We start from the raw sequence: 57,671 nt of genomic DNA on the forward strand, positions 1-57,671 counted from the left end.
CTCATACTGCAGTTCGGGAATTTTTCCGGCCGTTCGCTGAAGTACCTGCAGGAGCTCGTCGGTGTCCAGCTTCGGTTTCAAAATGTAATCTGCAGCTCCATGCTGAAGCGTTGAACGCACATATTCGAATTCACTGAAGCTGCTGAGCACAATGACTTCAACCTGCGGCTGGCTCGCTTTAAGCGTTCGTACAAACGCTTCACCGTCCATGATTGGCATCACAATGTCGGTTATGACGATGTCAGGCTTCAGCAAACGTACCTGTTCCAGGCCTTCTTCGCCATTGGACGCTTCTCCGACAATCTGGAATCCTTCCGATTCCCAATTCATATGATGCTTGATCCCCTGGCGTACCAGAAACTCATCGTCAACAATCAGCACCTTGCACAACCGGTTCATGATCGCGACCCCCTTGTCTAATCTTTCCTCTATGTCTCTACAGGTTATACCTTTTTTATATCGGATATAACGGGTCCCCCGTGTTAGCGGTTACAACAATTTTAAAGTTTTGGTTCTCTCTTTATATCCCATAATCGTTGTTAAATCAATGGAAATTGAAAGCCAGACGTATACCTGAACGAAAATCCCACTTATTCATTTTACACTATTTTTCGACAAAAAAAGAAGCCTTGGTTCACCTACAGACCATCGGTGTTCCAGGACTTCTTATCATATCTTACGATCTACTTAAAGTTTAATGATTACTTGAACAAACCAAAACTCTTCATCGTACATTGAATTCCTGCTGTGATTTAATCGACCTGATGTACACGGCCATACGCATGGGTCTTCTGCCCTTTAACACCGGGCCTAATCACAAAGACGGAACCGGCATCTGGCGTCTCTACCAAACGTTCCTCACTAATGCCTATTCGCGCGGTTGTGATATAGAGATCCTCCAAGTCAGGCCCGCCAAAACAACAGGAGGTTACCTGGTCTGCAGGCACTTCAATCTGCTCCAGTAATTCTCCGTTATTCGGGTTCCACCGTGTCACTCTTGCGCCGCCCCAATGAGCAACCCACAGCATGCCCTCGCTATCCACTGTCATTCCGTCTGGAAAACCAAAGTCCTCCGGTACCGAAATAACACTCGTCCGATTCGTAATTTCACCTGCTGCGAGATCAAAATCAAATCGGTCAATGGAACGTGTAGGGGTATCGATATAGTACATCACTTGATCATCCGGGCTCCAGCCAAGTCCATTGGAGGTAGACACCTCTCGGACCATGGTTCGAACCGGTTTGCCTTCCTCAAGACAATACAATGAGCCTGCTTTACTTTCATCATGCAAACTCATAGTACCCGCCCAGAACCGACCAAGGGAATCACACTTCCCATCATTGAATCGATTGGTGGCTTTGTCGCTTTCGGGATCCTCGATTGCCTTCAATTCTCCCGTGCTCAGATGGTAGGTATGGAAACCGCTTCGGAGTGCCACAACAACCTCATCGCCGCGATAGGGAACAACCGCTCCCACATGTTCACCTACGTCGTAAGCCTGATCCTGGCCTGTTTGAGGATCATAGACATGTACCTTGTAACTTTCGATATCCACCCATAATAAACGATTGTGTTCTGCATCCCAGCTTGGACCTTCCCCCAGCCGTGCCGGGGTATGTACTGCAATGTTGAGCTTGCTCAAGCAATCACATCCTTTTATGATTTGGCGCCGCCTGACCATTCAAAACCGATGGCATCCAAAAATGCTTTGGACAAAATCATGTGGCCTGTTGCATCTGGATGAACACGGTCATAAGTCAGGACTGACGTATAGAAATGATCCCAGAATGGGACAAAGGCTGCCTGTGTATCCACTAAAATGGCATCAAACTCATTCGCTACCCTACGCACAGCTTCGCCGTAGATATCCATCGTCGCGCGCATCGGATCTTCTGGATTGGCCTCCAGGTAATATGGGGTCATCAAAACAAGTCCCTTTAGATTGGGGCGAACAGAAGCCACAAGTTCTCTCAAAGTGGACTCATACTCTTCCAAAAACACATGAGAATCTGCCGAAAGCGGACGGTCGAACTGACGCCATACATCGTTGATGCCAATCATGATCGTCAACCAATCGGGCTTCAGATCAATAACATCGCGTTCCCAGCGCTGCTTCAGATCGCGAATGGTATTCCCACTATTACCCACATTCTGAATACGCAGCATCAATTCCGGATAAATGGAACGCAAAAGTGCGTATACCTGTGCAACGTAACCATGTCCGAGTCCTGAACTGCCTTCACCTACAGGATGTTCACGGCCACAGTCCGTGATGGAATCGCCGATAAAGAGAAGCTTGTCATTCTTTTGCAATTTCATAGTCGTATCTCCTTCGCCTTGTAGCGCATTAAAATGAGGGGTAAACGGTTACCATCCTTGATTTTTGAGCCAAGTCAGCAACAGATCCGACCACGCCCGAACAGCATGATCATCTTCAGCAAGGCCCAGACCATGCGATCCTTTTTCGAATACATGCAGATCATAAGGAATACCTTGGGCACCCAATGCAAGTGCATAACGCAAACTGTTCTCGACCGGCACGGCCTCGTCGTCACTTGTATGCCAGATAAATGCTTCAGGTGCGTCGGCTTTAACCTGCTGCTCTGCGCTAAATGCTCTAATCTGTTCAGGCGAGGCATTCGGGCCCAGCAGATTTTCGCGCGAACCAGCATGTCCATACGACTCCATCGTGATAACAGGATAACAGAGGATAACCCGATCCGGACGTGAGCTTTCACGCTCAATCGGATCTTCATGATTCGGCTGTCCTTTATCATACAAGGTACCCAGTGTAGCTGTAAGATGGCCGCCTGCAGAGAAACCAAGTACAGCAATTTTGGAAGGATTGATCCCAAATTCCTGGGCATGGGCGCGTACATATCGGATAGCACGCTGACCATCGGATAGTGGTGCAGGATGCTTGTGCGGTGCTACCCGGTATTTCAGTACAAATGCACTAATACCTGCACGGTTAAGCAACTCGGCAATTGGAGCTCCTTCGTGATCTGCGAGAAACCCGTAACCGCCGCCGGGACACACAATGACAGCGCTCTCGGAACCAGGCTGAATAAAAGGTATGAGATGAGGCATCTCTTCTTCATGCCCTTTAGCCGCATGAGGTGCTTCGTGATCCCATAATGGAATGGTTGTTGTTGTCAACTTCTATCATCCTCTCTTAGTAGAACGGATACGATCATCCGCTTTCGTTTTCCAATTGAAGGAATCGATATCATCATACGGCAACTGCCCCCATGCATCAATACCTTCCTGGCATCACTTTTGTTCATATGGCCATCTAGGGCGGAAAAACACGACCAGACACGGTAATCAAAAGTCTCAAAAGCCTACTCCCCCTGCTTCGCTATAAATATAACGTTCGAAACTGCTCAGGTGTTACACCTTCAATTCGCCGGAATGTCGCTACAAAATGGCTTGCATCGCGAAAGCCAACGCGCGCAGCCGTTTCCTTCACGGTCAATTTGCTGTTCCCTGTCATCCATTCCTTGGATTTGCGAATCCGCAGAAGAATAAAATAGCTGTAGGCCGTCATGCCGAATGATTGTTTAAACAACGTATTCAAATGCCTTGGTGTAATTCCTGGCACGGCAGCCATCTGTTCCAGGCCAATATCGGGATCTGCATAATGCTGGTCCATGAATGCAATGAGCGGTGCTAGCCGTTCCACGGCATGCGAGATGGATGATCGGCTGCCAGTCTTGCCGTGTTTTTTGAGCAGGATCAAAAAGCGGTACATATCGGCGGAAGCTTCCAGACCGGACAAGTCCTGGTCGCTACTGATGGAACCCAGCACCTCACTGCCGTAGTTCTCCAGCGGGCTTCCAGCATCCCATTGATGAAGTGCCGCCTCTCTAAGTCCAAGTGCCTCGGCAATGGCCGGACACTGGGATCCGCCAAACGTAATATAGAGCGTTTCCCACTCCCCTAATGAAGGTACATATTCATGCGGCTCATTCGGAGGCAGGAGAATTCCGGAGCCTTCACCAAGAACGACAGTTGAACCAGCAAAATGGAACTCCCCTGCTCCTTTCACTGTCTGGAGCCAGTGATAACAAGGGTAGCCTGCCGGCCTAATTACATTCTCCTGATTACCGTTATAACCAATGCTTTCAATATACAGGGGGAGCGGTTCTTCGCGCGGCGTCATGAAATATCTTCGATGGGTTGGTGAGATTAACATGGTGTTCTCCTCTCGATCGGTAAGCTTCAGCCAATACTCAGCTGCTTCTCTTATTTCCATATTCTTATATGAATCATTACTTTTCTTATATTTTAAAAGCTATTTGAATCATATAATATACAATTATTCTTATACAAGAGGTGAACATATTGATTAGCAGCAAATTACCCAAAATGTTCTATGGCGGTGACTACAACCCTGAACAATGGGATCACAAGACCCATCTTGAAGACCTGCGCATGTTTAAACTGGCAGGGATTGATATCGCCACGATTAACGTTTTCTCCTGGGCTCTAATTCAGCCTGATGAGGTAACCTATAGATTTGAAGAATTGGATCAATTAATTAACAGTCTCTATGAAAACGGTGTCTACGTTTGTCTTGCCACCAGCACGGCTGCCCATCCTGCGTGGATGGCCAAAAAATATCCGGATGTACTGCGTGTGGATGCAGACGGACGCAAACGCAAATTCGGCGGACGCCATAATTCCTGTCCAAACAGCCCAACCTATCGCAAATATTCCGAGAAAATTGCCGATAAACTGGCAGAACGCTACAAAGACCATCCTGCTGTCCTGGTATGGCACATCTCCAATGAATACGGTGGAGACTGCTATTGCGACAACTGCGAGAAAGCCTTCCGTGTTTATTTGAAAGAGCGTTACAAGACGCTGGATCAGCTCAATCAAGCATGGAACACCAACTTCTGGGGCCATACCTTCTATGACTGGGACGAAATCGTTCTGCCAAGCAATCTGAGTGAGCACTGGGGTAACAACAACTCGACGTTCCAAGGCATCTCCCTTGATTACTCCCGCTTCAACTCCGACAGCATGCTTGACTGTTACCGTTTGGAATATGATGCGATCAAGAAGCATGTCCCTGATTCCGTCGTAACAACGAACCTGATGGGATTCTTCAAGCAGCTCGATTATTTCAAATGGGCCAAATATATGGATATCATCTCTTGGGACAGCTATCCGGGCCTTGCCACACCATTCAGTTTTACCGCCATGGCACATGATCTGATGCGAGGGCTGAAAGATGGTCAGCCATTCATGCTTATGGAACAGACACCAAGCCAGCAAAACTGGCAGCCGTACAACTCGCTGAAGCGTCCTGGGGTAATGCGACTGTGGAGCTATCAGACGATTGCACATGGCGCAGACACCATTATGTTCTTCCAGCTTCGCCGCTCCATCGGTGCATGCGAGAAGTATCATGGTGCAGTCATCGAGCACGTCGGACACGAGAATACTCGTGTATTCCGCGAAGTCGCCCAGCTTGGCAAGGAGCTGCAATTGCTCGGGGACAAAACACTGGATGCTACGGTAGAATCCAAAGTGGCAATTGTGTTTGACTGGGATAACTGGTGGGCCATCGAGAAATCCAGCGGTCCTACCGTTGCCCTGAATTATGTGGATCAAATTCACAAATATTACGCTGCCTTCTTCCGCCGCAATATCCAAGTGGATATTGTCAGCGTGGATACCGATCTTAGCAAGTATGATATTGTTCTTGCTCCGGTACTTTATATGGTCAAACCGGGATTTGCAGCCAAACTGGAGAAGTTTGTTGAAGCCGGCGGAACGTTCCTGACCACATTCTTCAGCGGCATTGTCAATGAGAGTGACCTCGTCACTACAGGTGGTTACCCAGGTGAACTTCGTAAGCTGCTTGGAATCTGGGTCGAAGAGATCGACGCTCTGCTCCCTGAGCAGAAGAACAGCATCGTGCTGAAAGACACATATGGTGATCTTCAAGGCAAATATGAGTGCGGCATGCTGTGTGACCTGCTGCATAGTGAAGGTGCTGAAGTGATCGCCGAGTATGGAGATGATTTCTATCAAGGCATGCCTGTCGTAACCCGCAACACGTTCGGTCAGGGTGAAGCATGGTATGTGGCTTCCGATCCGGAAGAACGCTTCCTGGATGGCCTGCTGGGACAGCTTGCGGCAGCCAAAAACATCCACCCTTTGCTCGAAACACCAGATGGTGTGGAAGTAAGCGCACGTACAAAAGACGGCAAGCAGTATCTCTTCGTCATGAACCACAATGCGACCACTCAGTCGTATGAACTTGGAAATGATAAGGCACAGGACCTCTTAACGGATCGTGAACTTTCAGGAAGTGTGGAGATTGAGGGTCGCGGTGTTCAGCTGCTTGAGATGAAGTGAGTTCGAGTTGCAGTGACCCTATCTTTGTTGAAAAAGACAACAAAACAAAACGATTAGATCACTTGATACAACCTGTTACGAATTCATCTTAACAAGATTGCTTTTTCTTAAAAATTACGTAAATCTCAATCGATTAAACTAGATATAAGCTTCTTTTCATCATACAAGATGCTACTTACCGTATCCGTATAACCGGATACGGTTTTTTGCCAACATTTGTGGAGTTTTGGTCAGAAGGAAATATTACTCCATAAGGCGAATTTGGACGAGACACATATTATAAGGGCCCCTGCCGGAAAAGCGCTCCTTCATTCACCATTACTCAGCACATTTAAAGACATACATATGATTGGTGACACCCAAGATGTCACTAATGGGCTGTTACAATGGATTTAGCACTCCGGCAACCTTTCCGGCGGCCTAACTCTCGAAACGGAGTGGCTGACATGAACAAAATAAATCGGCTTGCTGCCATCGTCATGGCGTTACAGCACGGACTGGAAACAGCACATTCACTGGCAGACAAGTTTGAAGTGTCCCGTCGTACCATTTTGCGAGATATCCAGTCCCTCTCCGAGATGAACGTGCCGATTATTGCTATTTCCGGCCCTGGCGGTGGCTTTCGGCTTATGGAGGGTTATGTACTCCCTCCACTGCAGCTGGATCCGGTGAAAGCCGCAACGCTCATATTCGCTCTTGAGGGAATTAGCCATTATGCAGATACACCTTTTCAAGAGAAACGCTGGACGGTTATGGATAAAATCAAAGGCATAATTCCGGATGATGTCATGGCTCGAATCGATCCCATGCTCAAACAGCTGAATCACTGTATCCCGGAGCGCAGCTACATTCTTCATCATCTGGAACCGCTCCTTGCATGCATTCCTGAACACGGTTGGTTGCGTATCCTGTATCGTTCGGCTGCACGCCAGCGCTGGATCCAGATCCGTCCGAATCGCATTTATGCTTCTGCAGGATTCTGGTACTGTGATGCATATTCGGAGGAACATGGGGAACAGCGTGTGTTTCGAGTGGACCGAATTCTGGAAGCTGAGTCTATTGACTTCTCCAAAACCGAACAGTTAACGATAGATGCCGAACGCCAATTGAGCCAGCCTCGCCAATTTGAAAAACCTGCCGTTCGTATCAGAGCACGTTTAAGCTACAGTGCCATGGTCGAGGCAGAACAAGACAGGCACATTGGTGAGAAATTGACAGAGATTGCCCCAGATCTCTGGGAGCTTTCTTTCCTCTGTCCAGCAGACCAATGGGATTGGGCTGTTCGTTTCTTCTATCGTCTGGGTCGTGAAGCCGAAGTCATTGAACCCGAGGAACTCCGCAGCGAGATCAGGCAGCATGCCCAGGACGTGTATCGACTGTATGTGAGTGCTAACCCTAATTCCAGTACAACTACATAAAAGGAGATGCCTTAACCGTGATTACCGAGCCGATTGTAACCTATGAGGAAGCTGTCCAGCGTATACAGACTGCGGGATTGCTTCCACTCGCACCGTTATTTCCTGACTTCCCTTCTCTATCTTCGTTAACGCCATCGGAAAATTGGCATACCGATTCTCCTCTCGATCCCTGGCTTTGGCGTTCACGCCTGGCTGAAGAAGGCGCTGCTGCATACGGCAAATTTGTCAAAAAGAAAGCGATCCTCATCTCCCGTGAATGTTTCCCTTGGGTTCATCGGTTGCTATCTGACAGCAGAACCATCCATGAGCAGTATGATGCCGGCCTGCTCTCCCGTGACGCATTCAAGCTCTATGAGCGAATCGAAGATCAGGAAGGCATTGATGGACGAGCACTTCGTGCACAGGCTGGTTTCGGCGCCAAGGAAGATAAGAAGTCATTCGATCAAGGGCTATTGGATCTTCAGGGCAGTATAGCCATTGTCATTAGCGGAACCAAGGAAAAGGAAGGTCTCGCAGAAGGCACAGTGGCTTGGAACAGTTCCTCCTATGAGACGGCAGGTCACTGGATGAGCCGTCAGGGTATCGAACCTTTTAACGGCAGCATCACAGAAGCCCGTGACCTTTTACTGGACAAGCTCGTTGAGCATACGACTGAAGCTGGACTGGTAAAAATCAAAAAGGCATTTGGCATCGTTTAGACCGACATCTTGCACTTAAGATACACTCTGCCAATAGAAACAGGCCATTTGAGATTTCGAATATGCATACCTGTACACAACGAAAATCCCGGAGGCCACATCACCAATGCCTACCGGGATTTTGAATAAGTTAATAAAGATATGCTATGCCAAGGAATCAAGGAATGTATAAACTATAGAATTACACCATCTTTGAATATGGCAATTTCCCTGAACCCATGCTGCTCACTAAGTGTCTGAGCACGTCCTGAGGCAATGTCAATCAACTGGCTGAAGAGCTGGACTTTCACCTCATCCATCGTCCGTCCTTCGAGCAGTTGACCTGCGTTGAAGTCGATCCAGTGTTTTTTTCGATTCGCCAGATCCGATTGCGTTGCAATCTTGACCGTAGGTACCGGACCTCCGAATGGGGTCCCCCTTCCTGTAGTAAACAGTACAATATGAGCACCTGCAGCTGATAAGGCCGTGACTGACACCAAGTCATTGCCGGGCGCCTCTACAATGTTCAAGCCGGTTTGGGTTACACGTTTGCCATAACGAAGCACATCAACGACGGAAGAACGGCCGCCTTTTTGAGTACAACCCAATGATTTCTCTTCGAGTGTCGTAATGCCACCGGCTTTGTTACCAGGGGAAGGATTCTCATATATGTTCTGACCATGATTTACAAAGTACTGCTTGAATCCGTTAATCAAATCCACCAAATCACCGAAAACCTGTTCATTGGCAGCCCGATTCATCAAAATGGTTTCTGCCCCGAACATCTCTGGCACTTCGGTCAGAATGGCCGTCCCTCCTGCCGCAACCAGCATATCGGCAACCGACCCCACTAGCGGATTGGCAGTGATGCCGGATAAACCATCTGAACCGCCACACTTCAATCCGATTTTGAGCTTGCTCAGTGGAAGCGGCTGGCGCTGTTCCAGCTCGGCAATCTCCACCAGCTCTTCCATCAGACGCAAACCCTCTTCAAGTTCATCATCTGCTTCCTGTGCCTTGAGAAAACGGACCTTCCCCTGATATTCAGGTGCGATGCATTCACGGAACTGGTCTACCTGATTATTTTCACAGCCCAGTCCGATAACCAATACTCCGCCTGCGTTCGGATGTTCGACGAGGGAAGCCAGCAGCTGCTGGGTATACTTCAGATCATCGCCAAGCTGCGAGCAGCCGAATGGATGAGGGAAATGGTACACGCCGTCCACTCTGCTTCCGAACTGTGACTGCCCCATACGTGCCAGTGCCTCGCATACCTTGTTGATGCATCCTACCGTATTAACGATCCATATTTCATTGCGTATGCCTGCCTCCCCATTAGGGCGTAAATAGCCTTCAAATGTCCGTAAATGTTCCGGGGGCATATCTGCTTGAACGGATGCACCAGGCTGATACTCATATTCCAGCAAGCCATGCAGCCCTGTTTTCAGATTATGGCTATGAATCCAGTTCCCTTGTTCAATCCGTTCCTTGGCAATACCGATGGAGAAGCCATATTTCAGGACATCGTCACCTGGTTCGATTCCATGTACAGCGATTTTATGCCCTTTGGGCACATCATCAAGCAGTGTAAATGAAACCCCGTCAGGGAGGTGGACCGTTTCTCCCTTTGTGTAATCACGAAGAGCTATGATCACATCATCCTGTGGCTGTATGGCAATCCAGTCATGCGTTGTACTTGTTGTATTCATTCCGTCTCACCTTCCAGTAAAACGATCTCATCAAGAAGCGCTTCGCGCAGCCCTCTTCGCTCATTCAGATTCTCTCCCCAAATGCTAGAGTCCGACAATACGGCAGCCAGCCTGTCGTTCAACTGCTGCCGGTCCCTTCGGAGTGAATCATAGCTCTCCCAGTGTGCAGTTAGGGCTGCAAGAACATCCGGGTCATCCTTCAGCACAACAGATTCGCCGTTGAAGCGATGTCCGTGGTATCCGTCTAACGTATTCACCGGGCGGTATAATAACAACAGTCCGGCGAACCCCCGAACCAGGCGTGTCGGCCAGCTGTTCTGAGTTTGTTCATAAGATAATAAGGTAGGCAGAACACGTACCTTGAATTTGCCAATGGTATTTAACGCAATATCCTGAAGCTTATGATTGATATAGGGATTGAGGAATCGCTCGAATACCTCTTCAGCGTACTGGTCAAGTTGATGATCCGGCATATCCAGCGCAGGCACAATTTCCTGATGCACGGCTTCCCTGATCCATGTTCCGAATTGCGGATCCTCCATCGTTTCCCTCACATACTGCTTGCCTTGAAGAATGCCAATGGAGGACATCAAGGTATGCGCGCCATTCAAAATGCGAACCTTTCGTAATTGAAAGGGCTTCAGATCTTTGACCCAGTGAACATTAAGTCCAGCCTGCTTCAGCGGCAGTTTCTTGTCCAGTCCCTCATCAGCCTGGATGGCCCAGAAATGATAAGGCTCTGCCGTGTTAATCAGTTGATCCTCATAACCCCAGCGCCCTGCCAGCGTGTCAGCTTCTTCCTGAGTTGGCGCACCCGTCACGATCCGGTCAACCAAATTGTTCAGGAACAGGTTATGGTCTTTAATCCAATCACGGAATGCATCGGAATAGCCAAAGTCCTCACTGTGACGCAATACGCAGCTGCGCAGTACATCACCATTTCCTTCGAGCAGCTCACATGGCAGATGAATCAATCCTCTGGAAGGATCACCCTCAAACCGTATATAACGCCGATGGAGAAACACGGTCAGCTTGCCTGGAAATGAAGAAACAGGCTCTCCTTCCACGTAATCCGACTGAATATATTTCAATCCTGACTCCGTCGTATTGGAGATAACAAACTCCAGTGAAGGAAGCTCGGCCAGTTCCAAAAATGCCTGCCATTCTTCATAAGGATTCATGCACTGGGAAAAGATCGAAATCATCTCGGTGCGCTCCACGGCTTTACCTTGAGAAAGACCTCGGGTAATCATGGTATACAATCCATCCTGATCCCGGATCTGCTCCAGCTTCGCCTTTCCCCCTTGCCTTGGCTGGGTAACCACCACACTGCCATGGAATTTGCCTTGTCTAGCACTCTCATGAAGCATCCAGTCCACAAATCCCCGCAAAAAGTTACCTTCGCCAATCTGCAGTACCTTTACGGGACGATCCATGATTTCCTTGCACTTGCGCTGCCCGTCGTTTCCCAACAGATTCAGCTTCAATCTTGGTCGTTTGGTGCTCGCCGACATGCACACTCACCTCATCATTTATTTGTGATCATCCGAGTCAGATTCCTCTGGTATATCCATGAATTGAAAACGCTTTAAATTCATTGTATCATCAAAAAAAGGAAATTAAATTGCTTATATTGCGTTAAATATACTCTTTCATGACCAGGCGTGGTCCACCGTGTATGAATTAGCATTAGAAAGGAGTCCTTATGGTACGCTCGCCCGTTCGCACAACCATCCAGTCAGATTCAGGCATTCCCTTTCGACTGGTCTATGCAGATACGAAAGCACCCCACAATGAACTGCCGGATCATCTGCATGATTGGCATGAAATCATTTACGTATATCGTGGTCAAGGGACCATTTTTATCGATACAGATCTTGAAGACATGCAGACAGGGGATTTATTTATCATTCCTGGCAGTACATTACACCGGGCTTTGCCGGATGAGATTAATCCTGTAACCTCTTCAGCTTTGTTTTTCAGTCCCGGATTACTGACTGCGGCTGCAGGAGGCAGTGCTTCAGCCCTGCTCTCCCTGTTCGAGCGATGCCGCAGACGCAGGGTTTATAAAAGACAGCTGACGCCTGAGGAACAAGCCAAAGTGACTGCGTTTATCGAAGAAATCCATGCCGAATTCCAAATGGAGAATCAGCTAAGCGCCCATGCAGCTCTGCTTCATCTTCAATTGCTGCTCATATTTCTTGAGCGGCTCGAAGACGCCGGTCCTGCCCGCACTGTTCATTCCAATTCCGGTCCAAGCTGGCTGTCAGCCACGCTGTCCAATATTGATGATAAATTGCGGAGCGGACTTTCCTTATCCGAGCTCGCTCTGCAGGCAGCAGTATCTCCAGCTCATTTCAGCAGGGCATTCAAAAAGTATACGGGCATGACCCTAACCGACTATGCTCTGGCCCGCCGGGTGATCATGGCGAAGGAGCATCTGCTTCGGAACGATGACACCATGGCATCTGTAGCGGATGCCTGCGGCTTTGAGAGCCTGCCCCATTTCTATCGGCAATTCAAAAAAATTACGGGCACCACGCCTGCCGCTTACCGCAGAACGAGGAATGGTTGATTTGCAAAAGTGTAACATATTCTTCCATACGGTCCGTGTGGTATGATAATACGGAATAACAATGTCAGAAACGATACGTTTCTTCGGTCAGAGGAGCTTTACATCCCATGCAAAACGAATTCAACCGCCGAAATATCGGTATCTTTGCTCACGTAGATGCAGGCAAAACAACCACAACAGAACATATGTTATATCATGGCGGTATTGTTCGCAGCCCCGGCCGGGTAGATGACGGTACGGCAGCTACGGACTCCCTGGACATTGAGAGAGAACGCGGAATTTCCGTACAGGCAGCCATGACCTCCCTTACATGGAACAATACCGTGATCGACCTCGTCGATACCCCAGGACATATCGATTTTAGCTCTGAAGTGGAACGTTCCCTACGTGTAATGGACGGTGCCATTCTCATTTTGTCAGCTGTGGAAGGGATTCAGTCCCAGAGTGAGACCATCTGGCACGCCCTGAGATCCCTTCGCATCCCCACCATTATTTATATCAATAAAATGGACCGGATTGGCGCATCTGCAGCAGCCATTATGGAACAGGTTCACTCCACGTTCTCTCCATTCGCATGCCCGGTACAATCTTGCGTAAAGGACGAGGATTCATTCATCGGTGTCCATTCCTTATGGCGTGATCAGGCGAATCAGCAAACGATTCCCGGACTCCTTGAGATGATTGCTGAGCTGGATGAAGGGATCATGGAATCCTACATTAATGAAGTCCCTCTGCCATCAGAGCAGATCGATTCAACATTCCGCAAGCTGGTTCATCAAGGAGAGATATTTCCGGTTTGTTTTGGTGCGTCGGGGAAAGGAATTGGAGTATCCGAACTTCTTGATGCGGTTACCCGGTTCCTCCCACCTCCTGCAATCACAGAGAATTCTGCAGTTTCGGGGGTTGTATTCAAAATTGAACGAAACAAAACGATGGGACGAACCGCTTACGTCCGCATGTACGGAGGCAGCATTCACAACCGGGACACGATCTATAACACGACCAGGGGACTGGAAGAAAAAGTGACTCAAATCCGCCAGATGGATGGTCGCAAATGGTCAGATACCGGAGCAGTACACAGCGGGCAGATTGCCGCTCTTTACGGTCTAAGCGAAACGAATGTAGGTGACATTATAGGAAGTCCAGACACCGTTCCTCCCATGCCCCATATGGCGGTGCCTTTGCTGACAGTACAGGTACACGGCCAGGATCCGGCACGTTACCCCGACCTTGTTGCTGCATTGCAGGAGTTAACCGATGAGGACCCGCTGCTTGATCTGCAATGGCTTCCGGAAGATCGGGAATTGCACCTCAAAGTCATGGGAACCATTCAGCTTGAGATTCTGTCGAGCTTGTTAGGCAGTCGTTTTGGATTGGGAGTTGTTTTTGACCCGCCTTCTGTCATTTACAAAGAAACGCTAAACGCTTCAGGTGAAGGCTTCATCGCTTATACGATGCCTAAACCCTGCTGGGCGATTCTTCGTTTCCATATGGAGCCTCTGCCTCGCGGAAGCGGGTTGATCTATGAATCCACCGTTCGAACAGACCAACTGCTGCTGCGGTATCAAAATGAAGTACAGCGCCGTGTACCAGAAGCCCTGTCTCAAGGCATGTTCGGCTGGGAAGTCACCGATCTGAAAGTCACGCTTGTTGAAGGAGAGCATCATGTCTGGCATACGCATCCGCTGGACTTTGTCGTTGCTACGCCGATGGGAATCATGGATGGCCTGGTTCGTACAGGAACGAAACTGCTGGAGCCGCTTCTGCAATTCCGCTTGACGGTACCGGAAGAATACGGAGGCAAGGCACTAAGCGATCTTGTGCATATGCGTGCAACGTTCGAAGCGCCTGTTATTGGCGGCGGGAGATGTATTGTGGAAGGGCAGATTCCGCTAGCCTCTTCCATGGATTATCCGGTGAAGCTCCGCTCTGAAACCGGGGGACGGGGTGTACTTGTCACCTCTTTTGCCGGATATCAGGATTGCCCTCCGGATGTGAAACCGATGCGCAAGCGCAGGGGCGTGAATCCGCTGGATCAATCCAAATATATTTTAAGCGTTCGTAATGCGATAACATCATAAACGGAGTTGAACGTGTTGTGCTGATTAAATTTTTGATATTCGGCCTACTATGGCGGATTGTTGGCAATCCGTTTTTGGCTGTTCTGATTCTTCTCATTATTCTGTATTTTCTGGATCGTCGCTATGTCGGGGTGTTCCCCAGTTTCATGAAACCGATCAAACGCATGCGTACGATCTCACGGCTGCGTCAGCAGATTGCGATGAGTCCCAATGAAGTCTCTTCCAAGCTTGATCTGGCCAGACTTCTGATCGAACGCAAACGGTATAACGAAGCGTATGAACTGCTTTTGGAGCTTGAACGTCCCTATGAGCAATCAGCCGAATACTGGGAGGCATTGGGAACGACAGAACTTCACCTTGGTCACATGGAAGCAGGTGAGCGGCATATCCTGCATGCTCTTGACATCAATCCAAGAGTTAAGTACGGTCAGCCGTATCTAACCTTAGCCAATGCCTTTAAGGAGTCAGATCGAGACAAGGCAGTGACATATGTACAACACTTTCAGGATATCCACTCATCCTCGAGTGAAGCTTATTATTTGCTGGGTACCGTCTACCGTTCGCTGGAACGCAACGCAGATGCCAAGCATGCCTATGAGCAATCCCTGAACGTCTACCGCTCCCTGCCAAAATACAAGAAGCGCCAGGAACGCCGGTGGGCTGTCCGCAGCTGGTTCCGCAAGCGCGGATTGTAGGCAGCCCGATATGTCGACAGGTGTTTGGCATACGCTCAGGTAGAGTCAAATGCCATAACAAAAACGCCGGTTCTGTTTCAAAACAGAATCGGCGTTCTTTTGTTTCTGATGTCAAACACTGGCAGCCGCTTGATCACGTTAATAATTTGCGTAGACGCTCTTCATTGTGATTCATCCAGAGGATCCGCTCTCGCAGCTTAATGATCTGGTTAATGGCAACTTCGGGTTCATCCGTTCCTTCAAACATTCGGCTAATAAAATGCATAACCACATCAAGACTGCGCAGCAGAATAAGCTGCGGAATAGCCAGCAGTTCATCCGGCTCCAGAATCACCTGTTTCCGAAATCCTCGGATCAGTCCTTCCAGCGCCTCCCACATCCATTCATCACTCTTGTCCAAAGTTAGCAGGTCCGACATGAGAACAGCCAGCTCCATAACCCGCAGATCCCATGTGGCAAATTCAAAATCCAGAATCGCACAGATTCGGCCATCGTCATCCGACAAGACGTTTGATGCATTCACATCTCCATGAACCAGTTGATGTGGCAGACGTTCCATTCCGTTTAAAGCCTCGAACAAAGCTGGAAGCACAGGCAGCAGATCCTGCATTTCTTCTGCGCACGTTTTGAGCTCGCTAGGTGGTGACGTACATAACTGTATCAATTTCTCTGGCGGACAGAGTGGATACGCCTGTTGAATTTGATAATAAGGCGGGTATACAGGCTCAAGAGATATTTCCAGTCCTGCAAGAGCCACAGACAGCAAACCTGCCGCACATCCCAGTTCAACAAGCTGCTCTGGCGTATTCCATACCGGGTTCTGGCCCGTACTATACGTAAAGAGAGCTGCGATTTTGTTCTGTCCATTCCTCGGATCGTATATGGAATGAAACGTACTCCCATCCCCCTTTATGGCTTTGACTGGAGCTGGTACCATTAGTCCGAAATCCGATTCTCTCAATGCCAATAACACATGGTGCTCAAAAGCAATTTTCACAAGATCCGTATGTGTTTCGTACACTCTGAGAACATAACGCTCGCCATCCCGTTTAAGCATATACGTTGTGTTGTTCATGCCGCCGTATCCGCGTTCCGCTTCCCAGCAGGATTGAGGTAGAAATACGGATATCACTTCCTGTATCAGCTGCCGTTCCTGATCCTCATGAGGACGTAAATGAATGTTGTGCACCGATTAATACTCCTTCAACTGTAATATCTATATCGATCGACAAGATAAAATCCCTTATTCTCCCCATCTTAACGTATGCCCCTATGCGGGTCCAGTCTGAATCAGGTATGCCCACAGCCATATCGTAATGTCCTAATGAGTTCTTCAGTTAAAAGGTCTATACCCCATACGATTCAGTTGGTCCGCAATGACACGATACCCTCTTGCATTGGGATGAACACGATCCCAGAATAACAATTCCCGTTCATGCCCTTCAAAACGGTCGTACACCTGAGCACAGGCATAGTTCCCCGACCCTGCACCATTCAGAAAGGAATTATACTGACGAACCCAATACGCTGCTTCTGCGGCTTGAGGATACGGGTTGTACAATCCGATCGTCCGGACCAAATAGGCACTGTTACCTTTTAACTGACGAATATGTCTCATGATTTGGGAAACGTTACTGCGGGTATCTCCCAGCACCTGTGTCATTTTACTGGCACTTGGAATGCCTCCACTCGCCTTGAGTGTGCGAATGAGATCATTCCCACCAATGGATATTGTAATGATGTCCGCTTCACGCAGAGACTGTCTTACCCTCGTGTTGGAGGATACCATTTGCATCAGTTCACCTGAGGTTAATCCGTTGACCCCCATATTATCCATCGAGACAAATGTGCGAACATTCATTTCTGCCATTCTGCGGTACAAAGGAACAAAGCCAGTGCCCAGCAGCGCGCCTGTGCCTACCGTTAACGAGTCTCCTATGGCCGCATATCGATATACCATCACCGTCGCCCCTCTCTGCTAACTTATGACTGACTGCTATATCTATATGAAAGAACCGAAGACAAGGCGCGGGATGGTGTCCGTAGGCGCACACCTTTATTTTTTACGACATGCACATATCCCCTCAAAATAGAAAACCCCTACGAAAATATTCATATTTCGTAGGGGCGATATGATTTCAGCTACATGCTCATTGTACGGTCCGAATCCGCCGAATCACTCTGATCCTTATTAGGGAAAGGCCACCAGTTGGCCCGGCCGAACATCTTCACCATGACAGGCACGAAGAACGGCAGGAACAGCAATGAATACAGGACCAAGCCACTAAGAACAACGGTAGCAATCTGCATCATGGAGAGAACTCCGGATGGATACATGGCAGCAAAAGTTCCGCTCAGAATAACGGCTGCCGACAAAATGACCGTACCCATGTTTTTCATGGCATACAGCATTGCATCCTGAACTTTCATGCCTTTATTTTCATTGAATCGATCCATCAGGAAGATACTGTAATCCACACCAAGCGCAATCAGCATTACGAATCCGAAGAATGGCGTAACCCAGCTGATGCCCGCAAAACCAAGGATATTCACGAATATCGCCTCGGTTAGAGCCATGGATGTGAAATAGGCCAGCAACAGGGAAACGATCAAATATATCGGCATGATCACGGATCTTAGAAGCAGGACTAAAACGATAAATGTGCCTGCAAGCATGAGCATAACCGTTCGTGTGTAGTCATTGTTGGAGATCTCCTGTAAATCAGCGAACGTGCTGGTTACCCCGCCGACAGCGATGTCTGCTTTTTCCAGCGCACTACCCTGTACAGCACGGTGAACCGCAGCTTCGATATCCGGTACGCGATCAATCGCTTCAATACCGTACGGATTTTCAGCAAAAATAACATCTATCGTCATGGTCTTCCGATCCTGGGACAGATACGTGTCGAATACCTGTGCGAAGTCTTTGTTGCTCAATGCTTCTTCAGGTACATACCAGCCGGCAAGATCGGAATCCGGTGAATTCTGCAGCTGTGTCAAATAATCCTGTGCGGAGTCGAGACCTCCAGACACCTGCGCGATTCCATCCACACTCTGATTCAAACCATCTGTTAATTGGGTCAGCTGACCACTCAGGTCCGAGAAGCCTTGACTAATTTTCTCCTGACCACCCTGAAGCTGGCTGAGTCCATCCTGGATGGAAGGAATCTCGCTGATCACTTTACCTTGACCATCCGCTGCCTGCTTAAGCCCAGCTTCAAGCTGTCCTATTCCGGTTACAATCTGACCCAGCCCACTAGCTAGAGCCTGTTGTCCGGATGCAGCGGAAGCGAAGCCTTCGTTAGCCTGGTTGATCCCTGCAGCAGCTTGACTCAGATTGCTTTGAATCTGTCCCAGTGCCTGGGCAAGCTGGGCTGTGCCTGTTCCCGTTTCACCAAGTGTACCTTTGACCCGCAGATAGTCTGCGTCCTGCAGCAGGTCAGGGTATCTTTCTTCAAGCGCTGCAAATGATTCATTCAGATTGGTCAGCGCCGTAGATATGCCTGTGAGCTGCTGCTGAATTTCCCCGGTACCCTCGCCAAGCGCAGCTACGCCTGCTCCAGCCTGACGGTAAGCGTCAAGCAGCTGATTACTCGCCTGAGCCAGCTGGTCAGCACTTGTTTTCGCCTGCCGCAGCCCTGCTTGCAAATCACCAGCACCGGCCGAGCCGTCACGAATTCCTCGCTCAATCTGCTGAAGGCCTTCGGACAACTGGCTAATTCCCGATTGCAGCTGGGACGTACCTTTGCTCAGTTCACCCGCACCACTTGCAGCTTCTTTGATCTGGGGTTCATTTTTACTTAATTGACTGCTCGCCTCGCTCAAACCATCACGGATTTTATCCAGACCCGTCTTCCCTTCCCCGAGTCCGTCCGACAAGGTTCCCACTTGCTGGGTCACTTCGAAATCCTTGATCTCATCACCAGTCGGCCTTGTCATGCTGCGTACCCCGGAGATTCCTGGAACTTTCTCCACTTCACGACTGATTTTCTCCGCCACGGCCATGTATTTGGCATTGTCCATGGCTTCATCGTTCTGAATAACAATCTGACCCGGCAGGGATTCCCCCGGACCGAAGCTGTCGGAGATAATGTTGAACGCTTTTACCGAATCATACTTCTCACCAATCTCATCCAAGCTGTTAAACGACAGTTTACCATCGTAAGTAGCCAGAAGCGGCACACAGACAGCTGCAACGATAAGCAGCGCAGCCCATGGACGTTTTAGAGAGAAGCGACCCGCTGCTCCATAGATCTTGCTCTCCGCATGTTCGAGTGAACCTTTGGAAGGCCAGAACAGCTTCTTGCCCAGCACCGCCATGAAGAACGGAACGATGGTAACCAGAGCGAGCATCATTACGGCAATGCCGACGGCGACTGCCACTGCGGAACGGTACAGCATAAACTGCGCAAAACCGATGGCGACAAAACCAACCAGCACGGCAAGAGCAGAGAAGAATACCGTTTTGCCTGCTGTCCGATAGGTTGCAATAATCGCTTCCCACGTCGTTTCATGATGGGCCAATTCTTCCTTGAATCGGCTGATGAGCAGGATACAGTAATCGGTACCAATCCCGAACATGACGGCAACCATGAAAATCTGCGTGAAGGTCGAGATCGGGAAATCCACCCCATCGACCAGAAATGCAACAATCTGCTGCGATACAATATAGCTGATACCCACGGTAAGCAGAGGGACAAATGGAGCTACAAACGAACGGAATACAAGGAACAATATGAGCAAAATAAATACAACCGTAATATACTCCGATTTCTTGAGTCCCTCCTGAGAACTCTCTACCGTATCTTCATCGATTAATCCTTTACCGGTTATGTAGTGTTCCACATTGACCGAGTCCAGCGTTTCATTGAGATCCTCACGCATTTCCTTGACGGTACGATCTCCCTGATCGATAGACAGGGATGTCAGGATCGTCTTTCCATCAGCAGAGATCATTTTGTCAGAAAGTTCTGGCTGGGAGAAAGGCTCCAAGATGGACAAAATGCCGAGTTCTTCTTTCTTCGACTCCAGCTGCTTTACAGCCTTTTCGGCCTCTTGTTTGCCTGTTGTACCCAAACCATCCGGGTTATAAAAAACAAGCGCCAGCTGACTGCCCTGCTGTTCGCCTTTTTGTGCAGCAGCTTCATCGAGGATGGCAGCTGCCTGGGTGGATGAGTATCCTTCCGGGACCGAAAACTGTCCTTTTTCCCGAATCAGTTCACTCATATTGGGGGCTGTGAACATCAATACGGCGGCTACAACAACCCATAACCCCATCAACCACCATCTTGCTTTCAAAATCGTTCTCATTCGCTCTCCTGTCCTCCCTCATTCGTAAGCAAGGTCGCCAACTTCTCAAAGGATTCAATAAAATTCTGTACTTCTTCCGGCTTAAAGTGGACCAGATACGGCTCAAGAAGCTGCTGTATTTCCCGTTCTGTCTCGCGATATACCTGACGGCCGGTATCTGTCAGAGTCAGATACACCACTCTGCGATCCCGCTCATCTCCCGCCCGATGGACCAGATCACGATCAACAAGCTTGTTAACCAATGCCGTGATGCTGCTTTTCCCGACGCAGAGAAGCTCTGACAGATCAGATGGTGTGCAGGATGGTTTCTCCTCAATCAAACGAAGAGCACAGAACTGGTCTGTTGTCATGGTCTGCCCCACCTTTTCACGGATTCGCGTATCAAACTGTTTGGATACCAGGAACGATGCATCCAGATAACGGTTCACCAAACTTTTGGCATCCGGTGTATTCATGTTTATTCTCCTTTCTGACCTTTTTGTCCATATAGTTCACTTATCGAACTATTCTTCAATGAAACTATTCTATATTGAAACTATAATACAAAGCAATACTTTATTCCTGTTATTTTGTGTTTTCACGACAAAAAACAGGGCGTAAGGCTTAGCTCCCGGCCAAGTCACACGCCCTGTTTCTTGTTTAAATTACGAGGGTCCCCATGATAAAGGTGATCCATGAACTATTCTTCGATTGCATCCTCGTCTTTTTCCAGTACACAACGGAATCGTTCGACACCTGGATATAACTCACCCAAGCTGTATACGACAAAGCCAGTATTACGATAAAATTCCACAGCTTCCTGATCCGTTTCCGCGATGAGCTTGTCTGGATTATACTTTTCCAGCAGCTGTGCAATCATGCCACGGCCATAGTTTTTAAAACGGTTCTCCGGCAATACCGCAATATGCTGGATGGTAATCTCGCTGTTTCCCGTTTTCTCATACCCAACCAAGCCGACCAACTGTCCCTCATCCTCATATCCATCCAGCAGAAGCTCGTCCTTATCCACATATTGCTGCAGCGCATGACCGACTTGCTCCGGGTCCGGGAAAACCGAGTAGGACAGCAATTCCTGCACTTCCGGCTCCTGTATGCGTGATTTTAGATTAATCAACACTCTTATATTCCTCCTATGACTTGCTTCATTCCGTTATCGTATTGTAGTCGTTAGCCTGTCAAAGTTCAAGTCCCATACCCTTGTAACTGACTCCGAAGTGCAGCGGGGGTGCCCTGATTCACCTGAATACCAGCCAATTGAAAAGCATCCAGGATTGCGCCGCCAACGGCTGGCAATTCGCTGGATATGTAAACGAACTCTCTACTTGTAGATGGATGGTTTTGTCCTAACCCTTTCTGAACAGCAGCCTTCATATAAGATGAGGTCAGGCAGCTTCCCGTCAGTGTGTAAGAGACCTGTTTAGATTGAAAACAGCTTGCCAGCATAAGAATACCCACAACAGCTGTATCTGCTGCCGAGTCACATACCCTCATCGCAAGTGGAATTTGCTGAGCGGCAGCTTCCGTCACCAAGGGTGCCATTTGGCTGAATTTGCGGTTCATTGCCTGTTTATCATCAGCAAACCCTGCGGCTCCAAGCGCTGCAAGCTCCGGCACTGAACGCACATTCCAATATGCAAGAATCTGTTCGACGAAGGGATGATCCTCTGGCTCATATCGGCCTGCCAGAACGGAATGCACCGTATCGTAGGACAGAAAACGCGCTGCCGTGGGAGCATAGTGACCAAATTGGTCGTTTCGGAGCCAGATTTCCTGCTCCGTCCTGCCAAGGATCAAAGACCCGGTGCCCCCAATTGCCACGATTCCAGGCCTACCGTTAAAGGCAGCTGTATGAGCAATATGTGTATCGTTTACGGCACTTCTCCTCCCAAGGATGCCTGTTTTGGCAAGAACACCCTCGGCCCAGGTGAATTCTTCTTCCCGGTCCAGACCTGCCATACCCGCTTGAATGGCAGCCACTTGTTCTCCTTTAATGCCAGCCTGCTCCAGCGCTTCTGCTATGCCTCCGAGCACATGCTGCTCAGCATTGGAATCGTGATAACGATTGCAACCTCCCTTTTCAACATAGGACAACAGTTGTCCATCTCCATCGGCTACAGCCACTCTTGTATGACTTCCGCCACCATCAATACCTACCACATATGTATTCATCGTATCCCCCATACTCTGATAATAGACTGTATTCACGACGTTTCCTTATGTCATAGAAAGCAGAACAGCCGGGATGCATAACCTCATACTTCCCGGCAGGTTCTGTTATTGCTTCTGTACGGCAAAACGAAGCAATTCGCAGCGGAACTGTGTCGGCTCATCGTACTTTTCTTCTTCAATGGTCTGAGTTACGTGTTCCTGAAGCAGGATATTCCATCCTGCATATGCCTCTTCAAGCAATTCGGTCGCCTTGGCTGTTGACAGATTTAGTTCGATCAAAGGCTCAATTCGCCGTCCAGTGCTAATCTCCTGCTCCTCTACACTTGTACTCATCGTGATGCAATGAATTCCACCTGTGCGTGTGCCTGCCTGAAGACGACTTAGCGCTTTCAGAAAAGCATTTTCATCGGATACGTGTTCCAGGCAGGAACAAGCTGCAATAAAATCAAATGTATTGGGCCTGATATCATAATGCTCCACGTCTGCTTTCACGGCTTTTACCATATGATCAACCTGATATTTCTTCGCATATTTCCGAAGTCCTTCAACGGCTTCGTCCAGCAGATCCACACCAATAACCTCGCTGTTCGTTTGCTGCAGACGCTGTGCAATTGGAATGGTGTGTCTCCCTACTCCGCACCCCAGATCAAGCACTCGCAGATCCGATTTGTGTGCAAGCAAACGTTCCAGCATCTCCATCACCATTGGCATCGGTCTCGCCATCCACGTTCCGGCTTCAAATAGTTCATTATTCTGATAAAAGTTCGAATGGTAACCTGCCTCCGCTTTGCGCGCTGCTTCGAATTGTTCATTTCCCATGAAAGGCACCCCCGTAATAATCTAGAATTGAATTGTCAGCGTTCCTGAGATCGAAATTAGAATGATGGCCCAAATGACTAACACGAGCAGGGCACCTGTCACAAGCATTTTCCCGGCGTCCCTTTTGTAAGGATCGTCATTAAATAACATTACCCCGCCAATGGCAATCGCTATCGGTGGAAGAAGAATCGCAATTAGAATGAGCAGACCTATGGAGTAACGATCCAATACATCTTCCTCGTATTCTTCCATTTGTGTTGTCTCTGCAGGAACGGTCTTCATTTCAACGAGATTGCCACATGCTTTGCATTTGAACTCGTCTTCTCCCATTTCCTGTTGACAGTAAGAACAAACTCTTCGTGATCGCGGCATGCTGCACCTCCTTGTTACAAGCACCTACTATTAACTACCCACGATATTAAACTAATTTGCGCGCTGCATCATTATCTTGTTCAAGAAGGCATCAAGGACTTCCACATAACGCACTCGATCCACCTGAAAAGCTGTACCGTGACCTGCACGGGGAATCGTCAGCAGCTCTTTTTCCGTAGGACAAGCTTCATAAAGCCGATACACCATCTCTGTAGGGACAAAGGTATCCGCCTCTCCGTGAATAAATAGAACAGGAACCCGCACCTTGGTGAGCTGTTTGAGAGCCGATGCTTCCCCGAAGGAATACCCTGCCTTCCATTTGGAGATCAGACTTGTCACAGGGATAAATGGAAAGGGCGGTAATTTGTACAATTGTTTCAACTGAAACGTAAGCTCATCCTTCACCGATGTATAGGAGCAGTCTGACACGATGGCTTTTACCTGATCCGGCAGAGACTCCCCGCCTGTCATAAGAACCGTTGCACCGCCCATGGAGATACCATGCAGCACAATGTCTGTCTGGTTGCCTACCTTGTTGATCACCCACTGGACCCAATTGACGTAATCCTTCCGATCCAGCCAGCCGAATCCGATGACGTCTCCTTCACTGTGACCATGAGCTCGATCATCAGGCATGAGTACGTTACAGCCTCTTTTCTCTACATAGTACCTTGCAAAACCAGCCATTTCTCTGCCTCTCCCGGAATACCCGTGCGCCAGAATTACCGTCTGACTCGACTTCCCAGTTGAAGCCAACCATATTCCCTGCAATTTCAACCCATCATGAGAGGTGATGCTTACCATTTCACCATCCTGCATGTCCAACCACTCCAGGTCTGAAGCACTGCTGATCAATTCATTATCCGGTTCAGGCATTAGATTCGGATTATCGATTAGAAATGGTTTTGGCGCTCGGCGAATAGCTGTTTTGAAAAAGTATAGTCCTCCGAACCAAGTCACAATAAGAATGACCAGAATAAGTGCGGGAATCCCGTATATTAACATGTATGCTTCTCTCTCCCCACTCAAGATCTTCTACCCCTAACACAGTTAAGGATACATGTTCTTATGTACACTCGTTTTCAGGCGAAAAAACAGGCTTGCTGCCCTAACCTAATTCGTTAAGACAGCAAACCCTTTAAATGATTACCTTCTCCAAAGCTTCACAGGCTTCCTGGTATGCGGGTATCAATTCACCCAGCAATGGCTCAGCCTTCCTCACCTGACCAGTTTTAGCGAGCTGTTCAATCCTTGCAAAAAGTGTCGAACAGTATTCTATTCCTAGACTCAAGCTGCTGGATTTCAGATCATGGGCACATTCCGCAGCTGCAATATGGTCTCCGGAGACAACGTATCTCCGAAGCACTTCAATTTTACCAGGTGTTTCGTTACGATACATGTCCAGCAGCATTTCAAGGATCGACTGTTCACCGTCGCTGTTCAATTCGCCAATCTCTTTGACTATGCTCATATTCAGCACTTCCCGAGGATCCGAGGGATGCTGCCATTTTTGAATGACGTTTTTTAAGGATTCCAGTGTAAACGGCTTGCCAATGAAATCATTCATTCCAGCTTCAAAACATTTTTCTTTCTCGTCGTCCATGACGTTGCCTGTCATTGCAATAATTGGAATGGGATGACGCATTTCATCCTGCTCCATGGCTCTTATTTTGCGTGCTGCCTCAAGTCCATCCATAACCGGCATCATGTTATCCATTAGTATGATTCCATACCTCTTGCTTAGAAAGGCCGCAACAGCCTCTTCTCCGTTGCATACCGAATCGACCTCGGTGATCCCAAGTTTCTTAAGCTGCATCAAAACAACCTGGCGGTTAATCAGATTATCATCTGCGAGCAGGATTGGTCGAGAATAGGGTTCCTGTAGCAAAGCGCCAGAGTCATGCAATGTATCTTGTCCCGTCGGAACTGTGGCTTTTACCGGTTCTGTCTTGCGTCCCATTGGAATTTCAAACCAGAATGTCGAGCCCTGGCCCTCTTGACTAATGACTCCAATCTGACCGCCCATTAACCTCACAAGAGACTGGCATATGGATAACCCCAGGCCTGTTCCTTCGTATTCCTTGGAACGGCCTTTTTCCGTTTGAACGTAGGGTTGGAACAAGGTTTCCTGATCTTCTTCAGCAATTCCGATACCCGTATCCTTCACCTCAAACCGGATCCATTGGGTGTTCTCATCTTCCCGAACCAGGGCAACTTGAATGCGTATTGATCCATCTTTTGTAAATTTGTTGGCATTTTGAATCAGGTTCATCAAAACCTGTGTAATTCGTGTGGAGTCTCCCTCAAGAACCCCCGAAATTCGGGGATCACATTCCACGGCCAGTTTGTTCCCATTTTGGATCACCTTGGGCTCCAGCAAACGAACGATGTAGTTAAACGTAGGCTCCAGTTCGACATCTCCCATTTCAAGACGCATCTGACCTGCTTCCAGTTTGGAAAAGTCCAGAAGGTCCTGAATCAGCTTCAGCAGAAGTCTCGCTGCTTCTTGAATCACTTGAACCGAATGCTGCTGCTCTTCGGACAAGGGAGAATGCTGCAGAAGTTCAGCCATGCCTAATATTCCATTTAAGGGTGTACGGAAATCATGGCTGATTACGGCTATAAATGAACTCTTGGATTCCCCTGCGGATACGGCTTCTTTTCGAGCGGCATCCAGACTTACGTTATTTTTAGCAAGCAGACGCTGTAGCGTCACCAGTTCGTTGTTCATTTCGGAGAATTCACTAAGAATTCGCTCTTCCTGTTCCTTACTGCGAATAATCTGATCAGATAAATGCTCAATCGTTTTACGCAGCTTTTCGATCTCGCCAGCTTCATTAGACATTGCGTCATTCCTCTCTATTCGCGAATCATACCAACGTTGCAGTTGGCAGATTGCTGAGCCAGCAGACGTTCTGCAACGGCAACAGCCTCATCAGCTCCGGGAGCATAACCATCTGCCCCAACGGTCCTCCATAACTCCCGATCAATGTTGAATGGATAACCTCCTACCATGATTTTCACATGCGAGGTAGCCGGGTGATTACGAATCATTTGGATAAGTTCTTTGGCAAGATGAAGATGAAATGTCATCGTTACTGAAATAGCAACCACATCACCCTGATGACGCTCGATCGCCTCAAGCAGGCTGCCATTCGGAACATTTGCCCCCAAATAATACGTATCCCAACCTTCCATCTCAAACACGTCAGCAAGCATACGCAAACCGATCTCATGCTGCTCACTGCCTACACAGGCTGCAACCAGCTTTTTCTGCTGCGGCTCATGGATCAACCAGCGGGGATACAGCCGCGAGATAATAGCCTGCGTGGCTGCCGTACAGAAGTGCTCCTGAGCGACACTAATCTGGCTAAGCTGCCACAAGCGGCCTATTTCATATTGAGTGGGTTGAAAAATATAACGATAAATATCACGAATGCTTGCTCCGCTTTCCAGCTCGGCTTCAACAATGCTAAAAGCTTCTTGGCGTCTGCTATCCAGAAGCGCCTGCAAATAAGATTTGGCAGCATGGCCGTAGGGAAAAGATTCGTTGACGAATCCTTGTGCTACCTCATGATGCTGGGTTTGGTAGATTCCCATTTTCAGATAATCTAGAACAAGTGACTTGGATGCATCATCAAACTCTTCTTCCAACGTCTCTTTGATTAGATTTAAATTAATGGCCAGATCATCCGCCGAAACGTGATAACCTGCCAGCAATGTTTTGAGCCAAGATATATAATGAGTAAACAGGTTAGGACTCTTAACCAGAACGCTCTCAGCCAGATAATTCAAACTATATTGCGAATCCTGTTGAGTCCGCATTCTGCCATTTTCACCAAAACGCTCAAGCAACTCAGGTTGCAGCGTATACTGCTTCTCCGTTATTTTATCAGCCAGCCCACCTGCTGCTTTCAGCAAGCGTTCCCCAGCTTCCTGATGGGTCATTACGTTATCCCTCCTCTTGCTGTGCAATCGTATCAACCATCATGTATATCCACGATAAGAGTCGATTCGATTTCAATCAGCTATTGATCGGGAAATGCATTATATATTATACATGAACTCCAAGGAGAAACATTTCATTCGGAGCTGCATATTAGAACAATTTTCCTATATTATGAGCATTCCTGCAAGTCATCTAGCCAGTTCATGCCCTTTTTTTTCACATAAAAAAACCGGCCTGCGTTATGGACGCAAGTCGGTTTTTCCTTCAGCAGCAAGTCCTAGTTTCTTCAGCAAGCGAATCGCATCCGCTTTTTCGGCTGGCTCTAAACCTTCCATTGCATCAATGATAACCTGATGATGCCCAGGGAATATTTGGGTGAATAGATTTCTTCCCTTTTCCGTCAGTTCCGCGTAAATCACACGGCGGTCTTCCTTGGATGCACGTCTAAACAGCAAATCCTTGTTTTGCAGCTTATCCACTACATAGGTTATATTCCCGCTGGACATTAGCACTTTCTCACCGATTTTTTGCAAGGCTTGTGGGCCCTTGTGATATAACAAATCCAGTACCCCGAATTCTGTCGTATTCAGTCCATGACTCTGAATGTCACGATTGGACCTTGATGTAACAGAATTGTATGCTCGGGCGAGAACCACGAATAATTGCAAAGATAGTTCCCGATTGTCCTCCGTATTCGGCATTTCCATAATCCTCCGTCAATTGTTTGCAAATTCAGGCTGTGCTTCGATGCCAAGCAGCGTTTTCATCCCTCACACAGCACTTCTCAGAACAAATCATTACAATCAATAAGCCAAACACATGTATCCTAGAGTCATCTGATCGATCTTAGGAACGATGGCGCTCATCAATACTACCGTCATCTTTGGCCAGAATCACCGTATCGGCCATGTCAACGAACAAACCATTATCGACTACGCCTGGCAGCATGTTGAGTTGTACATTGAGCTCAGCCGCGTTGACGATGGATTCCATCCGGCAATCCGCAATCAGATTTCCGTTGTCTGTAAGGTAGCGCTCATCTTCATTCATACGCCATTCTGGTCGGCAGCCCAGCTTCTCCAGCGCCTGGAAGGTCCATTCCGATGCAAAAGGAACTACTTCTACCGGCAGTGGAAACTGACCCAATTGTTGAACCGCCTTGCTGCCATCAGCAACAATGATGAGTTTATCACTGTTAGCCGCCACAATTTTTTCACGTAAAAGTGCTCCGCCCCCGCCCTTGATCAGATTGAAATCAGGATCGACCTCATCTGCACCATCAATAGTAATATCCAGTCTGCCAATCTGGTCGAATGGGATGATTGGTATTCCCCACTCGCGAGCCAGCTTGTCCGAAGCTTCCGAAGTCGCCACAGCCTGGATTTGCAGCCCCTCGCGTACACGCTCTCCCAGTCTGCATATCGCAAAATATGCCGTCGAGCCTGTTCCGAGTCCAACCTTCATGCCATCCTGAATGTATTCTGCCGCCCGCTCTGCTGCAATTTTTTTCAGATTCATCTAAAATAAACCCCCGCCTGCTTATGATTTGAAAAATGCACACTGTCTTTATTATAGATAAAACCACTTCCGATGTATATCCATGCCGAATGCCATGCAGCAGGAAATTTGATCTAACGACAAATCCCGGATTTCGCCATTTCCTGCTAAGTAAGTTTATGGTTAGTTAAAATGGTATAAGAAAACTTGCATCCTACGTTCTCCTTCATAGACAAAGGGCCGTTCCTGCTCTTAACACTAATTGTCATCTTTGGATCCATTTCCAAGTTTTAAAGTGTTTTTTTGTATCAGCCTGTTATAAAATAAAGACGGAGACTAGAAAATGGAAATTCCTCCAAATAAACAGTTCTAAATACCTATGTATTAAGTGTCATGTCCGCAAATATGTAAATTATTAAAAAAGTTTTAACGAAACTATTCAATTTAACCACATTTCATACGACATATTAAGTATAGATGTGTTTTAATAATTAGACACCTATGGATTATGAGGTACAAAAGTCTCTGCATTAAGACTGCGAACCCAAGACCATGGTCGCATACATAAGCTCTGGAGGGGGATCAACAAATGACTTGATTGGCTGCATTCATGCAAGCAAATAAAAGGTTTGTTAATTACAAGAAGATCAGGAGTGGAATTTAGTGAAATCATTTAGTTGGAAAAGCATGTCCTTTTTCTCAAAAAACTTATTACTTTCATTCACCAACATCATTATTATCGGGGTAGCACTTATTGCGAGCAGCTATTACTTCCAAAAGACGGTTCTCGTAGACCAGCTGCATGGACAAGTAGAACAAATCACTAAAAAGTGGGCAGAGGGAATCAACCCAGCCGACGTAGAGGCAGCTATTGCAGAAGGCAGTTATGATGGAAAAGTGCAAACCCAGTTGCGTGCTTATTTTGATGAAATGCAAGAATACTACCCGAATATTGCCCAAGCTTATATCTTTGGTGTAGAGCTTGGCGGAGATACGAAAAGAGAAACTTCTCTCGTAGCCATGCCAACCAATCTGAGAGAAGCATTCCAGAGCGATAATGTTAATATTGGCGACATGTATGAACAACCTGTTGTTGTGGCGAATGCCCTCAAAGAAATGCTTAATACGGACCGTCCAACCTTCACGACTTTCTATTCAGATGATTTTGGCACATGGACAACTATTGCTTATCCGATCAAGGACAGCAACGGCAAAATCTTCTCTTACTTTGCAGTCGATGCAGATGCAACAGCAGTACCTGCCGGACTGAAATCACTGCTTAAAAACGGTATCATCATTCTGGTTGCATTCCTTCTGTTGTTCCTGATTATCCAATACCTTGTAGTTAAAAATACGCTATCCCCAATTCGTCACCTGATCAAAGGTATCGATGACGTTAGCCGGGGTAATTTGAATGTTAACATTCCGACAGGAAAAGACGACCTCGGACTTGTAAACGAGAAGTTCAACACGATGGTTCGCAAAATCAATGACACTATCGTTAAAGTGCAAGTCACCTCTCAAGAGGTTAACCAATCAGCCAAAGAGCTGTATGAGGTATCTGAGAAAAACAGCGAGAACGCTGATACCATCAATAGCAATGTAACGCAAATCACCTCCAACATCCGTGGACAGGAACAGGCAAGTATTGATAGCGCCCGTGCCATGGCTGAAATGGCGACTGTCATTCAGACGATTGCCAGCAGTTCCGCGAATGTAGCTGATGAAGCTTATGAAATGGAACGCCGTTCCCAACAGGGTAACACGGTTGTACGCCAAGTATCTCAGCAAATGACACTGATTACGGAATCCGTGAAGAATACGGCTTCAGCAATCCAGGTTCTGGAGAGCCGTTCACAGGAAATCGGAGATATCCTGAACATCATCTCCGGCATTTCCAGCCAAACCAACCTGCTGGCTTTGAATGCATCCATTGAGGCAGCTCGTGTTGGTGAAGAGGGCCGAGGATTTGCCGTCGTTGCTGGTGAAGTTCGTAAGCTTGCTGAACAATCCGAACAATCCACTAGCCAGATCGCCGTATTAATTGAAGAGATTCAAACCGAGATCAAACAAGCTGTCCGCGCAATGGAAAAAGGTACGGCAGAAGTCGATACCGGACTTGACGTTGCAGATCAGACAGGAAAATTGTTTGAAGATATTCTGGAAGCTGCGAAGAAAGTATCGAATCAGATTCAGGAAGTTTCCAGTGCGACAGAAGAAATCTCTGCAAGTACAGAGGAAATGACTGCTACCGCAGATGATCTGTCTGCCAGCGTTAGCAAAACAGCAGAAAGCAGTGAGCGTATTGCCGCTTCCGTTGATGACCAGAAAGCTTCCCTGTCCACCCTTGTTGATTCTTCTACCCGTTTGAACAGCATGTCCGAGGAATTACAGGAATTGATCTCTCACTTTAATGTAAGCAAGTCCTAAAAAACGATAAAACGAACGTTATAATTAAGGAGGAAAATAGACGTGATCGATCATCACTCTTCATCTTCCCAGACAGTGGAATCTGAGTTGCCAGTTCTCCAGATTCCACTGGATTTTGGGCGCCGTCAACAATCATTTTCGTATGAATCAGCTCATATACAGCTGCAGCCAACACAGAGCCGTGAACTCACTCAGAAGTATGGCTCAACGTCAATTTATAACGCGCTTCTGTCGGCATATGCTGCCTTGTTGTTCCGGTTATCAGGAGAACAGGAATTAGGCATTGGCACGCTTGATCCGGATCGTTCTGCATCAGTTCTGCTGCTGCAGGTACATGGCAAGATGAGCTTCCGTGAGCTAATTCGTCAAATTACCCTTTTGCAAGAAAAAGAAGATTCGATGCAGCCAGGTGCCTACCCGGAAACCTTGTTTATGTTTAATAGTGTTCAGCTTCCTCAGGCTCCGCAGGTGCTCAATTGGAGTATCCGTGAGGAGCAGAATGTATACACGCTCGACTTGTTCTTTGATGCATCCCTTCTGAAAGAAGCAACCGTGATGAGATATGCTGAGTACTATCAAACTCTGCTTCTCTCGATGATTCGGGATGAAGACGCAAGCATTGGCTCCGTGGATATTTTGTCCGCCTCTGACCGGACGCTGTACCGCGAGATGAATGATACCTGTGTGTCTCAACCCGAGCATCAGACCATCCACGGCTGGTTCGAAGCTACGGCTGCCGAGTATCCCGATTCGCCTGCTATCACGTCCCCATTCGGCCGGTATAGCTACAGAGAATTGAACGAACGTGCCAATCAAGTCGCACGTGTACTGTTATCCAACGGACTGCAAAAGGGTGAGTTCGTCAGCATCTTCATGGAACGCAGTCTGGAAACGATTATCTCCCTGCTCGGCATTCTGAAGGCAGGCGGTGTTTACGTTCCGATTGACCCTGAACATCCTCAGGAACGCAACAGTTATATCGTAGAAGATACGGCTTCTTCTTTTGTTTTAACCAAGGAGTCCTCTCTAGAAGAAGCTTCACGGTTATTCTCGGGTATTCCGACCGTACGTCAAATTCTGGCTGTGAATGGACGCCTGGCCGGGTTTGCAGCAAGTAATCCGAATCTGGATATTCAGGCAGACGATCTCGCTTACATCATCTACACCTCCGGATCCACAGGCAAACCGAAAGGTGCACTCGTCGCCCATCGCGGGGTTGTGAACCTTGGAAGTGTCGTGCAGCGCGATTGTGACATTCAAGCCGGGGACGTTTTGACTCAGTTTGCTACATACAGCTTCGATGCTTCCGTCTGGGATACGATCGGTGCACTGTTCTATGGAGCAGAATTGTATCTGTTATCTGCCGAGGAACGTGTATCTGTAGAGGAGTTCGCCACAGCAATTGAGCGTACAGGTACAACGATTATTACGATCCTGCCTACGATCTTCTTTAACCAGCTTGCATCCTATCTGTCAGACGAAGGGTTCCACAAGCTGGCCAAGGTTAAAATTATTACCGTTGCAGGCGAAGCCCTGTACGGAGAACAGGTTCGCGCCTTCCAGCGCAAATTTGGTAACCAGATTGATATTGTCAATGTGTACGGGCCTACCGAATGTACTGTGGCGACAACGACACACCGGATCAGTGAACAGGTCCCGGATCATGTGGCTAACATTCCGATTGGTAAACCAATCCATAACTACAAAGTGTATATCGTCAATGAAGAGCAGCAGCTCTGCCCTGTAGGCGTGCCTGGTGAAGTATATATTGCTACCCCAGCACTGGCGAAAGGCTACTTGAATCAACCAGAACGTACAGAGCAAGCCTTTATTGATAATCCTTTTGCAATTGATGAGAAAATCTACAAATCCGGTGATATTGCCAAGCTGCTTGATACCGGTTTGCTGGAATACGTCGGACGTAGTGATTCACAGCTGAAGATCCGCGGTCATCGGATTGAAATTGGTGAGATTGAGGATCACTTTGCTCGCCTTGAAGGGATTCAGGATGTGGTGGTCATTCCGAAGAAAGAATCCGACGGTCAGAACATGCTTGTGGGATATTTCACTTCCAAGGATGGCACGACTCTATCCGTAGATCATATCAAAGCCCAATTGGCTGACAAGCTTCCATCCTATTTTGTACCGAAATGGATCTGTCAGCTTGATGAGATGCCTATCGCACCTACCGGCAAAATTCACCGGAAAGCGATGGTATCCCTACCAAACGAGGAAAGACATGAAAATCGGCCGGATCGGGTCATGCCTGAGACAGAGACCGAGGCGATTATATTCAATGCATGGAAAGAAATTCTGGGACACAGCGACTTTGGAATCGAAGACAGCTTCTTTACGATCGGTGGCGATTCCTTACGAGTAATCCATGTCCTGGTTATTCTCAAGCCGCACTATCCGCAGCTGAAGATTGCCGACTTCTTTGCAGAGAAAACCATTCGTTCCCTGGCACTCCGTGTACAGTCACTTGCGCAGACTACTGAACAAACGGCCCCATCCGGTGAACACACTGGCGTAATGACCCAACTGGCGGAGCATCCGGTAGAATTGGCATCCCAACTGGGCTACCCTGAGATTCTTAAGCCGGAGCATGTTCTGCTAACAGGCGCTACAGGTTACCTTGGTTCACATGTGCTGCAGCAGCTCCTTCTTCATTCGGATGTGACAATCCATACGCTTGTTCGTCGTCCGTCTGACGGTAATACAGCCATGGAGCGTTTAAGCAAGGTTATGGAGGGATATTTCGGCACTGAGATCAGTGCACTTCTCCCTTCACGTGTGGAGATTATCGAGGGAGATCTGGAGAAGCCTAACCTCGGTTTAACCGCTGAACAAACCAGTAAGGTACAAGCCCGAATTGATCGGGTAATTCACTGTGCGGCAGACGTAAGACACTTTGGAGATGCTGAACAGTTTGCCAAAACCAATGTAGAGGGTACAGTAGCCCTGCTGAATCTGGTTCGCAGCAAACCGGGCGCTTCCTTCCATCATGTCTCGACCATGGGCATACCGGAAGATCTGGCGCTCAGTGGACAATGGGAATCATCCCTTCAGTATGACCGTTTCCCGGCAGATCTGCATGTAGAGAACCTGTACTCTGACAGCAAACTTGAAGCGGAGAAAGTACTGATGATTGCAGCTGAGGAAGGAGTACCGGTAAGCATCTACCGTGCGGGTAACCTGACATGTCATTCGGAAACGGGACGCTTCCAGTCCAACATCGACAGCAATGCCTTCTACCGGATGATCAAAGCGATGCTCCTTCTCGGCAAAGCTCCTGCTGCCGAATGGTTGGTTGATTTCACACCGATCGATTATGCAAGCCAGGCTATTGTGCATTTGGCTCTGCGTGATGACACGGCTGGACGGGTATTCCACATTTGTAATCCCGAGTCGATCCGTTACGATAGTTTGATTGCTTCCATCAATCGTGCGGGATATGAAGTCGAAACGCTGCCTTTTGATGAATATACCAGCTGGTTATTCGATTCATCCATCAGCAAGGATCCAGAGGCCTTGCAGCTCGCCATTGCCCAATTGGAAGGTGACGGTGCGAAGGATTCAGCCTATGTATATGCTTGCCCGGTAACAACAGCGTATGTAGAACCAGCAGGAATTCACTGTGCAAAAGCAGATGACTCATTCATCTCCAGCATGCTGCAATATGCAGTTAACATTGGATATTTCCCTGCTGCTAATCAGCCGCAGCTTGACTCTTCCCCATCTCATATGGTGGAGTAGGACCATTCATAAAAAAACAAACAAGCCACCTGGCCGTTACTTCTGACAGCAAGGTGGCTTGTTTGTTTTTATGTCCAGCGAATAATAGCAATAATGGCAAGATGAGCCGGGTAAAAATAACGCCAGATCCACCTTGGTCCTTTCAAACGAAAACCTGCCCCGTAATACTGCGCAATGGCAATGCCTAACGTAGCCACTACACTGTACATTTGCACCGAGCTGCTGTGGAGCTGGATATAAAGAGCCGTTAACAAAACATGCCCCAGCACAAGTATGGGTCCCTGGAAGTACCGGAATAACAGTACTAGCAGCAGTCCATACATGCCATAATCCATCGCAGATATCTCCATAATGATACCTGCCCCAATAACAATCGGGATACCCAGTAATCGGTTTGGCAGTTTGTCCAGTACCAGCAAAACCAGCAGGGACGACCACAGGGTCCATACGACGTTTAATGACAAGTGATTAAATGCCGCCATGAAAGGGACTTGGGAGAGCACAGCGATCCAAAAAAGACGCCAGATGTATTTTTGTACATTACGTGTATGCTTATACCCGATATAGACAGCAAATGCATATATGGGAAAAGCAATCCGTCCAATAATCCTCAGTTCATCAACCTGCGGATAAAAGACAGCCCCTATGTGATCGATCAACATCGTGATCATGGCGATCCACTGCATCATTGTGCGTTAATCCCTCCCCTATCTATCTCTACTTCGAATATACGTACTACAGGTTAATCACACATTACGTTCATAATACAGGAAGTGGTCATCTTTCGCATACCCCTCTGATTCATATAAAGCCTGTGCCTGTATATTGTTAATCGCTGTGGATAAGGTTATTCGAATCGCCCCTGTCTCGCTGGCGAAGGTTTGTGCAGCCTGCATCAACTTGCGAGCTATACCTTGCTTGCGGTGATCCCTATGTACAAATAAATCGTTTAACACCCATATGGACCCCATGGACACTGAACTGAAGCTTGGATATAACAGAACAAACCCGGCTATGGTCCCTGAACCAGGTTCCGTTTTGGTATCCGATTCTGCCATCCAAATAACAGATTCATCCTTGCTCAACCGCTCCTGAATAAACTTTATGGCCCTCTCCGTATCAGAAACCTGGTTATAAAACATTCTGTACTGGTTAAATAATTCACCTATCTCCTGGGCGTCATCAAGCCCTGCCCGTCTAACTCGGTACTCCATTTATTTCTTCCCCCTAACCACGGAATGATTTCTCATATACTCTATCTATTTTAAGGCAATTACAACCATCCACCCATTCATCATCTGCATCAAAGTTTGCAATCGTTGTCCAAGAAGAATAATTTAAACCAACCTATGCAAACTATACTCTTAAGCCCGGACTTATTCGAAGTTCGCAGTTAAAGGAGTGCTAACTATGGACACGGAGACAATTCTCGGACAGCTCAAACGGCGCCTTACCGGCATCTCCGATATCGTCTATCAACCTTTACAGATAGGCCCGGTGGGCGGTTTTCTCATTTATATTCAGTCCATCGTAGATACAGTGACCATGCGAGAAGCCATTATCAAACCGCTGCTCGAAAAGGTTTCTCATCATGAAGTGGAGCCTCTCTTTTTATCACATGTCATCAGCGGCGAGTTTTTCTCACTGGAATCCAACCGTTCCGATTCCGTGGAGCAGCTGGTGGACGACATTGTTTCGGGTAAAGCAGCCTTGTATCTGGAGGGCTTGTCAGGCATGCTTTCCTTTTCCATACAAGATTATCAAAAACGCTCTGTTCCAGAATCCACAAATGAGGTTGTCATCGTCGGTCCTCAAGAAGCCTTTATAGAGGATATCAACGTAAATATGTCGCTGCTTCGACACAAAATCAAACATCCTGACTTCAAATTAGTCAAGTTCACCATCGGCAAATATACCAAAACAGAAGTTTATGTCGTATACATCGAAGGACTTTGCAAAACGGATATTCTTGAAAATGTGTTGAACAGCCTTGGCGAAATTGACATGGACAGCAGTTTGGGAGTTAGCTATCTGTCCGAGTTTCTGGAGGAGCATCCCCTCTCTCCTTTTCCGCAATATCAGTACACGGAGAGGCCGGATACCGTCGCTGCAGCTTTGGTGGAGGGGCGCATTGGAGTGATGCAGGACGGGACACCCTTCTCACTGCTGCTTCCAGTTACCTTCTTTTCCTTGATGCAGTCTTCGGAAGATTACTACCAGCGCTTTCATTCTGCTTCGTTCATTCGGATCATCCGGCTGCTTTTTTCGTTAATCGCCTTTTTGCTGCCTTCCATTTATGTGGCCGTGACGACCTTTCACCCGGAAATCATACCGACCAACCTGCTGATCACTATTGCTGCCGCAAGGGAGAACATCCCTTTTCCAGCTTTAGTTGAAGCAATCATCATGGAAATCACCTTCGAAGGATTGCGTGAAGCAGGCATACGGATTCCCAAACCTTTAGGCCAGACCGTATCTATTATCGGAGGAATCGTTATTGGACAAGCTGCCGTACAAGCGGGTATCGTCTCTGCTCCGCTGGTCATCGTTGTATCCATTACAGGCATTGCCGCGTTCATTATCCCGCACTTCGAGCTGGGCCTAGCTTTTCGGCTGCTTCGTTTTCCGGTTCTGCTCATGGGTGGAACGTTAGGATTATTCGGTGTGGTCATTTCCATCTATCTGATTTACTGGTATATGGTAAACCTGCGTTCCTTTGGTGTTCCTTACATGCAGCCGTTTGCCCCACTGGTGCTTCGGGATTTCAAAGATACCTTTGTACGGGTTCCATGGTTTCGGATGAAAAAAAGAACCAAAGCCTACGCTGCGGATAATGAAACGAGGCAAAAGACACCATGAGTGCCTGCAACAGGTTTGTTAAAAGTGGACTAGTATTACTTTGCTTCTTCCTTTGCACCGGATGCTGGTCCAAAGTAGAGATCAACGAGAGAACTTTCATTACAGCCATGTACGTCGACAAAGGCGAGAAACCAGGCGATATTGAGTTAACGCTCAGCATGCCCCTCCCCAATCGGCTTGCACCCGAAGGCGGCGGATCAAGCAAATCACCTTATGCCATCGTTTCTGCCAACGCACCGACGATAGCAGATGCACTGGAGAGAATACAGACCGATTTAACACGCAAAATCTCTTGGGGACATACACGGGTAGTCGTATTTGGCGAGGCCTATGCCAAGGAAGGCATTCAGGATACGCTGGCATGGATAGCACGTGAACCCCTCTTTCATCTAAGCAGCTACATCATGGTTGCCAAAGGCAAAGCCAAGGATGTCTCCGACCTTACGCCTGTGTTTGAAGAAACACCCAGTGACGTGCTGCGTGAATTTTCCACAGAAGAAAACCTGTTAAAGACTCAGGTGCTTAACGTCTTCGCTGCAGATAAAATGAATCAGGGATTTGCATCCCCGATCCTGACTGCCCAGCAACGTCATATGGCAAGTGAAGAAGGCGAGTTAAAAAAGTGGGTAAGCCAATCTGGCGGTGCACTGTTCAAACAAATGAAAATGGTTGCCTCGCTCTCTGACGATGAAGCACGTGCGGTTGCCTGGGCAGAGCGAACCCTCGACTCCTTGAGCATATCCGTCAAAACAAAAAAAGAAAAAGCAAGCATGACGATCTATGACATGCATTCGGACGTTCACGTTCGATTGGAACGAGGCGAGCCGATTTTTGACATTAAACTGAACGGGAAGGCAGAACTCAATTCGGTCATTCCTGTGCTTAAAGCAAAAGATATCGTGGCAGTGAGGGGTATCGAGCAGGCCGCCAGCGAAAAGGTAAGTGCTCATCTGAGAAATGCAATCCAGACTGGAAAGAACCAAGGGGCTGATATTTTGAGGCTCGGATACAGATTGGAATGGAGGTATCCCGAAATGTGGAAAAAACTCCGGCCCAAGTGGATCACTTATGTAAAAAACGATTTGCAGTACAAGATCACTACTGACATCAATATTCAATTTGTAGGATCGGAGTCCAGCTTCTAACTGGATTCGACAGCTGTTTACCGTCCAACTTCCCAGGAGGTTATCATGATCGTGGTACTAGTTTTTGCAGGACTTTACTTCTTGGACTGGTCTTCAATACGCTCCAGCAATAAGAAAATGAAAGTTGGCTACTTCATCTTGCTGTTTTGCTATCTCGTGTGGAATACACTGGCGGTGAGCTGGCCTGGATGGCCAACTCCCAATGACATGATCCTTCTGGTCTTTGGCTGGGCTGACCGAATATCCCAATAAGGAAAGGGGACTCCCATGAACCATCTCACTGCCGGACAAGCCTATCGCTTCATGTTTGTTTACCTGTATTCAGAGCCTGTCGCCTTTCTCTTACAACGATTATTTAAAATGAGCGGGTATCAGGGCTGGCTGTCCACCATTGGCGGATTCACCATTAGCCTGATCTTCCTTCTGTCTACTTACAAGCTGGGCTCACTTCATCCGGATAAGCCCTGGATTTCATTTGGAGACAGAATTGTCGGCAAATATGTGCATCAAATTTATGTTGGGCTGATCGCCATGCTGTGTATTTACTTGCTATCTATCGATGTGGAAAATTTTCTTGTGTTTCTTCAATCGATGTATCTTCCTGAAACCCCGATATGGTTAACGGCAGGCATAACCGTTTTGTGTGTTTGTCTTTCCGCTCGTTCCGGATTAATCACAATTGTGTTTATGTCAGAAGGTATTTTTGTCGTACAGCTAATTACGTCTACACTTCTGATACCGACTGTGGGAGGCGGTGGCAATCCGGGGATATTAATGTCTATGCTGACCCATCACAACCCGTCCGAAATCCTGTTCGGCTCCCTCTCAACCATGCCGTGGTTTTCAGAGTGGATGTTGTTCCTGTTTCTTGCACCTGCAATCATGTTCCAGAGGCCTCTGCTCAAGAGTATGTTTTTCGCCGGGGCTACAGTCGTTGTGTTCATCATTCTCTTTTGGATGTTCACAATCATGAATTTTGGGCCATATGTGGCTGCAAGCCTGCGGTATCCTTTGCTGGAGATGATCCGATTCGCCCGCTATGGAGACTTTCTGGATAATCTGGACCCTGTCTTGATTGCCATCTGGTCTACGACCATGTTCACGCGCAGCTCTTTTCTACTGTATGTCGCCTCGGTATGTCTTTCCAAATTGTTTCGCGTTGAACGACAGAAATCCTTTGTATATTTGCTTGGTGGAACAGCCGCAGCCATGGTGCTTCAATATGCAAAAGACGCAGCCTCCTATGAACTCGCTATTCGTTCCTATGCAGTACCTGCGTATACCGTACTCATTGAATCGATGCCCATCGTGTATGTGGCTGTACACTGGCTTCGTGGCCTAAAAATCAAAAAGGCGAACAGAGCGTAAGCTGCTCCATCGCCATGTCTATAGTGTATCTGCATCAATGAAAATCACTTTAATTCCACACGTTGAGTTTGCAGATCAGGACTTACATCAGGGAAAATGACCCCTTTTTTCAAGATGAGATTGGCATACTGGGCACGTTCACCGGTAGCAACGATGGCATAGGCACGGGAAGCCCTCTCATAGAACGAAAATCGCTCTTCTTGATCGAAGGCGTCTGTGATGCCTTCATGCTCCAAGATCAGCCTGCGGTAATCCTCCCATATGATCGGAACAACCTGATCTCCCTTGACTACCTGCATGACGGCTGCAGGCCGTTCTGCATACGTATCAAGTGGATACAACCTCAAAATGGCCTCCAGTAATTCTACGGTTCCCAGCCCATCACAACGGATAAGACGCCTGGCATGGCTGGCTGCAGGGAAATTGCCATCAGCAAGCACCAATTCGTCTCCATGCCCCATCTCGGACATAATCTTAAGCAGCTCTGGAGAAATTATTGCAGGAATGTTTTTCAGCATACTCAGCTCTCCTTGTTAGCTCCACATTGAATGGAGAAAAATGACCTTCGGTATTCCAAGATGACATCCTTAACTTTCCACCTATGCAGTTCACTTCCATTCTATCAGGATTTGCTAAATTCGCACAATCCAATTTGAAAGCGGTTGATATCCAATTTACTTTGACAAAATTGGTTGCATCACATATAGTTGTTATAACAAGTAATTTGTTTGAAGATGATTTACAGGAAAGTGAGGAACGACGTTCGTATGGACTATTCGCTAGAACAATCTGTCGGATTTATGCTGGGCTTCACATATCGCAAAGCCGCTGCTTTACTTGCGACCCGTTTTAAACCTTATGATATAACAACCGAGCAATTCTCTGTTCTGTTCAATATCGATAAGGGAGAAGGCGTGAACCAAAAGGAAGTGGCGAGTCGCGTTTTGAAGGATCAACCCACCACTGCACGCATTATTGATCTACTCGAGAAAAAGGGATGGGTTGAACGTCGGACCAGTGAACAGGATCGCAGAGCTTATCTCCTCTATCTGACTGCGGAAGGAAAAGCGTTGATCGATATTCTGGTTCCCATTGAAAGAGAAATGAATAAAGAACTTGCTGAAGGTATACCTGAAGACCAGATGGAAGCATTTAAACATACTCTTTCCCTCATCAATCGCAACTTGTAAAGAACTGAACATCTCAAGGGGGAATGAATTCATATGAAAGACCGTTCTACACAGGTTAAACTTTGGACTACCGATTTTATTTTGCTCATGCTCTGTAACTTCCTGCTTTTCCTACAGCTGCATATGATTGTTTCTCCTCTTCCTTCCTACGTACAGGAACGATTCCACGCGAATGCATTTGAAGTCAGCTTATTCACCTGTCTGTTTGCGCTTAGTGCAATTGCAGCACGCCTATACTCAGCCAAAGCACTCGAAAAAGGCCTTCGCAATGCCATGATCTACATCGGCCTGTCCGTAGCCCTTCTTGCTACACTCGGGTATTATTTTGCTGCCGGCATAGCTGTCCTGCTGCTGCTGCGCATGATTTTTGGTGTTGGTTTCGGAATGAGCAGTACCGCGTTCCCAACCATGGCCTCTGACATTATTCCGGTTAAACGTATGGGAGAAGGTATGGGCTACTTCGGGTTATCTACCAGTCTTGCCATGTCCATGGGTCCCATTATCGGGGTTACGCTGCTGCAGGGTTCAGGATTCGTGACACTTATGCTGTGTACAGCAGCCGTGATCGTGGTCATCTATCCACTCAGTTTTTCGTTAACACGTAAGAAGGCTGCACGTTCACAAGCAGCACCTCAAACTTCAGCTGGGGCTACAGCGAATGTTTCCGGAACGAAGGAGAAAATTCCTTTTAATCGAAAATTGATCCTGCCCAGTGTGCTGAACTGTTTGTTATCCATCACCTATGGTGGACTTGTCGGATTCATTGTGTTATATGGCAAAGAGGCCAACCTGGCCAACCCTGCTTTATTTTTCTTGTTCAACGCGTTAGCTGTACTGCTAGTCAGACCATTTGCAGGCAGATTGTATGACAACAAGGGACCCAAAGCGCTGCTTATTCCTGGAGCGATTTTTGTGGCAATCGGACTGATTATCCTCTCTTTTGCAACGTCCATGCCGATTTTATTTGTCGCAGCATTCATTTATGGCATTGGGTATGGTTCCATGCAATCGTCACTGCAGACCTGGATGATTCAGATTGTAGCTCCAACCCAGCGCGGGATGGCGAATGGCATGTTCTTGAATACACTTGATTTGGGGATTGCTACCGGTGCTCTGCTGCTTGGTGCGATCGCCTCCATGACAAGCTACACGGACATGTACCGATATTCTGTCATCTTCATGATTGTGTTCTTGCTGATCTATCTTATCCAAGGTAAACGAAGTGGAACTTTCGCAGTCTCCGTCCATCCGTTACTTGCCCATACACATATATCGGGCACGGATTCAGACTCCAAAGAGTCAAGTTCAACCTCATCCGCTGAAAAATAAAAAAATTCTCGTCAAATATAAAAAACGCGTTTGCCAGGTGAGAATGATGTTCTCGCCAGCAAGCGCGTTTTTGTGTCTACGCATTAACGCAGTTCATTTAAAATGGACTTTTCTTTCGCCTAACGGGTACCCGTCTAGGTACATGATGTGTCTCCCCATTCTGTTCCAACTTGTCAGGGGCTTCCCCCGAGCTGGCCTGTTTTCCTTTTTCAGGCTTAACCGCAAATAATGTGAGCAGGCCACCTACCGCTCCGGTAGCTGCGATTACAATAAAAAGAACAAAATGCGAAGTACCAAGGAGAAGGGATACCACCGGCGGCCCCAAAGAAACGCCAATAAAGCGCATACTACTGAACAAGGCTGTAATCGTACCGCGCTGCGCTTTGTCAACGCCTTCAGTAATGAGTGCATCAAGACATGGAAGCGTGGCACCAATCCCTACACTACCCAGAGTGAACAATCCCACCACCAGATAGATGTTATCCCAGAGCCCCATAATGATCAAAGATCCGGTCAGAATCACAAGTCCCGTAAAACCCACCCACTTCATGCGAACCTTGCTCTTTCCAATCCATTTACCTGCGAGAAAAGATGACAAGCACAGAGCCGCCAGCGGAATCGCAAGCACCAGACCTTTCAGAACACCTTTCAGCTTGTACTCAGACTCCAGCGTCTCCGACAAATAAAAAAGCACGCCAAAAATAACAAACATGCAAATTCCACCGATGGCAAAAAGTGAATATAACCAGCGGCCTTTTTCTTTGAGCACTTTACGAACAGATGAGACAAACTCCGAGAAGGTCGGTGGCTTCTCTTTTTTCTTCGGCGTTTTTACCAGAAAAATAACGAGTACCAGGGAAAGCAAACAGAGCACCGGTATGGCCATAAACGGCAGGTACCACAGCCACACGGCCAGCGCAGCACCCAAAATAGGACTTATGACTTTACCGAACGTATTGGAGGTTTCGATAATACCCAAACTTTTGCTGACCTGCTTTTCGTCGTCAAACATGTCACCAACAAGGGGTATGACGATGGGAAAAGCACCAGCTGCGCCTATTCCTTGCAGAAGCCTTCCGCCAAGGATAGTCCAATACGCTATGCTTCCGTTCAGCATTAACGCAGCTCCGCCTGCTACCGCACCCCCTGCCGCAGCAATAATAAGGCTGGGGATGATGACCGCTTTACGGCCAAACCGATCAGACAGATACCCTGCAATTGGAATAAGCAGTATGGCAACCACTGCGTATACCGTAATAAGCATGCTGACCTTGAAGGACGAAACGTTCAGTTCACGCTCAATTTGCGGGAGGATCGGAATCAGCATGGAGTTACCCAACGTCATAATCACCGGGATGGAAGCAAGTGCGACGAGGTCCCACTTTTTATCTTTCATGCCTTAACCACCTTTACGAGATCGGAAAACAACACTGTTAGTGTGGTTCGTTCGTCAAATGATTATACGGGATATGTAAAAAAGTTCAGTTACAGCATGATAAAAAACCGTTCCGGGTTGTATAATCCGGAACGGTCTGTGTGTATCATTAGTCATGTTGAAACAGATCATTTTCACTCCGCAGCAATGATTAACATTTTAATCTGAACTGCTGAATGGCAGCGCCACCTTGGAACACAATATATAAGCGCTCAAGTTCTTGCTCAGGTTGAAGTGCACACTGGACCGTTGTCCACTGGATGTCAGAGCGAGCTTGGCCCGGTGTAGATTCAGAAACATTCATGGGCACGGGACATGTTCCAAGAAGCGCCCCATCTGGCCCTCCAGAACGTATCTGCAGCTCGCCATCTGTTCCAAAAGCAGCAACCCGTGCTTCAAATGTATGCGCTCCTTGTGTTCCGTTATTCAGGAAAGCAATCCAGGACTGCTGATCGTCCTTATACAGTGGTTCTCCAGGAACAACCGCTCGAACTGCTGATCGTCCTTCCAAGCACTCGTCCAGGAGCACACCTGCATACTCATCGAAATTCTCTGCAAATGTTGGCAAGTCCAATTGGCGGGCAGGTACAACCTCCCCTTCAATCTCCATATCGACTGTCTGGCGAATGTCTTCCGAGGAGCGTCCAGCCATGATGGACCAGGTCGCTGTCTCTATGCAATATCGGTCACGTGTGACATCCCAGAAAGCAAGCTTTTGAACAGGAATTTCAAAAGAAACCGTCCTCACTTCGCCAGGTGTAAAATGGATCCGCTTAAAGCCAATTAATTGCTTCAAGGGCCGCTTCACCCGGGATGTCTGCGGATGCCCATAGATCTGGACTACTTCATCACTTGCAACGTCTCCCGCATTTCGAACCTGCACTTCAACTTTTAATACATCAGCTCCGGATACTCCTTTAATCCGCTGAGCGTGAATTGCATTGTATTCGAATGGCGAATAAGTCAAACCATGTCCAAATGGATACAGGACGGAACCATCATGGTACATATATGTCGTACCGTTATTAATAATATCGTAATCCATAATATCGGGAAGCTGTGACTCATCCTCATACCAGGTCATATTCAGTCTGCCTGCCGGTGCATAGGTACCAAGCAGCACATCCGCAACCGCATGACCAAGTTCTTGTCCTGCATGGGTCAAATATACAATGGCTAGAGCTATGTCCTTTAATTCCTGAAGTGCAAATGGATAACTTCCCACGATTATGACTACGGTATTCGGATTTGCCTTGCAAACCTCCTTGACCAGACGGACCTGCTCGGACGGGAGAGTAAGACCAGGCCGATCAATTTCTTCCTTGCCGTTAATATAGGGACTGTTGCCGACAACGACTACAGATAGATCACTGGCTTTTGCAGAAGCTGCTGCTCGCTTGATACCATCACTCTCAACATGCTTCACCAGTCGTACTGGCTCCTTCGCTCCAATCACCAACTCATTTGCTTTCGATGCTGCCGCTCCAGCTTCTGATGAATCTGCAATGGGTGCCAAAACATGCTTGCCCTGATGTTCAGCAAGTCCTATAGGAAGACCATTCCACGTACGCAATAAACTGCTGTTATCGATCTCGGGATCAAATTGCACAACTTCCTTAACAAACCATCCCCCGATCTCTGGTGCAATCGCCTGATATTTGCCTTGTTCGGTTAATGTAATATAGCGATTATTGTTCACGCTTCGCAGCGTGTGACTTCCCCATCCCCAATCCTGATGAATGAACACAGCCTTCTCCGCACTGCCTTCCGGAACGGCTACAACAGTTCCTTCCTCTCCGATGGATACTACCTGCCCTTCCTGTGTCTGGAGACTGATACGATCATTTCCGTCTTCATAGAGGATCTCAGCATCAGTCAATCGGTTCCGTAAACCATCTAATACGGTAATCCGATAGGGCAGCGTACCGCTATACCAATCGGTGAATACGGCATCCGCGAGAGGTCCAATGACGCTCACCTTACGAAGTGTATCCGGCTTTAATGGGAGCAACCCGTCGTTTTTCAACAGTACGATGGACTCTAACGCAGCTCGATAACTTAATTTGGCATGCTCCGGCGCACACAGGACAGACTCCGGTATAGACGCGTATGGATTAAGACCCGAGCGGTCCAATTGTCCAAGACGCATGCGAACACCAAAAATGTTGCGAATAGCCCGGTCCAGATCCTCTTCCTTCAGCAAGTCTCGATCAAGGGCCTCTTGCAATGCAGCTACCACCAGATCCACTTCATCGGTCAGACAATCCACACCTGCCTTCAAGGCACCTGCCGCAGATTCGGCATGCGTCGCATGGTATCCATGATAGTTTACGGTTTGAGAGAGGTCTCCTCCGTCACAGACGATAAAACCGGGCATTGCCCATTCGCCCTTAACCACGTCGTTCACATATGGACTTTCTATTGCAGGGGTACCGTTGATGGAATTATAGGCTGTCATCATGGACAAGGCACCACCTTCAACAAACGGTGCCTCAAATGCCTTAAGATAGTACTCGCGCAAATTTCGCGGATCTATGCTGGATGAACAATTCAGCCGGTCCTTCTCGTTATTGTTGGCGAAAAAGTGTTTCAGCGTAGCTACCATTTTCAAATAAAATGAATGATTCCCCTGCATGCCCTGCACGAGAGCTGCCGACATCTCCCCTGTGAGTAACGGGTCTTCACCATACCCTTCTTCCGTTCTTCCCCAACGCGGGTCACGCTCCAGATCAACGGTGGGTGCCCACAGGGTCAAGCCGTGGCGTTCAGGTTCGCGATGGTGGTAGGCTCTGGCCTCATCCCCAATGACTGAACCTATTTCACGCATGAGTGCTGTATTCCATGTGCTTGAGAGTCCGAGAGGCTGTGGAAAAACGGTTGCTTCCCCTTTCCAAGCCACCCCATGGGCCGCTTCTCCTCCAACGTTGTATGCAGGAATCCCCAGCCGCGGAACAGCTGCTTCGCGTGTAGGAATCAGGCTGATCTTCTCTTCTATCGTCAAACGTTTAATCAGATCATCGAGTCTCTGTTCGAGTGGCAAAGCTGCATCCCACATGGGGTATTGTTCATATTCCTTCATACTAACGCCTCCTAGTTATTGGTATGGTTCCATCATCATCTTCCATTGTTCCATGAGTTCCAACGTACGTTGACGAAACTTCTCTCCGTCATGCGGCTGATCAACCTGATATTCATGGACATAAGCATTAAAATAAGAGGACAATATTCTATAGGCCAGCCGGCGTGCCAGTCCCTGATCAGACATATCCAGCGCTTGACCGTAACCCTCGTGAAATGCAGGCTGCGCTGTGGACAGAATGGCTTCAAACTCCCTGTCGGCAAACATAGACCGATCTCCATCTATGATAGCCGCAATGTCCAAAGTATCCTTATCGTTCTTATCCTCATGAATCAACACGTTTGCTTCCCACAGATCGTTATGGACAAGTACGGGAACGGTCACCTCATCAAATAAAGCGCAGTAATCCCGGAACATGCTCGTAATCTGTTCGCCGACACCCGGCATGTATCCAACCTGCTCGGCTTTCGATGCTATTTCTTCAGCAAAAGTCATCAGTACCTCGGACCAGCGATCCGATCCTTGGATGGTGCCATCTCCTTGTGGCCAGCCGAAGGATTCACCCTGAATCCGATGCATGGCGGCAGTATATTTGCCCAGCTCGCGGTAGAGCTTATCCTTCTCGGGTAACGAGATCGACGGGTGATTCAGCTGCTTGCTAGGAATAAACTCCATAAACATATAGGTTCTCGGAATGATCGAGCCGCTGTTATCACACACAATGACATGGGGAGCCGGAATGCCTGCCTTCTGATAATAATCATAAACAACCGGTTCAGCTGTCATCATCGTGCGTTCAAAGGAAAACAACGGATCACTGGCCTTCTCCGCTTGCGGATCTATTCCTTCTGGGGCCAAACGCAAAATCACATCCGAATAAGCTGCATGCTCCAGCAGTATCCGGTAAGTTGTATTGAAAAGCCCGCCCTGCAAGAGGGAGTACTCTTTTACTTTGGTAGCGGTTCCAAAATCCTTCTCCACCAATTGATATAACGTCTCGGTTGGAATAGCCTGGTGTAAGCCTGTAGTAATGGTACTCAATTTCTTCAATCTCCTATCTATTGCTGTCTATCCCCAATCATACGATAACTTGCTGGCTGCAGCTACTTCTGTCTGCTTCCGCTGTAGACAAACAGAACGGCACCTTGCGGTACCGTCCTCTAAGTCATGCTTGCTAATTACAATTGAATCGTGAGCGAGCTTACGCCTGCTGCTGCAGTTACTACGATGCCTTGTTCTCCAGCTGTCTGAGATCCACCTTCAACACTGGATACACTTTCGATGCCGCGAAGTACCACATTCCATGGCTTGCCTGCACCTTCAGCACGCACCTCCAGAACAGATCCATTACGGGTTACGTTCACAACCAGTTCCTGCTCAGCCTGTTGGTTCACAACAACCGCTTGCGCCGTGTTGCCATCGGCGAGCTCGAACAAGTGCAGGGAAACTTCATTGGCAAAATCATAATCCGGTTTACTGTTGGTTGCACCCACTGCAATCAAGCTGTTTGGTTTGATCATCATTGGCAATGTACGGAAGTTGTGATTCTCACGTACGAAACGGCCGCCTTGAACTTTATTGCCTGTCAGGAAGTTTGTCCATGTTCCTTCTGGCAAGTAGTAAGTTACATCGCCTTCTTTATTGAAGATCGGCGCTACAAGAATTGAATCCCCGAACATGTATTGTGTATCCAGGCTGTATGTTGCAGGATCCTCTGGGAAGTCCAGCACCATGGCGCGCATCATCGGGATACCTTTCACCGTCGATTCCTGAGCAGAATTATAGAGGTAAGGCATCAGGCTGTTTTTAAGTTTGGTGAAGTCACGAACAACGTCCACGGATTCCTCGTCAAACAGCCAAGGCACACGATACGAAGTACTTCCGTGTAGACGGCTGTGGGAAGACAACAGACCGAATTGTACCCAGCGCTTGTATACGTCAGGTGTTGCTGTATTTTCAAATCCACTGATATCATGACTCCAGAATCCGAAACCGGAAAGTCCGAGTGACAGACCGCCGCGAAGCGATTCAGCCATGGATTCATAAGTAGAAGAGCAGTCTCCGCCCCAGTGAACCGGGAACTGTTGACCACCTGCTGTTGCCGAGCGGGCAAACAGGGCAGCTTCGTTCTTGCCAATTTTCTCTTCAAGCAATTCAAATACAGCTTTGTTATAGAGATGTGTATAGTAGTTATGCATTTTAACCGGATCAGAGCCGTCAAAGTAGACAACATCCGTCGGAATTCTTTCGCCGAAGTCTGTCTTGAATGAATCTACACCTTGATCAAGCAGTACTTCCAGCTTGCTCTTATACCACTTAACAGCATCCGGATTCGTGAAATCAACCAGAGCCATACCTGCTTGCCACATATCCCACTGCCACACGCTGCCATCAGCTGTTTTTACCAGATAACCGTTCTCCATACCTTCATCGAACAAGTAGGACTTTTCTGCAATATATGGGTTGATCCAAGCACAGATTTTAAGGCCTTTGTCTTTCAAACGACGAATCATGCCTTCCGGATCCGGGAACATCGCTTCATCCCATACGAAATCAGACCATTGGTATTCCTTCATCCAGAAGCAGTCAAAGTGGAATACGGAAAGTGGAAGATCACGTTCAGCCATGCCGTCCACAAAATGGTTAACGGTTGCTTCATCATAATCGGTTGTAAATGATGTTGTCAGCCACAGACCAAACGTCCATGCCGGTGGAAGGGCTGGTTTACCTGTCAATTTTGTATAGTTATCAAGTACATCCTTCGGATTGGCACCGCCGATAATGAAGTATTCCAACGTCTCGCCTTCTACGCTGAACTGCACTTTAGATACATTTTCAGATGCAATTTCATAGGATACGCGTTCAGGATGGTTTACAAATACACCATATCCTTTACTGGACAAATAGAAAGGAATGTTCTTATAGGACTGCTCGCTGCTTGTACCGCCGTCTTCATTCCACGTGTCAACCACTTGACCATTCTTAACAAATGGTGTGAAGCGCTCGCCCAGACCGTAAACGTATTCACCCACGCCAAGATCAAGCTGCTCGCGGAAGTATGCTTCTTTGCTTGGACCTGTAATATAACCAGCCGCTCTCTGACCGCTGCCCGTAATCCGTTTTCCTTCATACAGGAAGCTGACGTCCCAGCCTTTGGTTTTGTCGATTTGAACTTCAAGATTGCCGCTTTTCAAAACAGCTCCTTGTTCATTTTGCGTGATGTCAACATTCACATCTTGATAGTTGAGTTCAAACTCAGGACTCTTTTTTACTCTTCCTTTATGGTGATTCAAAGTTACACGAATTACGTTAGGCATAGGTGAGCTGTACGTTGCTTTCAGCAAGGTACCGTTCAACGTATCCCCTTTGGTACGAATATATTTAGTTGCCGCATATACGGTCAACGAATCCCCTTTTTGCACAATATCACGAATGTCAGTCGGGTTTTGAATGTGGTATCCTTCACGAGTCATCCAGAATCCATCAGTAAATTTCATGTTTTCTTTCCCCCTTCGGTTATACTATAATAATATTGATATTAAACCTGGTTTTCTTCCGATATTTTGACCAAATATATCACGATTTTGATATTTTCTATCCGATTCTCAAGCAAGATCACCAATCTATGGAAACGATTACATTAATAATGATACCCTAAAGGAGGACCTTCTATGGAACGCGAACGATTACGGGAGGACCGAATCCACGGTAATGCGATGTATCCCGTCAGTGTTTATCCGGATATTGAACAGCTTAATGGAGACAGCATTCTGGATTGTCACTGGCACGATGAGATGGAATTTACGATGGTTACTCAAGGCAGTGCTGTGTTCCAGATTGACATGAATACCGTGGAGGTGAAAGCGGGCGAGGCGATTTTTGTGAACCGGGGCGAAATTCATGCAGGCTATCTGAAAAGCGACCTTCCTTGCGTGTTTTCCTCTATCGTGTTTAGTCCGGAGCTGCTGGGCAGCCGAACCTTCGATGCCGTGCAGGAGAAGTTCATTAGACCGCTCGTTCACAAGACACTTATCCCTCCATTTCATATGAAGCCGGAGGATGACTGGGGGCGTGAGATCCTGCTGCATCTCCAGCGTATTTTTGCGGATCATGCTAACGGTTCTGAAACCTGTGAGATGACAACCAAAGCCTACCTGTATCTCATTTTCGCCCGTATGTTTGAACATATGCGCCCTGCAGCTGTGAAAGGTACCGTCCCGACAGGCAGCCATGACAAGGTGGAGCGGCTCAAATCCGTCCTTGGCTACATTCACAAGCGCTACCCTGAGCCGCTGAAGCTGAAAGAGCTGGCCGATGAGGCCAATATGAGTGAAGGACACTTTTGTCGTTTTTTCAAGCAGATGGTACAGAAAAGTCCTGTCGACTATATTAACTATTACCGTGTGCAGCAGGCCTGTTACCAGCTCGAGAACACGGATCACAAAATCGTGGATATTGCCATGGATGTTGGCTTTGAACATCTGAGCTACTTCATCACCACATTCAAAAAACACAAAAATACAACCCCCTCGCAGTATCGGAAAATGTTTTATGAAAAGGTGGCTATGGAGCCTGCACTTATATGAAGCAAAAAAGGTGCCTACAGCGGTTAAGCTGCAAGCACCTTTTATTTTTTTACTATGCCTAGTAGCGCATTATTCTTTCAGCGTTTTCCAGGAAGTGTATTCATGAATAGAGAATCCCTTAAATGAGGAGTGCTCTGCCGCCAACTTCTCCACCTGCTTCAGTTGAGATTCCATGTACACTGCACCTTCTTCATAAAATGTAATGAATTCACCTTCCTTGCTCTGCTTCGTCTCTACGGCAATCGAGATCGTTTTGCCCAGCTGGGAAGCCTCTGCAAGCTCGTCTTTGGCCACGTTATAGATGGCTGCAGCCGTATCGCGGTATGCCATAATTGTGATCGAATCAAATTGGCGGATCATCCAGCTGCTCACAGCCATCGTTGATCCCGGAATCTTGTAATTATCCAGCCAGAAAGGCAAATCTGCTGCCACAGGCATATTCATCAGGGCAGCGCGGTCAACGATGTATTGAACATTCCCTTGCCACTGGGTAATGACGCTGGCCTGATTCGTTTTCCACTCCGGATGCACATGCGGTTCAATATCAAGATGAATCCCGGCAAATTTCTCGTTGGGTTCTACGGAATCCTGATAGGCTTCAATCCAGTCGAGGAAACTAGCAATCTGATCTCTGCTTTCGGTTAGTCCCCAAGCCGCTCTTCCATCCATCACATCGACAGCGATATTATAAGCTCTGGCCTTACGAATGAAATCTGTATAGTAAGGGATCTTCACATCGCGATTGATCTGCAGATAGATCGTGTTGATATCGTGATCTACGGCAAATTTCAGAATCTCTTGCGGATTCTTCTCAATCTGAGTCGTATCCCATACCCAGGTCGCTCTAATCGGCCCTTCCACGTTGCCATGGATCGATTCATAACTTTCTACAGAGCCCTGTGCAATGGTCTTGGATGAGAATGTGACACCCGCAATCAGGACCAGACAGCTGATGATTTTGATAAAATGAAACCCCCGCTTGTTTTGCATATTTGTACACTCCCCTTGTAATTTACCGCTCCATCGTCGTAATCCGGAAGAATGTTTGTCGTTTTACCCTTCATTTTATGAATCAGATAAACAATTCGTTTATGCATTTGCTTTCATATGCAATATCATCTTCTAGACTTACGACAAAAGGATCATATAAGATTATTTCGGGAATTCACACTTCTGTATTCATAGTTCTTAAGTCTCATTTATTAAAAATATTTTAATTTACACAGAAAATTTCCACAACTTCAGTCGTTATTGCCATATATGAATGACCAACAGAAGACCTATGAAGCGTTTTCTCTAAAAGAAACAAAAAAAGCCGCCATAAAGGCGACTTCCATCTTACATAGAAACATACATCCATCTATATGTGGTCATTTTTGTTCATCACGTTTTTACAAACAAGCCAGTATAAGAGAACATGCTTTCATTTTATGTCCCGGCAGGTGTAATTGGACTGCTTTCCGTTGTCTCGTCGAATAGCGTCACCAGCTCAATTCCCTCTGCCGAGATTCGTACTAACCCCTTATCGGATAAACGCAGCTCGGGAATAACGACCAGAGCAAGCAGGGAAAGTGTCATGAAGGCATTATTCAGAGTACAGCCTGCCGATTGCAGTGCTTCACTGATTGCAGCAGATTGTGCAGCAACTTCTTCAAAGGGCTCGGTGGACATTAATCCTGCGATCCGAAGCGGAAACTCGGTTGCACCTTCGTCCGTAATTACGGTAACCCCGCCTTGCATGCGGATTACCCGATTACCTGCCTCCGCCATCAAGGCATCATCGTTACCGATAATGAGAAGATTGTGACTGTCATGAGCTACGGTCATGGCAATGGCTGAAGGGCGTGTGAATCCAATGCCGCCGACAAGTGCAACTGCCTTGTTTCCGGTTTGCTTATGCCGTTCCAGTACTGCGATTTTGCAGATATCCCCCGTCGTGGACACAGCTACCTTACCGTTTTGCACCGTTACAGGAACATGCTTCTCTTTGGTATCCACATGGTTTTCAGTCACATGAATGATTTTGGCCCCAATGGCTCCCTCGGCAATCGGTGCTGGCAGTTCCATATCTTTTGGCTGAATATTAGCTTCCAGCTTCACCGTATTCAACGCTTCTTCCGGATAAGTGAAGCTATCCCAGACAGCCGTCATCTTCCCCTTCTCTGCGACAACATGCCCGGCAGCAATTGTCATGCCCACACGCACATCTGCCAGTCGGCCATCCAGTAAGATAATATCAGCTATATTGCCCGGGATAACGGCCCCAATATCACGAGCCACACCGAAACGTTCAGCTGTGTTTATCGTTGCCATTTGGAAGGCAGTCACGGGTTTGACACCCTGCGAGATGGCCAGTCGGACGACGAAGTCCATGTGTCCTTCTTTGAGAAGCGATTCGGAACTCCGATCATCGGTCACCAGCATCATTCGGCGGGTATCCAGCCCGAGTTCGGTACAGGCTTTGATGGTTTCTGCCACGTCATGCCAAGCTGATCCCTGACGCATTTTGGCATACATGCCAAGTCTCAGACGCTCCACGACATCTTCCTTCGTCACACATTCATGATCTCCAGTCACACCGCTTGCCGCATAAACAGGTAAACGCCAGTCATCCGCTGCCCAGGTAAAGTGACCGTCCGCCACCTTGCCGGCCCGCAGCGTAGCCTGAATTTCTCCAATCATCGTTTCATCCCCGTATACGACACCCGGGAAGTTCATGACCTCACCAAGCCCAATCATGTCAGGGCCCCAGGAGAGGGCCTCAGCCACTTCCTCAGGCCCGATATAAGCTCCTGTCGTCTCCAAACCAGGATGTGTTGAAGGCACACAGGAAGCCACCTGCATATAGGCTGCGAGCGGCGTGGTTCTCGCTTCATCCAGCATAAGCCGCAGACCCTTGAGTCCAAGTACGTTGGAAATCTCATGCGGGTCAAAAAAACCACCGGTTGTACCGGAAGGCAGTACGGCTCTCGCAAACTCCGTCACCTTCATCTGCGTGCTCTCGATGTGGCAATGTCCGTCCAGTAATCCTGGAGCAATGTATTTCCCTTCTGCTTCAATAATGCGTGTATGTTCTCCGATGGTATGACTCACATCTTTGCCAACATAGGCAATACGAGCTCCCTGCACCGCAACAGACATATCCGGCAAAATTTCACCCGAGATGACATTAACCAGCGTCCCTCCCCGAATGACTAATGTTGCCTTCTTATCTCCTCGCGCTGTTGCTACCAGATCAGGCACACAATCTGCCATTAATGGCCGTTCAAAAGATGGTTTGTTCATCCCATTGCCTCCTTCATTCATTAACGATCCAAAAAAAATATATTGTTACGATTATATGAGTCCGCAAGGCTTGTGTAAAGAAAATTCCCACCAATTGTGCATGAGTACAAATTCAAGCTCCATAATTATCCACCGAACTAAACACATTCATTCTCATGTCAGGAATAGTTATCCAGACCAGCTCTTCCATTCCGTTTATCATAGCCAAAACCTTACCCTACATAGAAAGACTCCCGTTCGCGGGAACGGAAGTCTTCTCGTATAAAAGGATCACCTTGTTTAATCTGTTTGAGCCGCAGATACATGGTTAATGGCATATAGCTGCTGCGGCTGTGAGGTTATGAACGGACTTGGTTTACCAAGGCTATACACATGGAGCAGGTGCATCGCTCGGGTACACGCCGTATAGAACAGTTTGCGCTCGTGCTCCTGCGCATATTGTTCTGCCGAACCGTCATAGATCAGCACCGCATCAAACTCCACCCCTTTTGCAAGGTATGCCGGTATAACATGCACACCCCGTTCGAAGGCAAGTGTTGTCTTCTTGATCAATTTCGGTGCAGCAGGCAGTACGCGGCTTAACGCCTCATGAACTTCCTTGCTCTCTTCCGCCGTCTTACAGATTACCGCAACCGATTCATACTCTTCCTGAATGAGATGGCTAAGATCCGCTGCAATCTTGTTCATATGCTCCTCCGTATTGGATGACACAATGACTGACGGCTTCTCGCCGCTGCGATTGAACGGAATGATCTCTTCCCCACCGGGAACCATCCCCCTTGTAAACTCCACAATCTCCTGTGTTGAACGGTAGCTCCGCGTGAGTTCGATCACTTCCGTATTCTCTGGTCCATACAGGTTTGTTAGTGGTCCAGTACCACGAAGTACTGAAGAATGGGCATAGATCGCCTGATTAAAATCACCTAAGGCCGTTATTTTCGCCCGTGGAAACAGTCTTTTCATGAAAGCCAGCTGAAACGCAGAATAATCCTGCGCCTCGTCAATAATCACATGTCTTATATTCGAGTTGATATGGAATCCAAGCAGCAGCTCCCGCAAATACAGATAAGGGGTAATATCCTCATACGCCAGTTCCTGTACTTTCATTCGGCGAAGAGTCATGCTGCAGATTTCATCCCAGTGGGCAGGCAGTGCCTCGCCTTCCAGCAGTCGAATCATCTGTGCCTGGTCCTGGAACAGATGCGCATACAACTGGCGAATATCCACGAATCGCAGCGATTTGATCCACTTCCGCAATGGCTTGAGCCGATCACTAACCACCATGCGGGCCAGGATCTCCCGTTCCTGTGCAAAATCATCGAAGGTATCCACTTTCCCCTTTTGTTTGCGCTTCAGCCGCTGATAAGCACGCTGCAGATCTTCCGGTTCCATCAGATCCAGCTGCTGATCAACCCAAGGTGCTTCCAATTCACTTTTGCCAAAGGCCGACAATTCCTTCAGCATCCAGTCCCGAAGCATTTCCAGACGATTTACCAGCTTCACGGATGATCCGAAGCTGTAGAATTTCTCAGCCATCGCCTCCGCTGTGACAACCGCCTGTC

45 protein-coding genes (2 of these 45 only partly in view) are annotated in these 57,671 nt (G+C 47.7%); 15 read left to right on the forward strand and 30 right to left on the reverse strand.

All coding sequences use genetic code 11. The features are described from left to right. The 5 genes from GUA98_RS02475 to GUA98_RS02495 form a co-directional block, all read right to left on the reverse strand. Positions 1 to 399, reverse strand: the 5' end (the start) of a protein-coding gene (locus tag GUA98_RS02475) for a response regulator transcription factor (RefSeq protein ID WP_193721956.1). Its footprint begins 1,131 nt before the window's first position; the window shows 399 of its 1,530 coding nt (coding positions 1-399); its start codon is at positions 397 to 399; its stop codon lies beyond the left edge, outside the window. Positions 400 to 752: 353 nt separating this feature from the next. Beyond that, on the reverse strand, positions 753 to 1,643 hold the full coding sequence (locus tag GUA98_RS02480) for an SMP-30/gluconolactonase/LRE family protein (RefSeq protein WP_227779356.1): 891 nt from the start codon (positions 1,641 to 1,643) through the stop codon (positions 753 to 755). A 14-nt stretch (positions 1,644 to 1,657) separates the two neighbouring features. Next, positions 1,658 to 2,320, reverse strand: coding sequence for an SGNH/GDSL hydrolase family protein (locus GUA98_RS02485; RefSeq protein WP_193721958.1), 663 nt, complete (start codon positions 2,318 to 2,320; stop codon positions 1,658 to 1,660). 48 nt (positions 2,321 to 2,368) lie between these two features. Beyond that, a complete protein-coding gene (locus GUA98_RS02490; protein WP_193721959.1) occupies positions 2,369 to 3,160 on the reverse strand; it encodes an alpha/beta hydrolase in 792 nt (263 codons plus the stop codon). Positions 3,161 to 3,362: 202 nt separating this feature from the next. Next, complete coding sequence (locus tag GUA98_RS02495; RefSeq protein ID WP_193721960.1) at positions 3,363 to 4,199, reverse strand: AraC family transcriptional regulator; 837 nt, start codon at positions 4,197 to 4,199, stop codon at positions 3,363 to 3,365. 149 nt (positions 4,200 to 4,348) lie between these two features. Here GUA98_RS02495 and GUA98_RS02500 point away from each other — a divergent pair, with 149 nt between their 5' ends. From GUA98_RS02500 to GUA98_RS02510, 3 genes are all read left to right on the forward strand, one after another. After that, the gene (locus GUA98_RS02500; protein ID WP_193721961.1) at positions 4,349 to 6,376 is read left to right on the forward strand and encodes a beta-galactosidase; all 2,028 of its coding nucleotides are present in this window, start codon (positions 4,349 to 4,351) and stop codon (positions 6,374 to 6,376) included. A gap of 446 nt (positions 6,377 to 6,822) precedes the next feature. Further along, the gene (locus GUA98_RS02505) at positions 6,823 to 7,794 is read left to right on the forward strand and encodes a helix-turn-helix transcriptional regulator (RefSeq protein ID WP_193721962.1); all 972 of its coding nucleotides are present in this window, start codon (positions 6,823 to 6,825) and stop codon (positions 7,792 to 7,794) included. Between the two features lie 17 nt (positions 7,795 to 7,811). Further along, positions 7,812 to 8,492: a hypothetical protein gene (locus tag GUA98_RS02510; RefSeq protein WP_193721963.1), complete on the forward strand. Its 681-nt coding sequence runs from the start codon at positions 7,812 to 7,814 to the stop codon at positions 8,490 to 8,492. A gap of 173 nt (positions 8,493 to 8,665) precedes the next feature. Here the strand turns inward: GUA98_RS02510 and GUA98_RS02515 are convergent, their stop codons facing one another. Together GUA98_RS02515 and GUA98_RS02520 are read right to left on the reverse strand one after the other, a co-directional pair. Beyond that, a complete protein-coding gene (locus tag GUA98_RS02515) occupies positions 8,666 to 10,180 on the reverse strand; it encodes a UxaA family hydrolase (RefSeq protein WP_193721964.1) in 1,515 nt (504 codons plus the stop codon). Then, entirely contained in the window at positions 10,177 to 11,694 is a 1,518-nt protein-coding gene (locus GUA98_RS02520) for a tagaturonate reductase (protein ID WP_193721965.1), read from the reverse strand. The genes GUA98_RS02515 and GUA98_RS02520 overlap by 4 nt, the downstream gene beginning before the upstream one ends. A gap of 191 nt (positions 11,695 to 11,885) precedes the next feature. Here GUA98_RS02520 and GUA98_RS02525 point away from each other — a divergent pair, with 191 nt between their 5' ends. The 3 genes from GUA98_RS02525 (at position 11,886) to GUA98_RS02535 (ending at position 15,531) form a co-directional block, all read left to right on the forward strand. Then, positions 11,886 to 12,755 carry an AraC family transcriptional regulator gene (locus tag GUA98_RS02525; protein ID WP_193721966.1) on the forward strand — a complete coding sequence of 290 codons (870 nt, stop codon included), beginning with the start codon at positions 11,886 to 11,888 and terminating at the stop codon, positions 12,753 to 12,755. Between the two features lie 107 nt (positions 12,756 to 12,862). Further along, positions 12,863 to 14,836, forward strand: a complete 1,974-nt coding sequence (locus GUA98_RS02530) for an elongation factor G (RefSeq protein ID WP_193721967.1) — start codon at positions 12,863 to 12,865, stop codon at positions 14,834 to 14,836. A gap of 17 nt (positions 14,837 to 14,853) precedes the next feature. Beyond that, on the forward strand, positions 14,854 to 15,531 hold the full coding sequence (locus GUA98_RS02535; RefSeq protein WP_153977948.1) for a tetratricopeptide repeat protein: 678 nt from the start codon (positions 14,854 to 14,856) through the stop codon (positions 15,529 to 15,531). 133 nt (positions 15,532 to 15,664) lie between these two features. On the opposite strand, the gene GUA98_RS02540 is transcribed toward GUA98_RS02535, so the two are convergent. The 13 genes from GUA98_RS02540 to rpiA form a co-directional block, all read right to left on the reverse strand. Further along, positions 15,665 to 16,720, reverse strand: a complete 1,056-nt coding sequence (locus tag GUA98_RS02540; protein WP_193721968.1) for a phosphotransferase — start codon at positions 16,718 to 16,720, stop codon at positions 15,665 to 15,667. 144 nt (positions 16,721 to 16,864) lie between these two features. Continuing rightward, a complete protein-coding gene (locus tag GUA98_RS02545; RefSeq protein ID WP_193722239.1) occupies positions 16,865 to 17,491 on the reverse strand; it encodes a GDSL-type esterase/lipase family protein in 627 nt (208 codons plus the stop codon). Between the two features lie 182 nt (positions 17,492 to 17,673). Then, complete coding sequence (locus GUA98_RS02550) at positions 17,674 to 20,841, reverse strand: MMPL family transporter (RefSeq protein ID WP_193721969.1); 3,168 nt, start codon at positions 20,839 to 20,841, stop codon at positions 17,674 to 17,676. After that, positions 20,838 to 21,296, reverse strand: coding sequence for a MarR family winged helix-turn-helix transcriptional regulator (locus GUA98_RS02555; protein ID WP_127536322.1), 459 nt, complete (start codon positions 21,294 to 21,296; stop codon positions 20,838 to 20,840). Before GUA98_RS02555 ends, GUA98_RS02550 begins: the two co-directional genes overlap by 4 nt. A gap of 224 nt (positions 21,297 to 21,520) precedes the next feature. After that, on the reverse strand, positions 21,521 to 21,958 hold the full coding sequence (locus GUA98_RS02560; RefSeq protein ID WP_193721970.1) for a GNAT family N-acetyltransferase: 438 nt from the start codon (positions 21,956 to 21,958) through the stop codon (positions 21,521 to 21,523). Positions 21,959 to 22,023: 65 nt separating this feature from the next. Next, positions 22,024 to 23,010, reverse strand: coding sequence for an N-acetylglucosamine kinase (locus GUA98_RS02565; protein WP_193721971.1), 987 nt, complete (start codon positions 23,008 to 23,010; stop codon positions 22,024 to 22,026). Positions 23,011 to 23,115: 105 nt separating this feature from the next. Then, on the reverse strand, positions 23,116 to 23,829 hold the full coding sequence (locus GUA98_RS02570; RefSeq protein ID WP_153977942.1) for a class I SAM-dependent methyltransferase: 714 nt from the start codon (positions 23,827 to 23,829) through the stop codon (positions 23,116 to 23,118). A 21-nt stretch (positions 23,830 to 23,850) separates the two neighbouring features. Beyond that, positions 23,851 to 24,201, reverse strand: coding sequence for a hypothetical protein (locus tag GUA98_RS02575; protein WP_153977941.1), 351 nt, complete (start codon positions 24,199 to 24,201; stop codon positions 23,851 to 23,853). A gap of 51 nt (positions 24,202 to 24,252) precedes the next feature. Continuing rightward, positions 24,253 to 25,230, reverse strand: coding sequence for an alpha/beta hydrolase (locus GUA98_RS02580; RefSeq protein WP_227779357.1), 978 nt, complete (start codon positions 25,228 to 25,230; stop codon positions 24,253 to 24,255). Between the two features lie 109 nt (positions 25,231 to 25,339). After that, positions 25,340 to 27,046, reverse strand: a complete 1,707-nt coding sequence (locus tag GUA98_RS02585; protein ID WP_153977939.1) for a hybrid sensor histidine kinase/response regulator — start codon at positions 27,044 to 27,046, stop codon at positions 25,340 to 25,342. 14 nt (positions 27,047 to 27,060) lie between these two features. Continuing rightward, positions 27,061 to 28,149, reverse strand: a complete 1,089-nt coding sequence (locus GUA98_RS02590) for a B12-binding domain-containing protein (RefSeq protein WP_193721972.1) — start codon at positions 28,147 to 28,149, stop codon at positions 27,061 to 27,063. Between the two features lie 240 nt (positions 28,150 to 28,389). Continuing rightward, positions 28,390 to 28,851: a MarR family winged helix-turn-helix transcriptional regulator gene (locus GUA98_RS02595; protein ID WP_153977937.1), complete on the reverse strand. Its 462-nt coding sequence runs from the start codon at positions 28,849 to 28,851 to the stop codon at positions 28,390 to 28,392. Positions 28,852 to 28,996: 145 nt separating this feature from the next. Beyond that, on the reverse strand, positions 28,997 to 29,668 hold the full coding sequence (gene rpiA, locus GUA98_RS02600; protein ID WP_095287900.1) for a ribose-5-phosphate isomerase RpiA: 672 nt from the start codon (positions 29,666 to 29,668) through the stop codon (positions 28,997 to 28,999). Positions 29,669 to 30,334: 666 nt separating this feature from the next. Here rpiA and GUA98_RS02605 point away from each other — a divergent pair. After that, positions 30,335 to 32,077 carry a methyl-accepting chemotaxis protein gene (locus GUA98_RS02605; protein WP_153980649.1) on the forward strand — a complete coding sequence of 581 codons (1,743 nt, stop codon included), beginning with the start codon at positions 30,335 to 30,337 and terminating at the stop codon, positions 32,075 to 32,077. Between the two features lie 42 nt (positions 32,078 to 32,119). Then, positions 32,120 to 35,833, forward strand: coding sequence for an amino acid adenylation domain-containing protein (locus GUA98_RS02610; protein WP_153977936.1), 3,714 nt, complete (start codon positions 32,120 to 32,122; stop codon positions 35,831 to 35,833). Positions 35,834 to 35,901: 68 nt separating this feature from the next. Here GUA98_RS02610 and GUA98_RS02615 read toward each other — a convergent pair whose 3' ends face one another. Beyond that, complete coding sequence (locus tag GUA98_RS02615; RefSeq protein WP_227779358.1) at positions 35,902 to 36,522, reverse strand: TraX family protein; 621 nt, start codon at positions 36,520 to 36,522, stop codon at positions 35,902 to 35,904. A gap of 57 nt (positions 36,523 to 36,579) precedes the next feature. Then, positions 36,580 to 37,047 (reverse strand): GNAT family N-acetyltransferase, encoded by a 468-nt coding sequence (locus GUA98_RS02620; protein ID WP_153977935.1) that lies wholly within the window; start codon positions 37,045 to 37,047, stop codon positions 36,580 to 36,582. A gap of 196 nt (positions 37,048 to 37,243) precedes the next feature. Between GUA98_RS02620 and GUA98_RS02625 the strand changes: the two genes are divergently transcribed. The 4 genes from GUA98_RS02625 to GUA98_RS02640 are packed head-to-tail and all read left to right on the forward strand — an operon-like array spanning position 37,244 to position 41,205. Continuing rightward, positions 37,244 to 38,692, forward strand: coding sequence for a spore germination protein (locus GUA98_RS02625; RefSeq protein ID WP_153977934.1), 1,449 nt, complete (start codon positions 37,244 to 37,246; stop codon positions 38,690 to 38,692). Next, positions 38,689 to 39,837, forward strand: coding sequence for a Ger(x)C family spore germination protein (locus GUA98_RS02630; protein WP_193721973.1), 1,149 nt, complete (start codon positions 38,689 to 38,691; stop codon positions 39,835 to 39,837). The genes GUA98_RS02625 and GUA98_RS02630 overlap by 4 nt, the downstream gene beginning before the upstream one ends. Positions 39,838 to 39,882: 45 nt before the next feature. Further along, positions 39,883 to 40,089, forward strand: a complete 207-nt coding sequence (locus GUA98_RS02635; RefSeq protein ID WP_153977932.1) for a hypothetical protein — start codon at positions 39,883 to 39,885, stop codon at positions 40,087 to 40,089. Positions 40,090 to 40,104: 15 nt separating this feature from the next. Continuing rightward, positions 40,105 to 41,205, forward strand: coding sequence for a GerAB/ArcD/ProY family transporter (locus GUA98_RS02640; protein ID WP_193721974.1), 1,101 nt, complete (start codon positions 40,105 to 40,107; stop codon positions 41,203 to 41,205). 44 nt (positions 41,206 to 41,249) lie between these two features. Here GUA98_RS02640 and fucU read toward each other — a convergent pair whose 3' ends face one another. Further along, positions 41,250 to 41,723, reverse strand: coding sequence for an L-fucose mutarotase (fucU, locus tag GUA98_RS02645; RefSeq protein WP_153977930.1), 474 nt, complete (start codon positions 41,721 to 41,723; stop codon positions 41,250 to 41,252). Positions 41,724 to 41,972: 249 nt separating this feature from the next. On the opposite strand from fucU, the gene GUA98_RS02650 reads away from it, so the two are divergent. Next, positions 41,973 to 42,395: a MarR family winged helix-turn-helix transcriptional regulator gene (locus GUA98_RS02650; RefSeq protein WP_095358757.1), complete on the forward strand. Its 423-nt coding sequence runs from the start codon at positions 41,973 to 41,975 to the stop codon at positions 42,393 to 42,395. 33 nt (positions 42,396 to 42,428) lie between these two features. Then, positions 42,429 to 43,724 carry an MFS transporter gene (locus GUA98_RS02655; protein ID WP_193721975.1) on the forward strand — a complete coding sequence of 432 codons (1,296 nt, stop codon included), beginning with the start codon at positions 42,429 to 42,431 and terminating at the stop codon, positions 43,722 to 43,724. Between the two features lie 97 nt (positions 43,725 to 43,821). Here GUA98_RS02655 and GUA98_RS02660 read toward each other — a convergent pair whose 3' ends face one another. From GUA98_RS02660 to yicI, 4 genes are all read right to left on the reverse strand, one after another. Further along, the gene (locus GUA98_RS02660; protein ID WP_193721976.1) at positions 43,822 to 45,120 is read right to left on the reverse strand and encodes an MFS transporter; all 1,299 of its coding nucleotides are present in this window, start codon (positions 45,118 to 45,120) and stop codon (positions 43,822 to 43,824) included. Between the two features lie 190 nt (positions 45,121 to 45,310). After that, the gene (locus GUA98_RS02665; protein WP_193721977.1) at positions 45,311 to 48,238 is read right to left on the reverse strand and encodes a glycoside hydrolase family 3 C-terminal domain-containing protein; all 2,928 of its coding nucleotides are present in this window, start codon (positions 48,236 to 48,238) and stop codon (positions 45,311 to 45,313) included. A 15-nt stretch (positions 48,239 to 48,253) separates the two neighbouring features. Continuing rightward, positions 48,254 to 49,279 carry a phosphotransferase family protein gene (locus tag GUA98_RS02670; protein WP_193721978.1) on the reverse strand — a complete coding sequence of 342 codons (1,026 nt, stop codon included), beginning with the start codon at positions 49,277 to 49,279 and terminating at the stop codon, positions 48,254 to 48,256. 137 nt (positions 49,280 to 49,416) lie between these two features. After that, on the reverse strand, positions 49,417 to 51,735 hold the full coding sequence (gene yicI, locus GUA98_RS02675; RefSeq protein WP_153977925.1) for an alpha-xylosidase: 2,319 nt from the start codon (positions 51,733 to 51,735) through the stop codon (positions 49,417 to 49,419). A 174-nt stretch (positions 51,736 to 51,909) separates the two neighbouring features. On the opposite strand from yicI, the gene GUA98_RS02680 reads away from it, so the two are divergent. Then, positions 51,910 to 52,824 (forward strand): helix-turn-helix domain-containing protein, encoded by a 915-nt coding sequence (locus GUA98_RS02680; protein WP_193721979.1) that lies wholly within the window; start codon positions 51,910 to 51,912, stop codon positions 52,822 to 52,824. A gap of 69 nt (positions 52,825 to 52,893) precedes the next feature. Here the strand turns inward: GUA98_RS02680 and GUA98_RS02685 are convergent, their stop codons facing one another. From GUA98_RS02685 to helD, 3 genes are all read right to left on the reverse strand, one after another. Next, positions 52,894 to 53,814, reverse strand: coding sequence for a hypothetical protein (locus GUA98_RS02685; RefSeq protein WP_193721980.1), 921 nt, complete (start codon positions 53,812 to 53,814; stop codon positions 52,894 to 52,896). A 438-nt stretch (positions 53,815 to 54,252) separates the two neighbouring features. Further along, positions 54,253 to 56,109: an adenine deaminase gene (ade, locus tag GUA98_RS02690; protein WP_193721981.1), complete on the reverse strand. Its 1,857-nt coding sequence runs from the start codon at positions 56,107 to 56,109 to the stop codon at positions 54,253 to 54,255. Between the two features lie 279 nt (positions 56,110 to 56,388). Beyond that, positions 56,389 to 57,671, reverse strand: the 3' portion of a protein-coding gene (helD, locus tag GUA98_RS02695) for an RNA polymerase recycling motor HelD (RefSeq protein ID WP_193721982.1). It continues 1,093 nt past the right edge of the window; the window shows 1,283 of its 2,376 coding nt (coding positions 1,094-2,376); the start codon falls outside the window, past its right edge; its stop codon occupies positions 56,389 to 56,391.

Source organism: Paenibacillus sp. P13VS (assembly GCF_015143645.1).
GTDB lineage: Bacteria > Bacillota > Bacilli > Paenibacillales > Paenibacillaceae > Paenibacillus > Paenibacillus xylanilyticus_A.

Coding starts and splice junctions, on each gene's coding strand:
- GUA98_RS02605 (WP_153980649.1), top strand. CDS start 30,335: ATGTCCTTTTTCTCAAAAAACTTATTACTTTCATTCACCAACATCATT.
- yicI (WP_153977925.1), bottom strand. CDS start 51,735: ATGAAATTTACTGATGGATTCTGGATGACTCGTGAAGGATACCACATT.
- GUA98_RS02655 (WP_193721975.1), top strand. CDS start 42,429: ATGAAAGACCGTTCTACACAGGTTAAACTTTGGACTACCGATTTTATT.
- GUA98_RS02565 (WP_193721971.1), bottom strand. CDS start 23,010: ATGAATACATATGTGGTAGGTATTGATGGTGGCGGAAGTCATACAAGA.
- GUA98_RS02685 (WP_193721980.1), bottom strand. CDS start 53,814: ATGCAAAACAAGCGGGGGTTTCATTTTATCAAAATCATCAGCTGTCTG.
- fucU (WP_153977930.1), bottom strand. CDS start 41,723: ATGCTGAAAAACATTCCTGCAATAATTTCTCCAGAGCTGCTTAAGATT.
- rpiA (WP_095287900.1), bottom strand. CDS start 29,668: ATGAATCTGAAAAAAATTGCAGCAGAGCGGGCGGCAGAATACATTCAG.
- GUA98_RS02650 (WP_095358757.1), top strand. CDS start 41,973: ATGGACTATTCGCTAGAACAATCTGTCGGATTTATGCTGGGCTTCACA.
- GUA98_RS02680 (WP_193721979.1), top strand. CDS start 51,910: ATGGAACGCGAACGATTACGGGAGGACCGAATCCACGGTAATGCGATG.
- GUA98_RS02640 (WP_193721974.1), top strand. CDS start 40,105: ATGAACCATCTCACTGCCGGACAAGCCTATCGCTTCATGTTTGTTTAC.
- GUA98_RS02665 (WP_193721977.1), bottom strand. CDS start 48,238: ATGAAGGAATATGAACAATACCCCATGTGGGATGCAGCTTTGCCACTC.
- GUA98_RS02635 (WP_153977932.1), top strand. CDS start 39,883: ATGATCGTGGTACTAGTTTTTGCAGGACTTTACTTCTTGGACTGGTCT.
- GUA98_RS02495 (WP_193721960.1), bottom strand. CDS start 4,199: ATGTTAATCTCACCAACCCATCGAAGATATTTCATGACGCCGCGCGAA.
- GUA98_RS02505 (WP_193721962.1), top strand. CDS start 6,823: ATGAACAAAATAAATCGGCTTGCTGCCATCGTCATGGCGTTACAGCAC.
- GUA98_RS02525 (WP_193721966.1), top strand. CDS start 11,886: ATGGTACGCTCGCCCGTTCGCACAACCATCCAGTCAGATTCAGGCATT.
- GUA98_RS02550 (WP_193721969.1), bottom strand. CDS start 20,841: ATGAGAACGATTTTGAAAGCAAGATGGTGGTTGATGGGGTTATGGGTT.
- ade (WP_193721981.1), bottom strand. CDS start 56,109: ATGAACAAACCATCTTTTGAACGGCCATTAATGGCAGATTGTGTGCCT.
- GUA98_RS02625 (WP_153977934.1), top strand. CDS start 37,244: ATGGACACGGAGACAATTCTCGGACAGCTCAAACGGCGCCTTACCGGC.
- GUA98_RS02590 (WP_193721972.1), bottom strand. CDS start 28,149: ATGACCCATCAGGAAGCTGGGGAACGCTTGCTGAAAGCAGCAGGTGGG.
- GUA98_RS02660 (WP_193721976.1), bottom strand. CDS start 45,120: ATGAAAGATAAAAAGTGGGACCTCGTCGCACTTGCTTCCATCCCGGTG.
- GUA98_RS02570 (WP_153977942.1), bottom strand. CDS start 23,829: ATGGGAAATGAACAATTCGAAGCAGCGCGCAAAGCGGAGGCAGGTTAC.
- GUA98_RS02515 (WP_193721964.1), bottom strand. CDS start 10,180: ATGAATACAACAAGTACAACGCATGACTGGATTGCCATACAGCCACAG.
- GUA98_RS02485 (WP_193721958.1), bottom strand. CDS start 2,320: ATGAAATTGCAAAAGAATGACAAGCTTCTCTTTATCGGCGATTCCATC.
- GUA98_RS02530 (WP_193721967.1), top strand. CDS start 12,863: ATGCAAAACGAATTCAACCGCCGAAATATCGGTATCTTTGCTCACGTA.
- GUA98_RS02575 (WP_153977941.1), bottom strand. CDS start 24,201: ATGCCGCGATCACGAAGAGTTTGTTCTTACTGTCAACAGGAAATGGGA.
- GUA98_RS02595 (WP_153977937.1), bottom strand. CDS start 28,851: ATGCCGAATACGGAGGACAATCGGGAACTATCTTTGCAATTATTCGTG.
- GUA98_RS02620 (WP_153977935.1), bottom strand. CDS start 37,047: ATGGAGTACCGAGTTAGACGGGCAGGGCTTGATGACGCCCAGGAGATA.
- GUA98_RS02630 (WP_193721973.1), top strand. CDS start 38,689: ATGAGTGCCTGCAACAGGTTTGTTAAAAGTGGACTAGTATTACTTTGC.
- GUA98_RS02585 (WP_153977939.1), bottom strand. CDS start 27,046: ATGTCTAATGAAGCTGGCGAGATCGAAAAGCTGCGTAAAACGATTGAG.
- GUA98_RS02545 (WP_193722239.1), bottom strand. CDS start 17,491: ATGGTATATCGATATGCGGCCATAGGAGACTCGTTAACGGTAGGCACA.
- GUA98_RS02555 (WP_127536322.1), bottom strand. CDS start 21,296: ATGAATACACCGGATGCCAAAAGTTTGGTGAACCGTTATCTGGATGCA.
- GUA98_RS02520 (WP_193721965.1), bottom strand. CDS start 11,694: ATGTCGGCGAGCACCAAACGACCAAGATTGAAGCTGAATCTGTTGGGA.
- GUA98_RS02615 (WP_227779358.1), bottom strand. CDS start 36,522: ATGATGCAGTGGATCGCCATGATCACGATGTTGATCGATCACATAGGG.